We start from the raw sequence: 57,439 nt of genomic DNA, 5'->3' as shown, positions 1-57,439 counted from the left end.
TGGGCGCCGCTGACGGGATCGGTGAAGGCGGAGAATCCGGCGACCGGTCCGGCCGGGGCCTCCCGGCCCTCGCGCACCGCGTCGGCGAGCGCGACCAGGTCGTCGTCGTCGGGGTGGGTCGGCAGCGGTCCGGCGTGGCGGACCAGTTCCCAGCCGCGGGGGGCGGTGATGCGTCCGGCGTGCATGACGCACAGGTCCCAGGAGTGCGGCTCGGACACGGTGGCCAGCGGGCCGACGACGGCGGTCGAGTCGGAGTAGACGAACGTGAGCGTCGCGACCGCATAGTGGGGGCAGCCAGGCCGGCAGCAGCGACGGGGAACATTCACGAACGAGAGGTTATCGTGCGGATTCGCCCGGATCGCGGCGGACACGCGCAGCCGTGAGGGGCCCGAAGCCCAACCGTTACGATCTTTTTCGTGACCGCGCACAACCACCGGGGGTCCCGGCGTGGCCGCGGAATGCGTGGACCGCTGCTGCCTCCCACCGTTCCGGGCTGGCGCAGTCGTGCGGAGCGTTTCGACATGGCGGTGCTGGAGGCCTACGAGCCGATCGAGCGACGCTGGCAGGACCGGGTGGCGACGCTGGACGTCGCGGTCGACGAGATCCCCCGCATCTCGCCGAAGGACCCGGACAGTGTGCAGTGGCCGCCGGAGGTCATCGCCGACGGGCCGATCGCGCTGGCCCGGCTGATCCCGGCCGGGGTGGACGTCCGCGGGAATTCCACCCGGGCGCGAATTGTGTTGTTCCGCAAGCCGATCGAGCGACGGGCGAAGGACACCGTCGAGCTGACCGAGCTGCTGCATGAGCTCCTGGTGGCGCAGGTGGCCACCTATCTCGGCGTCGAGCCGTCGGTGATCGACCCGACGATCGACGACGACTAGACGACGACTAGATGATGCCGCGCTTGATGCGCCGGCGCTCCCGCTCGGACAGTCCGCCCCAGATGCCGAAGCGCTCGTCATGGGCCAGGGCGTATTCGAGGCACGCATCGCGCACCTCGCAGCCCTGGCAGATGCGCTTGGCTTCGCGGGTCGAGCCGCCCTTCTCCGGGAAGAAGGCCTCGGGGTCGGTTTGCGCGCACAGAGCACGCTCCTGCCACTGGTCCTCTTCGGTTGCCAGCTCGTCGTCGATCGGGTCGGGCACCACGCTCAGTTGCGGGCGTCCCCCGATGCTCGCGGCTACCGGTCCGGTCTGGATGTGCGGCGCACTTCCCACCGAGCCGAGGAGCCTGCTGTCAAAATGCACCGAATTGCCGAAATCGGCGTGCTCAAATGCCATGTTCCCCTCCTCCACAGGTCTCGTAGATCCGTTGTATGCCAGCCCCACTATTACTCTGTGTGGCCACCCAATTCGAACAAGTGATCGAATCTCGGTCTGCGACACCGGAACCGGCCGGAGAACCGCGAATGACACTGGTGTGATTACACACGCGTTAGCTGTCGCGGTCAAGCGCTAGAACAGGAATTCATACCATTCCGTGACACAAATACGGCGCGTCGCGTTGTGGCGTGTCTGTCACTCCGGCGATCCGAGCCCTCCCGGGCGCGGGCCGCAGCGCGGTGCGCCTAGTCTCGGTCGGTGTGAAGGTCACTGTTCTCGTCGGCGGCGTCGGTGGTGCGCGCTTCCTCCTGGGTGTCCAATATCTGTTGGGGCTGGGGCAGTTCGGTACTCACGATACCGATGAGCATGATGTGACTGCTGTGGTGAACGTCGGCGACGACGCCTGGATGTTCGGCGTGCGGATCTGCCCGGATCTCGACACCTGCATGTACACCCTGGGCGGCGGCATCGATCCCGAGCGGGGTTGGGGGCACCGCGACGAAACGTGGCACGCCAAGGAGGAACTCGCCGCCTACGGCGTGCAGCCCGACTGGTTCGGTCTCGGCGACCGCGATCTGGCCACCCATCTGGTGCGCACCCAGATGCTGCGCGCGGGCTATCCGCTGTCGCAGGTGACCGAGGCACTGTGCCGGCGCTGGAACCCCGGCGTGCGGCTGCTGCCCGCCAGCGACGACCGCAGTGAAACCCACGTCGTGATCACCGATCCCGAGGACGGGGAGAAGAAGGCCATCCACTTCCAGGAGTGGTGGGTGCGCCACCGCGCCCAGGTGCCCACCGACAGCTTCGCGTTCGTCGGCGCCGACAACGCCACGGCCGCACCGGGTGTCACCGAGGCGATCGAGGGTGCCGATGTGGTGCTGATCGCCCCGTCGAATCCGGTGGTGAGCATCGGGGCGATCCTCGGCATCGGCGGTGTCCGCGCCGCGCTGCGCGCCACCGAGGCCCCGGTGATCGGCTACTCCCCCATCATCGCGGGAAAGCCGTTGCGCGGCATGGCCGACGCGTGCCTGACGGTGATCGGCGTCGACAGCACCTCCGAGGCGGTGGGCGCGCACTACGGCGCCCGGTCGGGCACCGGCATCCTCGACGGCTGGCTGGTGCACTCCGGGGACGACGCGGTGGTCGAGGGTGTGACGGTGCGCTCGGCGCCGCTGCTGATGAGTGAGCCGGCCGTCACCGCCGAGATGGTGCGGGCCGGGCTGGATCTGGCCGGGATCACGCTGTGAGCGACCACGGCACGTCGGCGCGCGTGGAACTGCTGCCGGTCCCCGGGCTTCCGGAGTTCCGGCCCGGCGACGATCTGGGCGCGGCGATCGCCGAGGCCGCGCCGTGGCTGCGTGATCACGACGTCGTCGTCGTCACCAGCAAGGTGCTGTCCAAGTGCGAGGGCCGCATCGTCGACGCACCCGCCGATCCCGAGCTGCGGGACACGTTGCGCCGCAAGCTGATCGACAGCGAGGCGGTGCGGGTGCTGGCCCGCAAGGGTCGCACGCTGATCACCGAGAACGCGATCGGGCTGGTGCAGGCCGCCGCCGGGGTGGACGGATCCAACGTCGACTCGCACGAACTCGCCCTGCTGCCGGTCGATCCCGACGGCAGCGCCGCGGCGTTGGTCGCCGCGCTGCGCGAGCGGCTCGGCGTCGAGGTCGGCGTCGTCGTCACCGACACGATGGGCCGGGCCTGGCGCACCGGGCAGACCGACGTCGCGATCGGCGCGGCCGGCCTGCAGGTGCTGCACGGCTATGCCGGCGAACACGATCAGCACGGCAACGAGTTGATCGTCACCGAGATCGCGGTTGCTGACGAGATCGCGGCGGCGGCCGACCTGGTGAAGGGGAAGCTGACGGCGGTGCCGGTCGCGGTGGTGCGCGGGCTGACGCTGCGCGACGACGGATCGAACGCCCGCACGCTGGTGCGTGCCGGCGAGGAGGACCTGTTCTGGCTCGGCACCGAGGAGGCTCTGGCGCTGGGCCGGTCGCAGGCGCAGTTGCTGCGCCGCTCGGTGCGCAGTTTCAGCGACGAACCCGTCGCAGCGGAACTCATCGAGGCCGCGGTCGGTGAGGCGCTGACCGCCCCCGCGCCGCATCACACCCGACCGGTGCGGTTCGTGTGGGTGCGCGACAGCGCGGTGCGGGTGCGGCTGCTGGACCGGATGAAGGAGCAGTGGCGGGCGGACCTGTCCGGCGACGGGCGGGACCCCTCGTCGGTGGAGCGCCGGGTCGCGCGCGGGCAGATCCTCTACGACGCGCCCGAGCTGGTGATCCCGTTCATGGTGCCCGACGGCGCGCACACCTATCCGGATGCGCAGCGCACCGCGGCCGAGCACACGATGTTCACGGTGGCGGTCGGCGCGGCGGTGCAGGGGCTGCTGGTCGCGCTGGCGGTGCGCGGGGTGGGCAGCTGCTGGATCGGGTCGACGATCTTCGCGCCGGATCTGGTGCGCGCCGAACTGGATCTGCCGCCGGATTGGGAGCCGTTGGGGGCGGTCGCGATCGGATACGCATCGGACGGGCAGGCGTCTCCGCGCGCGCCGGTGCCGACCGACGGCCTGCTGGTGGTCCGGTGAGTCGCGGGGTATCAGGTCACTCGTGAGTCTTCATCAGTCGGCGATCGACACCCTCACCGCGTGGCGGCCGGCCGACCCGGCGCAGGAGTCGATGCGCCACGCGCTGCTGGCCTTCCTCGACGCCAACGCGAAGGCCTGCCTGCGCGAGTCGGTGCCGGGCCACATCACGGGCTCCGCGCTGGTGGTCAATCATGCGGGCACGCACGCGTTGTTGACGTTGCATCCGCGGTTCCAGCGTTGGCTGCAACTCGGCGGGCACTGCGAGCCGGAGGACGCGACGCTGGTCGCGGCGGCGCTGCGGGAAGCCACGGAGGAGTCCGGCATCGAGGGCCTCTTCATCGACGAGCTGCCGACCGCGGTGCACGTGCATCCGGTGACCTGCTCGCTCGGCGTGCCGACCCGTCACCTCGACGTGCAGTTCGTGGCGCGCGCGCCGAAGGGTGCGGAGGCCGAGCGCAGCGAGGAGTCGCTGGATCTGCGCTGGTGGCCGCTCGACGACCTGCCCGACTCGAGCGATTTCGGCCTCACGCAGCTCGCCACCCTCGCGAGAGTGCACCTCACCCCCGCCGCGGAATAGCATTCCTGGCTGCGAAATCGGCTTATCCACAGCCATGGCTTCTCGTGCGCTGAGGCCCCCGGCGAAGACCGCATGCTCTTTTCATGGGGGACGTCATCGTCGGTTCGCAATCCGTGCTCGCAGGCACCATCACTCGGGCGTCGTTGCGGTGGAACTACCGCGCGATCTTTCCCGACATCTACGTGCCCAAGGACGTCGAGCCCACGCTGGCGGTTCGCACGAGGGGTGCGTGGCTGTGGTCCCGTCGCCGCGGAGTGATCACCGGACGAGCCGCCGCGGCGCTGCACGGCGCGCGATGGGTCGACGACGCGACTGAGATCGAGTTGCTGTGGGCCAACAATTACTGCCCCGAAGGCATCATCACCCGACGGGAGCGCATCGCGCCCGATGAGATCGTCTGGATCGACGGTATGCCGGTCGCGACGCCTGCCCGCACGGGCCTTGATCTCGGCCGCTACCTTCCCCGCAACATCGCCGTGGCGCACCTCGATGCACTCGCCTCCACCACGGGGGTGACTGCTGAGGAGATCCTGGGACTCACCTATCGCTACAAGGGCAGGCACGGCGTGCGACTGTGCCGCGACGCAGTGGAGCTGATGGATGCCGGCGCGCAGTCACCGCAGGAGACTCGATTGCGACTTCTGTTGATCGACAGAGGCTTTCCACCGCCGCGAACGCAGATTCCGGTGGCCGACCAGTACGGCTTCGAGTTCGCGTACCTCGACATGGGCTGGGAGGATCTGCTGATCGCGGTCGAGTACGACGGCGATCACCACCGTACGGACACCGATCAGTACCGCTGGGATGCGCGGCGTCTGCGCAAGCTGGCCGACGCGGGATGGATCGTCATACGAGTGATGGCCGGCGATCGCAACGACGAGGTCATCGCCTGGGTGAAACAGGCGGTGGCCCGCCGTCAGAGAGAAGCCATGGCTGTGAAAAAGCCCGCATAGCAGCCAGGAATGCTATTCCGCGGCGTGCGACGTTCGCGGAGGAGGCAAAGCGCCGCCGAGTCAGATGTCCGTCGAGAAGCGGATGCCGCCGTCGGGGATCGTGATGCCCGGCCACACCCGCGCGCCGCGCAGCAGTTCGCAGCGGGCGCCGATGTCCGCGCCGTCGCCGATCACGCCGTCGCGAATGAGTGCCCGCGGCCCGATGTGCGCGCCGAAGCCGATGATCGACCGCTCGATCACCGCGCCCGCACCCACCTTCACGCCGTCGAAGATCACCGCGCCGTCGAGCCGTGCGCCTCCGGCGATCTCCGCGCCGCGCCCGATCACCGTGCCGCCGATCAACAGCGCACCCGGCGCCACCGACGCCCCGTCGTGCACCAGCTTCTCGCCGCGCTGATGCGTCAGTGCCGGCGACGGCGCGATGCCACGCACCAAATCCGCTGAGCCGCGGACGAAGTCCTCGGGTGTGCCCATGTCGCGCCAGTAGCTGGAGTCGACGTAGCCGCACACCTTGTAGCCGTCGGTCAGCAGCCCTGGGAACACCTCACGCTCCACCGACAGCGCGCGCCCCTTCGGGATCCGATCGATCACCGACCGCTTGAAGACGTAGCAGCCGGCATTGATCTGATCGGTCGGCGGGTCCTGCGTCTTCTCCAGGAAGGCCGTCACCCGGTCATCGGAATCCGTTGGCACACAGCCGAAAGCACGCGGATCGCCGACGCGCACCAGGTGCAGCGTGACGTCCGCATCGTTGTCGGAATGCGAGGCCAGCAGCGCCCGCAGGTCGCATCCGGAGAGCACGTCGCCGTTGAAGACGACGGCCGTGTCGTGCCGCAGCCGCGATGCGACATTGGCGATTCCACCGCCGGTACCCAACGGCTCGTCCTCGACGACGTAGTCGATCTGCAGCCCGAGCTTGGACCCGTCACCGAACTCGGCTTCGAACACGCCCGCCTTGTACGAGGTTCCGAGCACGACGTGTTCGATGCCCGCCTCGGCGATCCGCGACAGCAGATGAGTCAGGAACGGCAGCCCGGCGGTCGGCAGCATCGGTTTGGGCGCCGAGAGCGTCAACGGCCGCAGTCGAGTTCCCATGCCGCCCACCAGGATCACTGCGTCGACGTCGGCCGGATTCACCATCAGCTCTGCCCTTCCTTCCGTCGGGCTCGAAGAGAACTCCGCACGACCAGCCGTGACCGCGCCCCCAATGCCCCCCGGAACGCCCACCGTAACGGTGCCTGCCACCGTCGCGGGTACCGATCCGCGAGAAAAGTGTAGGTGCTCTCATGGTGGGCTGCCAGGTTGCGAGCGGGGTCGCGGCCGGTGGAGTGGCCTTTGTCGTGCAACACCTCCGCCGAGGGCACGTAGACGTTCTGCCAGCCGGCCCGGCCGAGTCGATCGCCGAGGTCGACGTCCTCCATGTACATGAAGTAGCGCTCGTCGAAGCCGGAGATCTCCGCGAACGCCGCGCTGCGCAGCAACAGGCACGATCCCGACAGCCAGCCGACGGCCCGTTCGCTGGGGTCTTCGCGCTCCTGGCGGTAGACGGCGGTCCACGGGTTCGACGGCCAGATCGGGCCGACGACGGCGTGCATGCCGCCCCGGATGATCGACGGCAGGTGCCGGGCGGACGGATACACCGAGCCGTCGGGGTCGCGGATCAGCGGTCCCAGCGCGCCGGCGCGTGGCCAGCGTCCCGCCGCCTCGAGCAGCTGGTCGATGCTGCCCGGCCCCCACTGCACGTCGGGGTTGGCGACGATGAACATGTCGGTCGCGGCGGGCAGTCCGTATTCGGCGACGGCCCGGTTGATCGCCGAGCCGTAACCGAGGTTGCCGCCGGTGCGCAGCAGGCGTGCGTTGGGGTAGCGGTCGACGGCCTCTTCGGGTGAGCCGTCGGTGGAGCCGTTGTCGGCCATGATCACCGTCACTGGCCGCTCGGTGGCATGGGCCAGCGACGCGAGGAAAAGGTCGAGGTGGGGCCCCGGCGAGTACGTCACGGTCACGACGAACAGTTCGTCGCTCACGCGGGGGCCATCCATCTCACGGCGTAGAGGGTAACCGGCCCAGAGCGTCGGCCAACGCGTCGCGCCATCCCCGCAGCGGCGTCAGCCCGGCGCGCGCCGAGCCTTCGGCGGACAACGCCGAGTACGACGGACGCGGCGCGGGCCGCGGATGCAGGTCGCTGCTGACGGGCCGCACCCGCGCCGGGTCGGCCCCGAGCAGCGAGAAGACGGCCTGGGCCTGCTCGAACCGGCTGACCGCGCCGGCGTTGGCGGCGTGCAGCACCGGCCCGCGCACGCCGCCGCCGGCGATCTGCAGCAGCGCCCGGCACAGGTCGCCGACGTAGGTCGGGGAGCCGATCTGGTCGGCGACGACGTCGACGGTGTCCGACCCGGCGGCCGCGCGCCGCATGACGGCGGCGAAGTCCTTCCCGTCGCCGCCCTCGTAGATCCAGGCGGTGCGCACCACGTAGGCCGACGGCAGCGCGGCCAGGACGGCCTGCTCGCCGAGCAGCTTGGTGCGCCCGTAGACCGACAGCGGTCCGGTCTCGTCGTCGATGTCGTACGGGCGCCGCGCCCCGGACGCGCCGAACACGTAGTCGGTGGAGATGTGGATCAGCGTCGCCCCGGCCCGCGCGCAGGCCTGCGCGACGTTGCCGGCGCCGGTGGCGTTGACCGCGTGCGCCCGGTCGGGCTCGGCCTCGGCCTGGTCGACCTGGGTGAACGCCGCGCAGTTGACGACGACGTCGCCGGGTGAGACGAAGTCGTCGCCCGGTCCGGTGATGTCCCACTCCGACGAGGTGAAGGCCTGTACGTCATATCCGGTGGACGCGGCCTGACCTGCCAGAAAGCGTCCGACCATGCCGCCTGCGCCTGTGATCACGATCCGGTCAGCCATAGGTAGCGAGTGTGGCACGCCGGGGTCGGCTCCCCCGTCTGCCGTCCACCCGCCAGTAGCCTGGGCGGATGCCTGCAGCTCAGCTGACCCGTGTCGTCTCCGTGGTCGTGGCGTTGGCCATCGTGGTCAGCACCGGGGTCGCGTGGGGCAAGATCCGGTCGTTCGAGTCGGGCATCAACCACGTCAGCCCGGTCGCGCTGGGCGAGGGCGGCGAGGACGGCGCGATCGACATCCTGCTGGTCGGCATGGACAGCCGCACCGACGCGCACGGCAACCCGCTCAGCCAGGAGGAGCTCGCGACGCTGCGCGCCGGCGACGACGTCTCCACCAACACCGACACCATCATCCTGGTGCGCATCCCGAACAACGGGCGTTCGGCGACGGCGATCTCGATCCCCCGCGACTCCTACGTGGAGGCGCCCGGCATCGGGAAGATGAAGATCAACGGCGTCTACGGCTCGGTGCACCTGGAGAAGATGAAGGAGCTCGTCGAGCAGCAGGGCGAGGACCCCGCGGTCGCGGAGAAGGAAGCCACCGAGGCGGGCCGCGAGGAGCTGATCAAGACGGTCGCCAACCTCACCGGCGTCACCGTCGACCACTACGCCGAGATCGGCCTGCTGGGTTTCTCGTTGATCACCGACGCCCTCGGCGGCGTCAATGTGTGCCTCAAAGATGCTGTCTACGAACCGCTTTCGGGTGCCGACTTCCCGGCCGGCTGGCAGAAGCTGGACGGTCCGCAGGCGCTGAGCTTCGTGCGGCAGCGCCACGATCTGCCCCGCGGCGACTTGGACCGCGTCACCCGTCAGCAGGCGTTCATGGCGTCGTTGGCGCACGAGGTGATCTCCAGCAAGACGCTCTCGAGCCCCGCGACGCTGAACCGGCTCGAGGACGCGGTGCAGCGTTCGGTGGTGCTCTCCGACGGCTGGAACATCATGGACTTCGCCGATCAGCTGACCAAGCTGTCGGGCGGCAACGTTGCGTTCGCCACCATCCCGATCGTCGAGGAGGCGGGCTGGAGCGACGACGGCATGCAGTCGGTGGTGCGGGTGAATCCGTCGGAGGTCAAGGACTGGGTGAGCAGCCTGCTGCACGACCAGGACGAGGGCAAGACCGACGAGATCGCCTACAGCAATGACAAGACCACTGCCGACGTCATCAACGACAGCGACGTCAACGGCCTGGCCGCCGCGGTGTCGCAGGTGCTGACGAGCAAGGGCTTCGCGGCGGGAAACACCGGCAACAACGAGGGCGCCAAGGTCGCCAACAGCCAGGTGCAGGCCGCCAAGAGCGACGACATGGGCGCCCAGGCGGTGGCCAAGGCGTTGGGTGGGCTGCCGGTCGTCGAGGACGCATCGGTGCCGCCGGGCACCGTGCGGGTCATGCTGGCCGCCGATTACACGGGCCCGGGGTCGGGCCTGGACGGCACGGACGTCGCACTGTCGGCGCCGGTGACGAACGCGTCCGGGGGTGGAGAGGCGCTGCCGACGGCGTCGCCGATCATCACGGCCGGTTCCGACGACCCAGCGTGCGTCAACTGATGACCAATCTGGGCTCGGCGATCCTCGACCCGTTGCTGGCCCGCAACCCGGCCGGTCCGCGCATCACCTACTACGACGACGCGACCGGTGAACGCATCGAGTGTTCGACGGTGACGCTGGCGAACTGGGCCGCCAAAACTGGGAACTTGCTGCGCGACGAGCTGGGGGCCGCCGCGGGCACACGCGTGGCGGTGCTGCTGCCTGCGCACTGGCAGACCGCGGCGATGCTGCTGGGCATCTGGTGGGTCGGCGCAGAGGCGGTGCTCGGAGATGGTGACGCCGATCTTGCGGTGTGCACCGAGGGCCGACTCGATGAGGCCGACGCCGCGGTCAGCGGCGGCGAGGTGGCCGTGCTGTCGCTGGACCCGTTCGGCAAGCCGGCCGCGAATCTTCCTGTGGGCGTGACGGATTACGCGACGGCGGTGCGGGTGCACGGGGATCAGATCGTGCCCGAGCGCCAACCGGGTCCCGCACTGAACGGACGGTCGGTGGACGACGTGCTCGCCGCGGCGCGTGCGGTGGCCGATCGGCAGGGGCTGACCGCCGACGACCGGGTGCTGTCGTCCGCGCCGTGGGACACCGCCGACGACGTGATCGCTCACCTGCTGGCGGCGTATGTCGCGGGGGCATCTCTGGTGTACGTGGCCAACGCGAACCCGTATTTGCTGGACCGTCGGCGCGAAACCGAGAAGACAACACGCGGCTGAGGCCCGATATCAATTTGTGACGCGAATCTGCCGTTGTGGCGAACTTCCGCCCGAGCCTGGGTAACATCATTTGTAGGCCGACATAATTGACACAATCGTAACTGTGACCTTATCGTTTGCATAACCACAAGCTGTTCACAGCTTCGTCGTTCAGACTCTGCCTGACGGAGAGTGACAGTTTTGGCAAAGACGGTTCGCGATGTCCCCCGTCGGGACCGTCAATAAGGAGAGGCGCCGATGGAGTCGACCGTTTCCGCACTCGCGGTCCTCGCCGTACTGACGGCTTGGCACCTACGCAACCGTCGGCACCCCGGGTGGTTGGCCAGCCCCGATGGCCGGTTTTACATCTTCTGCGGCTACGCCCTGGTGGCCATCGCCGCGTACTGGCTCCAGGAGGCGCCAACCGCGACCGCGTGGGAGTGGGCATTCGGAAACCTGTGGGCGCTCGCCGGGATGGTCGCCCTGGTGCTTGGATTCGGTCACCTCAACCGCGTCACCGCCGAGCATGCGCTCGCGTCGCAGGCGGTCGAGACTCTCGCGCCCTCCGACGCCTCGGCGAATTAAGCCGGTACGTCTAGCGAAAGCACGGCGTCGACTAACCTCGACCCGTGCACGCAGTCAATCGCCCTGCCCTGAATTCTGATGTGCTGCGCGCGTCGATCGCCGGCACCGAATGGCGACGCGTCGATGTGGTCGAGGAGACGGGCTCGACGAACGCCGATCTCGTCGCCCGCGCCGGCCGCGGTGAGGACATCGCGGGCGCGGTGCTGCTGGCCGAGCACCAGACCGCCGGACGGGGCCGCCACGGGCGCAGCTGGTCGGCTCCCCCGCGGACGCAGATCTCGATGTCCTTCGCCGTCGACACCACCGACGTCCCCGCTGACGGCTGGGGTTGGCTGCCGCTACTGACCGGCCTGGTGGTCTGCCAGACGGTGCGTCAGCACTACGGCGTCGACGCCACGCTCAAATGGCCCAACGACGTCCTGGTCGCCGGCGGCAAGCTGGCCGGCATCCTCGCCGAGGTGGCGGGGTCGGTCGTCGTCGTCGGGCTGGGGCTGAACGTCAGCCTCGACCCCGACGAGCTTCCCGACCCGAATGCGGTGTCGCTGACCATGCTGCAGCACGACGCCGACCGCACCGAGCTGACGGCGGCGCTGCTGGATGCGCTCAGTGAGCGGGTACGGCAGTGGCGTGCCGCCCACGGCGTCGACGGACCGCTGGGCGCGGACTACCGCAGTGTCAGCTCGACGATCGGCACGCAGGTACGCGCGCTGCTGCCTGGCGGCGACGAAATCGTCGGCATCGCAACGGGTATCGATGACAGCGGTCGGCTGGTAATCGATCGCGACGGCACGCTGGTGACGGTCTCGGCGGGCGACATCACGCACCTGCGCCCGGCGAGCTAGGGCAGGCGCGCGCTCCCCCGCGATCGTGCATTCCTTGTAGCCACAGTGCGCGCGGCGCTACGAAGAGTGCACCCTCGCGGGCAGAAAATAGGGGCATTTGCCCCATGCCGTCGCCATCGCGCCGGTTCACCATCGGGACATGACTCGATTCCTGACGCTCTGCTACGGCGCTGTCAGCTACGTGCTGTTCCTCGCCGTGTTCGTGTACGCGATCCTCTGGGTCGGCGATCTGGGCGTGCCCCGCTCCGTCGACCACGCCGTGCAAGCCCCGTGGGGGCAGGCCGTGGCCATCGACGTGGTGCTGCTGACGCTGTTCGCCGTGCAGCACAGTGTGATGGCGCGGCCGGCGTTCAAGCGATGGTGGACCCGCTTCGTCCCGCAGCCCATCGAACGCAGCACCTACGTGCTCGCCGCGAGTGCTGTTCTCGCGCTGGTGCTCTGGCAGTGGCGGGAGCTGCCGACCGTCGTATGGGAGGTGAGTTCACCGCCCGCGCGGTGGGCGATCTACATGGTGTTCTGGCTTGGCTGGGCGGTCGTGCTCGCGTCGACGTTCATGATCAACCACTTCGAACTCTTCGGGCTCAAGCAGGTGTTCGCGGCCTGGCGTGGCCACAGCCAGGCCGAGACGGGGTTCCGCACGACGCTGTTCTATCGCGTGGTGCGCCACCCGCTGAATCTCGGCTTCATCGTGGCCTTCTGGGCGGCGCCGACCATGACAGTGGGCCACCTGCTGTTCGCGTCGGTGACGACGGCGTGGATCTTCCTGGCCATGTGGCTCGAGGAGCGCGATCTGCTGGCGAAGCTCGGCGGCCGCTATGCCGCGTACCGCGAGACGGTGCCGATGATCGTGCCGCGGCCGCCCAAGCCGCGGGTAACCCACGCACGCCCAGCGAGCTGACCCCGCACGCGGAAGCGCATTCCTGGCTGCGATGTTTCGCTCACAGCAGCCAGGAATGCTATTCCGCGGCAACAGAATTACTTCAGCAGGGCCCGGCTCATGACGACGCGCTGGATCTGGTTGGTGCCCTCGTAGATCTGCGTGATCTTGGCGTCGCGCATCATCCGCTCGACCGGGAAGTCGATGGTGTAGCCGGCGCCGCCGAACAACTGCACCGCGTCGGTGGTCACCTCCATCGCGACATCGGAGGCCAGGCACTTCGACGCCGCCGAGATGAAGCCGAGGTTCCCCTCGCCCCGCTCGGCGCGTGCCGCGGCGCTGTAGACCATCAGCCGTGCGGCTTCGACCTTCATCGCCATGTCGGCGAGCATGAACTGCACCGCCTGGAAATCGGCGATGCTCTTGCCGAACTGCTTGCGGTCCTTGGTGTATTCGATCGCCGCGTCGAGTGCACCCTGCGCGATACCGACCGCCTGCGCGCCGATGGTCGGGCGGGTGTGGTCGAGTGTTGCCAGCGCGGTCTTGAAGCCGGTGCCGGGATCGCCGATGATCCGGTCGCCCGGGATGCGGCAGTTCTCGAAGTACAGCTCGGTGGTCGGCGAGCCCTTGATGCCGAGCTTGCGCTCCTTGGGTCCGATCGTGAAGCCCTCGTCGTCGACGTGGACCATGAACGCCGAGATGCCGTTGGCACCCTTGTCGGGATCGGTGACGGCCATGACTGTGTACCAGCTCGACTTGCCACCGTTGGTGATCCAGCACTTGGCGCCGTTGAGGATCCAGTCCTCGCCGTCGGCCTTGGCGCGGGTGCGCATCGCGGCGGCGTCGCTGCCGGCCTCACGCTCGGAGAGCGCGTAGGACGCCATCGCCTCACCGGAGGCGATCGAGGGCAGCACCTTCTTCTTCAGTTCGTCGGAGCCGCGCAGGATCAGCCCCATGGTGCCGAGCTTGTTGACCGCCGGGATCAGCGAGGCCGACGCGTCGACGCGCGCGACCTCTTCGATGACGATGCACGCCGCCACCGAGTCGGCACCCTGGCCGTCGTACTCCTCGGGTACGTGCACCGCGTTGAAGCCCGACGCCACCAGCGCATCGAGTGCCTCCTGCGGGAACCGCGAGTTCTCGTCGACGTCGGCGGCGTAGGGAGCGATCTCCTTCTCCGCCAGCGCGCGGATCGCGTCACGCAGCTCCTGGTGTTCCTCAGGCAACTGGAACAAATCGAACGACGGATTTCCGCCCCATCCAGCCATCATCATCTCCTTGCTACTCGCCGGTAACTTTACCGTGCTTGCACTGCGACGCGAAGTCCGCCCGTCCGCCCTCTCAGCCGAAGCTCAGCGACGGACATGGTTACTTCTCAACTTCCCTGGTTACTCTCCGAAACATGCAGGTGTACATCGATGGCCCAGCCCTTCGCCGTACCGCGCACTGCGAGTGTGGCTGGAACGGTACTCGCCATGTTCTGCGCGCATCGGCGGTAGTCGATGCGGGCGTGCACGCAGCGCAGACGGGTCACATCCAGGCCGCGGCTGCGGTCCAGAGCGCCGAGCCGGTCGTCGTCCTCCGGGCGTCCTGACCAATCCTGTTCCGTCACGCCTTGGTTAGTGTGACGAACATCACAGCTGCCCAAATTGGCGCACGACCACGGGCCCCAAGGGCCCGCATCAGAGTTTGCCAAGCAACCGTTGACGCTCACGTCAGCAATAGCTCGCGAGAAGGCGAGCGACCGGCCGAGCAGCCACAATCGCGCCTTGTTGACGCGGTCAGCGAAATCTAGTCGCCCAGCAGCCGCTGCCGCAGCGCCGAGTCCTTCTCCAGCACCATCTTCTCCAGCCCGGCCTGGAAGTCCGCCATCCGCGACCGCAGTTTGGGGTCGGACGCCCCGAGGATCCTCACGGCCAGGAGCCCCGCGTTGCGCGCCCCGCCGATCGACACCGTCGCCACCGGCACCCCGGCAGGCATCTGCACGATCGACAGCAGGGAATCCAGACCGTCCAGCCGCGCCAACGGCACCGGGACCCCGATCACCGGCAGCGGTGTCGCCGAGGCGACCATGCCCGGCAGATGCGCCGCTCCCCCGGCCCCGGCGATGATCACCTCGATACCGCGGCCTGCCGCCTCCTGCGCGTAGCTGAGCATGCGCGCTGGCGTGCGGTGCGCGGAGACGACGCCGACCTCGAACGGGATGTCGAACTCGGCGAGCGCCTCCGCGGCGTCCGACATCACCGGCCAGTCGCTGTCGCTGCCCATGATCAAGCCGACCCGTGGCGTCATGCGGGGGTCCTCTCCGTTCGGGGTACGGCAGCACTCTACTGAGCCGCATCCGATGGTGTCGCCGCAGACACTGAAACGACCACAAGTATGTGCGGCGGGACATTGCCAGCGCGGCAGGCCACTGGCGACACTCGCACCATGACTTCTGTAACCCCGGTCACACCGCTGCACCGCGAGGACGCGCGAGCCACCCGCGACATCCTCGACCCCGCGACCACCGCCGTCATCGACACCGTCCCCGAGCACACCGCCGCCGACGTGCACGCCGCGGTGGCCCGCGCCAAAGCCGCCTTCGAAACCGGTCCCTGGCCGGCCATGGTCCGCAGCGAGCGCGCGAAGCTGCTGCTGCGCATCGCCGACGCGATCGAGGCCAACTCCGAGCGGCTGTTCCGCCTGGAGACCCGTAACAACGGACGGCCGATCACCGAGACCCGCGCGCAGCTGTCCCGGGTGCCGGAGTGGTTCCGCTACAACGCGGGTCTGCTTGTCGCGCAACGCAATGCGGTGCTGCCCGGCGACGGCCCCTATCTGACCTATCAGCGTCGGCAGCCGCTGGGCGTGTGCGGCATCATCACGCCGTTCAACCACCCGATGCTGATCCTGGCGCGCAGCCTGTCGGCTGCCCTGGCCAACGGGAACACCGTGGTGGTCAAGCCGTCCGAGCTCACCCCGCTGACGACGCTCGCGCTCGCCGAGATCCTCGCCGAGACCGGCGTGCCGGACGGCGTGGTCAACGTCGTGACGGGTGGCCGCGAGGCCGGTGTCGCGCTGACCGAGCATCCCGACGTCGCGAAGATTACGCTGACCGGCGGCACCGAGGCCGGTCGTTCGGCGTCGGTGGCGACGGCCGCACGGTTCGCCCGGATGACCGCCGAGCTCGGTGGCAAGACGCCGGTGGTGGTGTTCGACGACGTCGATCCGGTGACCGCGGCCGAAGGGGCGGCGTTCGCGGCGTTCATCGCCGCGGGCCAATCCTGTGTCGCCGGTTCGCGATTCCTGGTGCAGCGCAGCATCTACGACCGGTTCGTCGACGCGCTGGCGGCCCGCGCGAAGAACATCCGCGTCGGTGACCCGAGTGAGCCCGGCACCCAGATGGGCCCGGTGATCAGCGCCCGCCAGCGCGACAAGATCGTCGCGCTGATCCGCACCGGGGTCGACGAGGGCGCCCGGCTCGCGGCCGGCGGCCCACCCGAGCTGCCGGCCCACCTTGCAGACGGCTTCTTCGTCGCGCCCACCGTGTTCGCCGACGCCACGATGGACATGACGGTCGCGCGGGAGGAGATCTTCGGCCCGGTCGCCGTGGTGATCGCCTTCGACACCGAGGCCGACGCGGTCGCGATGGCCAACGACAACCTCTACGGCCTCGGCGCCGGGGTGTGGACCACCGACGTGGCGCGGGCGCACCGGGTCGCCGACGCGATCGTGGCCGGCATGGTGTGGGTCAACGACCACCACCGGCTGGAACCGTCGCTGCCCTGGGGCGGTGTCAAGGAATCCGGCATCGGAAAAGACGCGGGCACAGAGTCTTTCGACGACTTCTCGTGGGTGAAGACGATCGTGGTCCGGACGTCGGATTCGTCCGTCGACTGGTACGGCGCCTCCGCCGAGACCCGGCTGAACTGACAGGAGCAGCGCATGACCACCAAGACGCAACCACGTTCCACCTGGCAGAAAGAGATCACCCGCACCCAGTGGCTGGTGCTCGCCGGGACGACGCTCGGATGGGGCCTGGACGGTTTCGCCGGCAGCCTCTACGTGCTGGTGCTCGGACCCACGATGACGGAGCTGCTGCCCAACAGCGGGATCGGCGTCACCCCGTCGGCCATCGGCCTGTACGGCGGCCTGACGGTGACGATGTTCCTGCTGGGCTGGGCGGTCGGCGGCATCTGCTTCGGCATCCTGGCCGACTATTTCGGCCGCACCCGGGTGCTGTCGCTGGGCATCCTCACCTACGCGGTGTTCACCGCGCTCGCCGCGTTCTCCGAAACGTGGTGGCAGCTGGCGCTTCTGCGGTTCATCGCGGGTGTCGGATCCGGGGTGGAGGCGCCCGTCGGCGCCGCGCTGATCGCCGAGACGTGGCGCAACCGGTTCCGTGCCCGCGCGGGCGGCATCATGATGAGCGGCTACGCCGGCGGGTTCTTCGTCGCCGCAGCGGTGTACGCCGCGCTCGGCCACTACGGCTGGCGTCTGATGCTGGGCCTCGCGGTGCTGCCGGCGCTGCTGGTCTGGTTCATCCGCCGCTACGTGCCCGAGCCCGAGGAGGTCGGCGCGCATCTGGACCGCCGCCGAGAGCGGAAGCGCCGCAACGAGAAAGACACGTTCGTCCTCAAGCGACTGTTCAGCAAGCCGCTGCTGACCCCGACGCTGGTGTGTACCGCGTTGGCGACGGGCTCGCTGATTGCGTTCTGGAGCGTGTCGACGTGGTATCCGCAGATCATCCGGCAGTTCACCGCGTCCGGCGGGCTGCCGAAGGAGACGGCCGATCACCGGGTCGCGATCGCCTCGATGCTGTTCAACGCCGGCGGCATCGTCGGCTACGCGCTGTGGGGTTTCCTGGCCGATGCGTTCGGGCGGCGCAAGACGTTCGGGTTGTGCTTCGCGGTCTCGGCCGCGGCGATCGTGGCGACATTCGCGTTCGACCGCACCTATACCGAGTACCTGATCGCGATGCCGATCCTCGGCTTCGGGTTGTTCGGCGCGCTGTCGGGCACGTTCATCTACGGCCCGGAGCTGTTCCCGGTCAGTGTGCGGGCGACGGCGTTGGCGGTCTGCAACAGCGCGGGCCGGTTCGTCACCGCGTTCGGGCCGCTGGTCGCGGGCGTCATCGCGGTGTCGTGGTTCGACGGGAACCTCGGCCTGGCCACCGCGTCGGTCGCGGCGCTGGGTGTGGTCGCGGTGATCGGCCTGGCCTTCGCCCCCGAAACCCGCGGCATGCCGCTGCCGGCGGAGCCGCACGCCGAGGAGAGCGTCCGATGAGCACCCATCTGTTCGATCCGTTGACGTTGCGGGACATCACCTTTGCCCACCGCGTGTGGATGTCGCCGATGATGCAGTTCGCCGCGGTCCCCGACGGGCCGGAGACGGGCGCGGCTACCGACTGGCACCTCGCGCATCTGGGGGCGCGCGCGGCCGGCGGGGCGGCGCTGGTGATGACGGAGGCGACGGCGGTCCTTCCCGACGGTCGCAGCAGCGACTACGACCTGGGCCTGTGGAACGACACCCAGGCCGAGGCCCTGCGGAGAATCACCGCGTTCATCCGGTCACTCGGCGCCGTCCCGGGCATCCAGCTGGTGCACGCCGGCCGCAAGGGTTCGACGGGCCGGCCGTGGCCGGATCCCGATCGCACCCAGAACAGTTGGCCGACAACGGCTCCCAGCCCCAACGCGTTCGGCCGCCTGCCCGAGCCGGCTGAACTGACCGAAGAGGACATCGCCCACATCGTGACGGCCTTCGGCGCGGCGGCCGCCCGCGCCGCGCACGCCGGCTTCCAGGTGCTCGAATTGCACGGCGCGCACGGCTATCTCATCCACCAGTTCCTGTCCCCGCAGGCCAACCACCGCACCGATCGCTACGGCGGGTCGTTGGCCAACCGGATGCGGTTCGCCACCGAGGTGGTCGACGAGGTCCGGCGGCACTGGCCCGACGCGCTGCCGCTGTTCTTCCGCACCTCGGCCACCGACTGGCTCGCCGGCGACACCGATGACGAGCGCCCCGGCTGGACCGTCGACGACGCCGTCGAACTCGCGGCGGTACTCAAAGACCGGGGCGTCGACCTGGCCGATGTCTCCAGCGGCGGCATCGTGCCCGACGCGCCGATCACGGTCGGGCCGGGCTATCAGGTGCCGTTCGCGCAGGCGGTCCGCGCCAAGGCGGGCATCCCGACGGCCGCGGTCGGGCTGATCACCGACGCGGAGCAGGCCGAGACCATCGTGGCGAGCGGCCAGGCCGACGCGGTGTTCCTCGGCCGGGAGCTGCTGCGCAATCCGGCATGGCCGCGCCAGGCCGCCGCCACGCTGGGGCATAAGCTGCCTCATCCCCCGCAGTACACGCGGGCGTTCACCTGACAGATCAGGCGTGCGGGTCCCAGCCGTCGGTCCACTCGGCATGGGAAAGCCAGTGCGCGGCCCGCTCGGCGCGCTCGCGCAGCGACTCCCAGTCGTCGCCGACGATGTTGACGTGGCCGATCTTGCGGCCGGGCCGCTCCTCTTTGCCGTAGAGGTGCACCTTGGCCTCGGGCAGCCGCGCGAACAGGTGGTGCACGCGCTCATCCATCGACATGTCCGGGACCGGGTCAGCCCCGATCACGTTGCCCATCACCGTGTAGGGCGTCAGCGGCGACGTGTCGCCCAGCGGGTAGTCCAGCACCGCGCGCAGGTGCTGCTCGAACTGCGACGTGCGGGCGCCGTCCATGGTCCAGTGCCCGGAGTTGTGCGGGCGCATCGCGAGCTCGTTGACCAGCAGCGCACCGTCGGAGGTCTCGAACAGCTCCACGGCCAGCACCCCGACCACGCCCAGTTCGGACGCCAGCCGCAACGCCAATTCCGAAGCGGCAGAAGCCACCTCAGAGGGCAGCGAGGGCGCCGGCGCTATCACCGTCACGCAGATGCCGTCCTCCTGCACGGTCTCGACCACGGGCCACGCCGCGCCCTGCCCGAACGGGGACCGCGCGACCAGCGCGGCCAGCTCGCGGCGCATCGCCACCTTCTCCTCGACCATCACCGGCACGCCGTCGGCCAGGTAGCGCGCGACGATGTCGCGGGCGTCCTCGGGGGTGTCGGCCATGACCACGCCGCGGCCGTCGTACCCGCCGCGGATGGTTTTGATGACCACCGCTCCCCCGACCTCGATCGCGAAGGCCTCGGCCTCACCGGTGCTCGTCACAGATGCAAACCGCGGAACGGGCGCGCCCAAATCAGACAGCCGCTGGCGCATCACCAGCTTGTCCTGGGCGTGCACCAGCGCCGACGGGGGCGGGTAGACGGGCACACCGTCGGCGACGAGCTTCTCGAGCAGCTCGGTGGGGACGTGCTCGTGGTCGAAGGTCAGCGCGGTGGCCCCGTCGGCGACGCGGCGCAGCGCGTCGTAGTCGGTGTGGTGGCCCAGGACGACGTCGGGCGACACCTGGGCGGCGGACTCGTCGCTGCGCACGGCCAGTACCCGCAGCGTCTGGCCCAGCGCGATTGCCGCCTGGTGGGTCATGCGGGCGAGTTGGCCGCCGCCGACCATCGCGACGACGGGGTGGGGGGATCCGGTTCGTGGCACGCCGTACATCGTGTCATGACCTACACCACATCGTTGACCTGCGGTTACTGCGCGCTTGGGTGTTTGGCAGGTTGGTTCCGTAGACTCGCTCCTTGTGTCCTTTGCCGATGCGACGATCAAGCGTCTCCCTGGGCCGCTCCGTCCCTACGCCGAGCGGCACCATGAGCTCATCAAGTTCGCCATCGTCGGCGCCACCACGTTCGTCATCGATTCGGCGATCTTCTTCACGCTGAAGCTGACGATCCTCGAGCCCAAGCCGGTGACCGCGAAGATCATCGCGGGCATCGTCGCGGTGATCGCGTCGTACATCCTGAATCGGGAGTGGAGCTTCCGGGACCGGGGTGGCCGCGAGAAGCACCACGAGGCGCTGCTGTTCTTCGGGGTCAGCGGCGTGGGCGTGCTGCTCAGCATGGCCCCGCTGTGGATCTCGAGCTACGTGCTGATGCTGCGTGTGCCGATGGTCTCGCTGTTCGCCGAGAACGTCGCGGACTTCGTGTCGGCCTACGTGGTCGGCAACCTGCTGCAGATGGCGTTCCGGTTCTGGGCGTTCCGCCGCTTCGTCTTCCCCGACGAGTTCGCGCGCAACCCGGACAAGGCGCTGGAGTCGACGCTGACCGGCGGCGGCATCGCCGAGGCGCTCGAGGACGAGTACGAGCTGCGGCACCCTGCCGAGGGCACCGTGACGCCGATGCGATCCTCGCGCCGCCGCAAAGCGCGCCAGTACGACGCCGAGACCCGGATCTCCAAGACGTCCTAGCGACGCAGCCCCTGCTCCTGGTAGCTGAGGTCGGTGTTGACCTGCCAGGGGTCGACGTTCTCACCGAAGTACTTGCCGACGCTGCGGATCGCGCTGAGCATCGCGTGGTCCTGGTTGTCGTAGTGGTGCATGCCGTTGCGGCCGATCGGGTGCAGCGACGGGTAATGCTCGCGCAGGTAGTCGCGGATGCGGACGACGCTGCGGTCGCGCGCCGGGTCGTGAATCGGGTAGGCGAACTTGGACCGGGTGATCATCACCCGCTCGATCTGCGGGTTCTTGAATCCGAGTTGGTGCAGATCACGTTCGACGATGGCGCCCAGACCGTGCTCGTTGGCGAGCCACAGGTCCTGGTCGGGCAGCAGGAAGTATTCGAAGCCCAGGTAGGTGCCGTTGAAGCCCTTGGGGCAGAGATCCTGCGACCAGCGTCGGTAGTTCTGGATGCGGCCGACGTGGAAGTTGGGGCCCGGGGTGTACACCCAGTTGTAGGGGATGTCGTAGTGCTTGCGCAGCGCCACCGCGACGGTGATCAGGGACCGGTGGCGCAGTTGGTCGGCGACGGCGCGGATGTGCTCCGGCGGCGCCGGGTCGAGCATGGTGACCAGCAGGCGCAGCGGCATGGAGGAGAACAGCGCGTCCCCGGTGACGATGTCGCCCCGGTCGGTGGCGACCGTCCAGGTTCGGCCGTCGTAGTGGGCGCTCGTCGCCATCGCGTTCTGCCTGATGTCGACGCCGGCGTCGGCGAGCTTCTTCGCCGCGGCTTCCCACAGCTGGCCGGGTCCGTAGCGCGGGTACCGGAACACGTCCTGGTCGACGGCCTGTTCATTCTTCGACAGCTGCCACCCGATCGGCTTGATGCGCTGATTGGCCCAGTCGCTGGCAATGTTCTCGGGGTCGGCGAGCCAGGTTTTGCGGACGTAGCCGTCGAAGAAGAGTTCGTACCAGTGCCGGCCGAACTCCGAGCGCCCCCACTCCTGAAAGCTGGTCTCGCGCCGCTCGATCCGGGTCTGCCGACGCAGGCGTGCCCAGGCATAGCCGCCGGCGCCGCGCACCACGTCGCCGACCGCGAGCTGCAGCAGCAGGTCGCGTCCCATCAGGGGGTACCGGACGTAGCGGTTGTTGACGAGCATCGCGGAACTGCGGGGGACGGCGAGCCACTGATCCTCGGGCAGCAGCGAACGCCAGAGGTCGGCGACTTCCTCGCTGCGGGTGAAGAACCGGTGGCCGCCGGGGTCGATGCGCCAGTCGCCGTCGACCTGGGTGCGGGCCAGCCCGCCGATGCCGCCGGTGGATTCCAGAATCGTCGGGATGACGCCGCGCCGGGTCAGTTCGAGCCCGGCGGACAGGCCCGCGGGCCCCGCACCGATGATGAGGGGGGTGCGCTCCACGGCTACCGCCCCCGCAATTGCGGCAGGCCGCGGTAGGCGGCGATGACGTCGTCGATGTGCTCAGTGGTGAGGTCGTTGAGCGGGGTATCCAGGAAGTGCAGCTGCGCATACTGGCTTTGGAGCGGCAGGAACCCGCTGAGCAGCGGCTCGGGAGTGGTCCGGATGACGAGGTCGACCTCGCCGATCTCGAACGCCGAGGCGATGTCGCAGTCCTCCTGCTGCGCGCGCCGATGCGCGTCGCGCAGTTCGTCGTAGGCATCGTAGGCGGCGAGCATGTTGATGCGGAACGCGCTGCCGGTCATCGCGACCTCGAGATCGTGAACGGCGGCGACGTAGTTGTCGGGCAACGCTTTTCGATCACCGTGCAGGCGCAGACTGCACACCGCGGGGTCGAAGTGGGTGGGGATCAGCGTGGTGAGAAAGTGCAGTGAGGCCTGGTAGACGGCGTCGAGCTCGTCGTGGGTGCGGCCGAGGTTGGCCCGGCTCAGGTTGTAGACGGTGACGGTCCGCACGCCGTGCCGTTGCAGGACCTGCAGGATCTCGACGACTTTGTGGGCGCCGCGCAGATACGCCTCAGCCAGCGTGGTGTCGTTACTGACCGCCCACCGCCGCAAACCGTCGGGGATCAGCCCGACATGGTTCGGCCCGTCGCCCACACCTCCCCCAACCTATGTAAGCCTCCCCAAAGCACAGGGTATGGCAGAAACTCTGGACACGAATTCAATTGGCCGAAATCGTCTGCATGTATTCCCCCCGTCGGCAAACGTCTACTCGGCGCTCTTGAGCACCGCGAGCACGGTCAGCGCCAGAGTCTTGAGGTCGAGCAGGATCGACCAGTTCTCGATGTAGAAGTTGTCGAATTCGGCGCGGTCGGCGATCGAAGTCTGCCCGCGCAGGCCGTGCACCTGCGCCCAGCCGGTCATGCCGGCCTTGACGCGGTGCCGATCGCCGTAGCGGCGGATCTGCATCTCGAACAGGTCGACGAATTCGGGCCGCTCGGGCCGCGGGCCGACCAGGCTCATGTCTCCGCGGATCACGTTGAGCAGCTGGGGTAATTCGTCCATAGAGGTCTTGCGCATGATCTTGCCGATCCAGGTGCGCCGGTCCTCGCCCTCGACACCGCCGGGGGCCGCGCCGTCCTTCAGCTGGAAGGCCTCACCCGACGGGTCGGCGGGCCGCATGCTGCGGAACTTCAGGCACTGAAACACTCTGCCGTCACGGCCGATTCGGTCCTGCCCGAAGAAGATCGGCCCCGGCGAGCTGAGCCGGACCAGCAGCATCAGCGTCAGGAACAGTGGCGAGATCAGCACCAGACCAACGGTGGCGAAGGTGCGGTCCATGGCGTGCTTGACCGCGAACTGCCAGCCCCTCGGGTTGGTATGGGCGAGCACCATCAGTGGGATGCCACCCATGTGCTCGATGGTGGCGCCGACGCCGACGACGTCCATCATGCGCGGCACCACACGGACTTTCATGCCGAGGTTGTGCGCGCGCTGAGCAACGGCGGCCAGCCGGTCGTCGGGTACCGCCGACTGGGCGATGATCAGTTTCTCCGCACCGGTGGTGACCACGGCCCGTTCGAGGTTGTCGGTGGTCCCGAGATAGGGCACGCCCTCGACTTCGGCGTTCGCAGGTCGGACGTCGTCGATGATGCCGACGGGGCGCAAGCCGTAATCGGGCACCTGCTGCATCCGGGTGATGATCTGGTGGGCGACCGGGCCGCTGCCCACGATGATCGCCGGCTTGCCGAAGTTGAACTTGCGCCGGAGGTAGCGCTGGGCCAGCGATCGGCAGAGGCGGACCAGCGGCACCAGGCACGCAGCCCACAGCCAGATCCGCACCATCATCTCGCCGGCGCGCACGTAGTCGTCGGGAACGGTGGAGCCGGGCTCGAAGGGCGCGACGACCCAGGTGATGACGGCCAGCGTAAGGAGGACGGCCACGGCGACCGAGGTCTCGACGGGTTCGAACTCGTCGAGGAACTGGTGGGTGAGCCTGCGCTTGTACATCGACCGAGTGGCCAGCAAGAGGATCAGCATGGGGATGAACAGCCACGACCAGGGCAAGACGCCGAGGGCGTCCTGTTCGTCGATCTGCCAATGGGTGATCATCACCGCCCAGAACCCGGCCCACACATCGAGACCGACAGTGACGGCGACGTAGCCCGACTCGTCACGCAAGTAGTCGACGACGCGGCGCCAGAGTGGGGGTTTGGCGACATCGAGACGCGGTGTCGCTGCGCGCAGCGGAGTCGTCGGCCGAGCGCTCGGCGTGTATACCGATTGCTTCGTGTCGAGCTGCATGCGCGGATCCCCCGGAAAGGCACTGAGGGATCCAACTCTAAGTGTGCTGAGCGCACCCCGCAGGGGAAATGCCATCGACGAGTGTCAATTTGCCAACCTGAACGACCGTGCAGTGGCAGATGGGGTAGCTAGGCTCCCGCTGCCCGGCCGGAGCCCGGGCCGAAGATGCGCTCGGCGGCCAGTCCGGCCAGGTCGTTGAGGACCTGCACGTGGCCGGTCCCCCACAGCCGCGGCTTGGTGTCGAAAACACACAGCGTGCCGATGGCATTGCCCTCGTCGTCGGACAGCGGGATGCCGAGGTACGCGACGACGGTCCCGTCGCGAACGGCGGGATGATTCTTGAACACCGGGTCAGTCCGAGCGTCCTCGAGGATCAGCGGCAGCCCGTTAGCCACGGCGTACTGGCAGATCGACCGCGACAGTGGCGTCTGCCGTTCCTCCGGCGTACCCGTCTCCATGCCCACCGCGCTCTTGAAGAATTGCCGGTCGACGTCGACGAGGGTCACGCAGGAGTTCGGGGCGTCCAGCGCGTCGGCCGCCGCACGGGTGATGCGGTCGTAGATCTCCTCGGGCGGCGAGTCGAGCAGCCCGGTGGCATACAGCGAGCGCAGCCGGTCGGGGTCGGCGATCACGGTGGACACACTCGGCATGTCGGTGCCGGCAAACACGCCGGACTGCGAGAGGTGCTCCATGAGCCGCTCGACGGCGGCGCTGTCAGCCAGGCGTTGGTCGGCCACCATCTTCGACGCGACCGCACGCGCCACATAGGTGTTCACGTCCTCGCCTGCGTCGCGCGCACACTGCTCGAGTTGGCGGTTGAGCCATTCGTCAAAACGCTTCAGCGAACCAGACACCCGTCCACGGTATCTGACATCGGCGTCAGCGCGTGCCCGAGCATCGAAAGCCACATCCGCATAGCCTGAGTTGGTGCCCGCCCGACACCGCCAATCCCCCACTCACACGGCCGCTCTCGTCGCGGGCGGCACGGTGGGTGCGCTGGTGCGGTACGCGACGGCGACGGCGTGGCCGTTGCCGCGCCACGTCTTTGTGTCGACGACGGTGACGGCCGCGGTGGCGTTCCTGGTGGCGGGCTTCCTGGTGGCGGTCGGGCTGACGTCGGCGCTACGCGTGGCGGTCTTCGGTGCGTGTGCGAGCGCGGCGAGTCTCAGCGCGTGGGCGGTGCTCACCATCAGCCAGCCGCCAAAGCTGTCGATCGCGTTCCTGATCGGGACGCCGGCGGCGGCGGTCATCGGGCTGCTGTGCGGACTGCTGGCGGCGCGCGTGGTGGCGCGGTGACGTGGCTGCTGGTGGCCCTCGGCGGCGCGGCGGGTTCGGCGATAGGCGCGCTGCTGATGCGCCGGCCGACGGGGACGCGGCTGCTGGTCGCCGCGGCGGCGATCTGTGGGTTGATGGGAATGCTGAGCGCCCAACTGCTTTCGCCGAAAGTGACGGCGGTGTTGGCGTACGGCGTGCTGGGGTCGGCGGCGAGCATGGTGACGATGGCCGTGGCGTCGCCGATGTGGGTGGGCGCCGACGCGCCGGTGCGCAGCACGGTGGCGGTCACCAAGAGGTTGGCGGTCTACTGCGTGGTGGGCGTGACGTTCGCGCTGCTCGGCTATCTTGCGGTGCGCGGCGGGGCGACGCTGTACAGAAAACTCAGGTGATCGAGTTACAGGAGCCTTGGACTTCGGCTTTCACCCAGGCGGCGTACTGGTAGAGATAGGTGAACTGCCAATCTGCGACGGAGAACGGGTAGGTGCGCGGCACGTCGCGCATGACCACCGTACGTCCGGGCGGCGCGAAACAGACGTCGAAGATTCGGCGGGCCCGTGGCAGGTGGTAGCGCCAGCTGATCACGATGACCGAGCGCCAGCCGCGCTGCTCGGCGAGACTGCGTGTCATCAGCGCTTCGCCACGCGTGGTGGAGGGCACCGGCGGCCGGCAGATCACCTCGATGTCGGTGCGGCGTTTGCAGTACTTCTTCATCACCCGGTCGCGTGATCCGTAGGGGTCGGACATCAGGACCGTCGGTGCATAGCCCTGTTCGGCAAGCTTGAGCCCGTACGCTTCTCGGCCGTCGTGTTCGCCGCCGAGCACGACGATGGCGTCGACCTTGCGCAGCGGATCGGGTTCGGCGTGAGCGAAGAAGAGGGTGCCCGTGGCGCCGTTGAGGAACAGTACGGAGACGAGGGCGAGCACGGCCGCCGGCAGCGGCCCCGCGCGCACTCCAGACCGTCGCCTGTCCGCCACAATGTGCACGGTATTGCAGCAGCCACCGGCCCGCTGTCCGTCAACTAGGGGATTCTTCCGATCCGAGGGTGTCGAAGACCTCGTGGTAGAGCAGGGAGTGGACGCGTTCGACCTGCGGGATGTCGTGGAACTCCAGGGGGTCCTGAGAGGCGGATTCGATGATCAGCGTGCCGGTGCGCAGAATGCGGTCGAGCAAGCCGTGCCGGAACTCGACGCTGTTGATGCGGGCCAACGGGATGTCGATGCCGGACCGCGTGATCAGGCCGTGCCGGAACATCACGCGCCGGTCGGTGATGACGAAGTGGGTGGTCCACCAGTTGAGGAACGGCCAGACCGAGAGCCAGCCGATGAGGATGAGCCAGACAGCAGCAATGACCAGGAACACGATGTTCTTCGCGGACGGCTCCCAGGCGAGCGTGTTGACGTAGCCGGCCAGGAACGCGGCGGCGGCGGTCGCGATAATCAGTATGAGCGCCGGGATGATGAGTCGCCCCCAGTGCGGATGCCGGTGCAGGACGACGTGTTCGTCCTGCGCCAGCACGTTCTCGGGATAGCCCACGCAGGCACTGTACTCAGCGTCGGCGGTTCGCGCGGGCCAATCTCAGCGGCTCCCCCGGCGGCGTCGTCTGAGCACCCACGACTCGCGACTCAGGAAATTCTCAGTATTTGCCAGCAAACGGTTCAATCGGGCGTATCTTGATCATCGTGCGGGTCGAAACGTGCAGGTGTGGTCACGAGGGCGCCGCTCACGAGCACTATCGAGCCGGGACGGACTGTTCGCTATGCGAATGTCCGCGGTTCCAGTTGCAGGACAACGACATTCATGGCTGGGTTGATCGCCTGCTTGGGCGTTGGCTCAGTCGCTGAGGGGCCACGGCGCACAGCAGCCGGGTCGGCTGCACCAGCCTGAGCGACGGTGCGAGGCGTTTGGGAAGCGGGCTTGCTGAGCGGTCCGGCCTCAGTACGCGCCGGAATGGCCGAGCATTGCCTTGACCGTCTTGAAGGCGATGATCAGGTCCGAGATCATCGACCAGTTCTCGACGTAGAAGAGGTCGAGACGGACGGAGTCCTCCCACGACAAGTCGGAGCGTCCGCTGACCTGCCACAGACCCGTGATGCCCGGACGGACGAGAAGGCGCCGCTTGGCGTAGTCGTCGTACGACTTCACTTCCTTGGCCAGTGGCGGGCGGGGGCCTACGACGCTCATGTCGCGCTTGAGCACGTTGATGAACTGCGGCAACTCGTCGATGCTGTACTTGCGGAGGACGCGACCGACGCGAGTTACGCGCGGATCTTCACGGATCTTGAACAGCACGCCGCCTTTGCTTTCGTTCATAGCGGCAAGCTTGTCGACCATTGTGTCCGCGCCGTCAACCATGGTGCGGAACTTGATCATCTCGAACGGATGACCGTCTAGACCGATGCGCTCCTGGCGGTAAAAGATCGGTCCCTTGCTGGTGAACTTCACCGCGAGGGCGACCGCAACCAGGATTGGGAGCCCGAAAAGCAGGACTGAGCTGGAGAACGCGACGTCGAACAGCCGCTTCTGGAACCGCTTGGCGCCGTGGTACTGCGGCTTCTCGACATGGATCAGGGGCAGGCCAGCGACGGGCCGCATCTGAAGGCGTGGGCCGGCGATGTCAACGACGCCGGGGGCGACAAGAAGATCGATATCGAGCTTTTCGAGCTCCCATGAAAGATCACGGATGCCTCGGCCATCCAAACGCTCGGTCGCCGTCACAGCGACCGCGTGACTGTTCGTAGCCGTCACTGCCCCAACGACGTTCGACTCGTCACCAAACGTGGGAATGGCTCCCACGCCAGGAACGTCTATCTTCGTGCGAGGGATAGGGCCCGGGATGCAGGCGCCTACCACCTCGTACTCCGAACGCGATTCGCGGTGGAGCGACGTCGTGAGATCACGAACGGCGGGCGCACTTCCAACCACAAGCACTCGCGTGATGCAGCGTCCGTACTTCTGCCGAACCCGAACGACCGCTTGGCGGGCGAACCACCGGAAGATCGTGAGTGTGACGATCCCGACCGGAAGCGCGATCATGAGGTAGCCGCGGGCAATCTCGAGCTTGAACAGCATAGAGATTATTGCCACACCGCCGAATACTGCGAGCGTGGCCAGCAGGACACGGCGGTACTCCTCCGCGCCAGACCCGATCACCCTGGTTGAGCGTGAATGGTTGATGGCAAGGGCAGCCACCCATGCGACTGCGATGACACTCGACACCAGGGCGTAGTCAAGGTACTTCAAGGTCGATACGTCGCCAGTAAGCGCTCCGAAACGTAGCCACTGTGCGAGTCCAACCGCGAGCAACACACCGACAACATCGACGACTACCAGCCTACGTGCATACCCCCGCTGCCAAGCGGGCACTTTCGTTGGTATCGGAACGATGTTTGCTGCAACTTCCAGCCGATCATTGACTGCCGTCACACTTCCCCCCGCATCTTGCCCCCTATGCGCTGGAACTTTATCCCAACTGTTATCTGATTCTCAACTGGAACAGCGAGTTCGCTCAGCAACATACCCCTAGGGACCGGTCAATGTGGGCTTGACGATCAAGGCGAACGATTCGGCGAGTTGAGATCCGGCGGCGGACAGACACTCGCATGCGAGCGCTAGGAGCTAGCAAGCACAAGCCAACGACTGACGGAGTTGGACTGCCGTAAACCCTCTGCGCGGAAGGGTCCTCGCTGCCTGGTCCAACAGTGTGCAAATCTCGCTTCACAAAATCAGCTTGTCCAGTGTAAACTTCCGCCCTGTCCGCATTCAGCAAATGAATATGGTGTTGCCGGTAAGCGGACGCAACGGGGGAACTGCAGCTGGCCGGCACGGTTGCAGGGGGGGTCAAATTGCGCATTGCTGTGTGTTTCGGTGGTGATTCAAGCGATCCGGGGGCGTTTTCAGGCTCGCCGGCTGGGCTGACAGCGGCCCTCGAGCGGGCTGGCCATTCTGTACTGAGAGTTAACACTGCGCTGCCCTCGGCGCTAGAGCGCATCGCGGGGCGCGCTCGGTGGTTACACCCGGAGCTATGCCGCGTACACACCTACATCGCCGACGCAAGGCTGTCCAAACTGGAATACGACGCGGTCGTGCAAATCGGCACGGACTTCTTGGTGTGCACAGCAGCACCAACTGTGACCTATGACGACATGACAGTCGCTCAACATGTGCGTCTCAGAGACGATTGGTTCGCGCGCTACCCACGCCGAGCGCAGTTGGCGTGGCAAGTCCGTCAGATGCGCGCATTTACGAATGCCGACCGGTGCTGCGTGCTATCACAGTGGGCGGCCGAGTCGGTCGTGCAGGACTATCAACAGCCTGCAGAGAAGGTCTGTGTCATCGGACTCGGTGGCAACCACATCATTGAGGCGCCGGCGGACCGGGACTGGTCGAAGCCGCGGTACTTAATCATTGCCAAAAATTGGCGCCGTAAGAACGTGCCCCTGGTAGTTGAGACTTTCGCAGAGGTAAAGCGCCGGTTTCCCAGCGCCTCGCTCGATGTAGTGGGTCCTTACATAGGTGGCCCTCAACCCGGTGTTGTGTTCCACGGAAGTCTGGATCTCAACAAATTGAGCGATCGACGTCGGGTAGAGGAACTTCTGCGATCCGCGACGTGCTATGTGATGCCCTCGAAACACGAGGCAAGCGCGCTTGCTTTCGTAGAAGCGGGCGCAGCGGGCATACCGTCGATTGGCACGACCTCTGGCGGCGTCCGAGAGCTTATTGGTCCTGGCGGAACGGTCGTCGACCCGACGGATTCATTCAGCCTGTTGAGGGAAATGATTCGGTTGGCAGATCCCAGAACTGCGAGCACTCTCGGCGCACTGGCCGCCGACCACGCGCGCTGGTACACCTGGGACGCTACTGCGCAGCGGTTACTCAACGTCATTGAGGAAGTCGCGCGGGGGCGAGGCCGCTCGTCTAATGAATGCTCAACCTCATGACCGGTTGCGCAGGGCACGCTTGCCGCGCGGCTTGTCAGGCGATGCCATAGCCCGACCCCACAACGGAGCCCTCGCCGTTCAGAGGCGGCAGATCCAGTGCTAGGTGTTACCTTCTGACTTGTTCCCGGCTCGGGGAACGTTATCTGTGCGGGCGGCCGTCTTGATACGCGGACACTTCACTGTTTTGCAGCGGGGTCAGTCGGCGGCTCCTGCGCTAGCGCGCGTACTACTGCGACGAGAAAGATTTGCTTTGTGAAGATACTATTGACCGGCGCCGCTGGTTTCATCGGTAGCGCCACGGCTCGTCACCTGCTGTTACGTGGCGATGAGGTAGTCGGGCTTGACAACATGAACGATTACTATGAGGTCGACCTTAAAGAACGCCGGCTGGAGGCCTTGACCAACTACGAGAATTTCCAGTTCGTTAAAGCGGACCTGGCTGATCGCGCCGTCATGCAACGTCAATTCGCCAAGCACAACGCTGCCGCTGTAATTAATCTCGCCGCGCAGGCTGGCGTCCGATATTCGATAACCAACCCCCATTCATACATCGACAGCAATATTGTTGGCTTCATGAATGTTCTGGAGGGTTGCCGCGATACAGAGGTAGAGCATTTAGTCTACGCATCGAGTTCAAGCGTCTATGGCGGGAACGCGAAGATGCCATTCTCTGAGCGCGATAGCGTTGATCATCCAGTCAGCATGTACGCAGCGACTAAGAAGGCGAACGAGCTGATGGCTCATACCTATAGCCACCTATTCAACTTGCCGACAACTGGTCTACGATTCTTCACGGTTTACGGGCCTTGGGGCCGTCCCGACATGGCTTACTTTCTCTTCACGAAAGCGATCCTGGAAGACCGCCCGATCGACGTCTTCAACCACGGCCAGATGCAGCGCGACTTTACGTACATCGACGATATCGTGGAGAGCATAATCAAGGTACTTGACCGACCGGCAACGCCTGACGATCGCTACGATCCCGTAAACCCCGACCCTGGTCTCAGCCAGGCACCGTTCCGCATCTTCAACATCGGCAACAATCAACCTGTACGGCTACTCCAGTTCGTAGAAGCGCTCGAAGCTGCGTTGGGGAAAAAAGCGATCAAGAATTTCCGGCCAATCCAGGCCGGTGATGTAACAGCCACATTCGCGGACGTGGATAGATTGGTTGATTGGATCGACTATGGCCCAACGACCGATATTGAGGCGGGCTTGTCGCGCTTTGTAAAATGGTACCGTGATTACTACGGGGTCTAGTCGCTAACACCCTTCGAGGTGCGACATTGTCAATACATACGTCACCTACCCGGCCCGACTCGCGGCCATCAGCGAAGGACCGAGTGTAGTACTTTTCCTAGCTCACTCATGAAATGCTCGCTGGAGAAACGCTCATCAACAGCCTGGCGGCCCGCATGACCCATTTGCCGGGCACGTTCGGGGTCTTCGAGAAGTTCGCATAATGCATCCACAAAAGCACCCTTATCCCCAGGCGCAATAAGATAGCCCGTCTTGCCGTGATCGACATAACGTTCGTAGCCTTCGTAAGCCGTTACCACAACTGGACGCTCGCATGCCATTGCTTCCAAAATGGAGGTGCAACCGGAAACATGAATGTTCGGCGTCAACGCGACGGCAACCACAGCCGATTCGCTGTACATCGACCGCAACTGGGGATGGGTCACATGGTCCAACTTCACCCCTAGCTTAGCCGGGAAATTGACAGGCTGCGCGGTTATCAGTTTCAGCCTGCTGCCAGGCAGCCGCTGCTGCACTTGGCCCATTATCTCCACCAGATAATCATGGTCTCGGTGACGATCGTTTCCGACACTCAGGACCAAGCCATTCGCTGGTTCATCTCGCTCGTTATGCCAGAACATTGAATCGATTCCTGGGTTGAGCAACAGGTGAGCACGATCCCGCGGAACCCCGAATTCAGTGAGCACCTTCAGCTGCATGTCCGTGTTCGCCCATACGGCGGAAGCTCGACGTAATGCCCACTTCGCAAACTTCATAGATCGTTTTGGGATGTCAGCGTGCGGATCCGTCATCCAAATGCTGCCCATAACGGCGGGCGGCTCGCCGGGGATAACGGTCCGCGCAGCTGCTGGCACCCCGGTGCGTTCGTTCCAACATACAGCCACGTCGCACGCCCGCCGACTGGGGCTTCGAATCGCGTCGACAAATTCGAAGCCGCCAGTGAGGCGGCGAAACGTTCCACCTACTGCGCGATTAATCAGCCAAGACCGACCCGCAGCCCGAACCTGCAAGTCGAACCCGGAAGCGATGAGATGGTGAAAACCATAGGGTAATTCATTCGGCACTTGACCGGCCGAATACCTATTGCCCCAATCAACAGGATCGAAATTGTGATCGAATTCAATATGAACACGCGGCCTGGTCAATTCATCCATCTCACAATACTTGATGGAACTAACTTCTTACAATCTCTACTCCACACATACGCCCTGCGCACGCCGGCTTCTGTCACTTGCGCCCCACACCACGGTAGATCCAGCCCGCCGATCGCCACACGGCGGGATCTAGGCAGTTCCGACCATCGATAATGCGGCGCTGTCGAACCACCGAATCGAGGTCTTCAGGCAGGAGATTCTTGAAGTCGTCCCATTCTGTAAGGACTAAAGTGACGTCTGCATTGTCGCACGCGTCGTTGATGTCACGAGCGTAGTCAAGGGTTGGAAACAAGCGCCTTGAATTTTCGATTGCCTTCGGATCGTAAACCGAAACCGACGCACCTTGCAGTTGTATTTGTCCCGCAATATTAAGCGCCGGAGAATCGCGGATATCGTCCGAGTCGGGCTTGAAAGCTGCACCGAGGACGGCCACCCGCGTGCCGATGAGCGAACCTCCTACAATATCTCGGACTGTCTCCATCATCTTCGTGCGCCGTCTCATATTGATACTGTCAACTTCGCGCAAGAATGTCAGGGCTTGATTAGCACCCAACTCGCCGGCGCGCGCCATGAACGCCCTAATGTCCTTCGGTAAGCATCCACCGCCAAAGCCAATTCCCGCATTCAAAAAGCGGCGCCCGATTCGCGCGTCGTAGCCGATAGCATCTGCCAACTCCGACACGTCGGCGCCAGCCGCCTCGCATAATTCAGCCATAGCGTTGATGAAGGAGATTTTCGTGGCGAGAAATGCGTTTGCTGCAGTCTTCACTAGCTCTGCCGTCTCCCGATCGGTGACGACGAGTGGAACGCCATCAGCGATGGCCTTGGCATATATTTCTCGAGTCAACGCCTCGGCGCGACCTGCACTTTGGGCGTGAACGCCCAACACGATGCGGTCAGGAGTCAACGTATCTTGTACAGCAAATCCTTCGCGCAAGAACTCTGGATTCCACGCCACTTCTATTATCGAGTCCGACGGAGCAAGTTCTGCGACCATGGCGCTCAGACGCGCAGCGGTGCCTACAGGCACAGTTGACTTACCAAGTATCACCGCTGGCCTACGGAGCATCGGCGCCAACGTGCAAACTACGGTGTCGACGAACGAAAGATCGGCCCCAAACTCGCCCCTCTTCTGAGGCGTAGCTACTCCGATGAAGTGAGCATCGGCGAACTCAGCCGCCTCCTCGTAGGACGATGTAAACCGTAAGCGACCAGCATCAAGATTTGACTTGAGCAAGTCGTCGAGGCCGGGCTCGAAGAAGGGCGCCTCTCCTCGGGAAAGTTTCTCGACTTTCGCGGCATCAACATCCACACCAACGACTTGATGACCTAGTTCAGCCATGCAAGCAGCGTGAGTAGCCCCTAAATAACCTGTGCCAAAAACAGCAATGTTGCATGCCATCCGACTCCCCTGCCTGAACCCGTCATGCTAAAATCTGCTACGCTAAATGCGCACTGCTTCATCAGTGTATATCCTGCAGCAAATGCTCGGCAACTTGTAGCTATTTCCACGTAGGAGAGTAGCTTCGCAAACCGATATGCCAGCGCAGTTGATTGCTTTCATTACGCACGCACGGACACGATCATGGTCGAATTTCGTCTAATTCTTACTTGCCGCAAGGAGGCCATGGCAAAAATTGAGCACCGGGCTCAAAGCATCCTGAATCTGTGAGCCAACAGTGGCAAATAGTCGCGCATCGCCGCCAATCGGATCTTTCACATCCAACTCTGCACCCACGGGCAGCAGTGGGCGCAAGTTGGAGAGGTCTTCATAGCAACTGGCCCCGAAGTCAGTCACGAGCTTAGCGGCTTCCACGAGGGTGTACGTCCGGTGAAGCTTATGCGGCGCCAGCTCCAGCACCGCATCTCTGTGCAGCTTCGTCATGGTCAGGACGAGATCTGCCTGCGAAGCGATTCGGGTTGTGATCTGCCTAGCGACAAACTCACTGCTATCCCCTCCGAGCCGCTCGAGAACCCTCGCCGCCTCGCGATGTATCGGGTGACCGATCACTGCGCGAGTTCCGGCGCTAGTCGACTTCAACTCGGTGAGGTTGTGCGTCCTACCAAACGCGCCCGTCAAGCGCTCTGCCGTCGGTGACCTGCAAATATTTCCTGTGCATACGAAGAGAATGTGCAGGATGGCCCTCCATGGCGACTCCGAATAGCCCTGAGCGTAGCAAAAAAGGGGTGATCCGCCAGGCCCCCAAGGAGCATCGGACGGCCATCCCTGTCGCACCGAATCGAAGCTGAGGGCCACTCCGAAGCCAGAGACTTCCGTGATCGGTGCATGAGTCGTCTTCGGTGCAAGTGCACCGATCCCGCGGACTAACGGCTTGGCACCACTGTCACTCCACCGCCGGCCGAGTCCGCCAACTCACCAACTGAACCGCTCTATGTCACTATGGTGGCTATGCGGGGGATCATTCTCGCCGGGGGGTCGGGTACACGCTTGCATCCGATCACACTCGGCGTATCAAAGCAGCTCATTCCGGTTTACGACAAACCCATGATCTATTACCCGCTGTCGACACTGATGCTAGCCGGCATACAAGATATTCTCATCATCACGACTCCTCACGATGCCGAACACTTTTATCGATTACTTGGAGACGGCTCGCAATTTGGCATTGCCCTTACTTATGCACAGCAACCGTCTCCGAACGGCCTCGCCCAGGCATTTGTCATAGGCGCAGACTTTATAGGCGATGATAACGTCGCTTTGATCTTGGGAGATAACTTGCTCTACGGGCCCGGACTCGGGAGTCAATTGAGTAAATTTGCCGAAGTCGATGGTGGCGCAATATTTGCCTACTGGGTCGCTGAACCCGCATCCTATGGGGTAATCGAATTTGATCACACGGGGAGGGCGGTTTCTCTCGAGGAGAAGCCGCAGAAGCCGAAGAGCAACTACGCTGTTCCGGGCTTGTACTTTTACGACAACGATGTCGTCGCCATCGCCCATGACCTCAAGCCGAGCAAGCGAGGCGAGTATGAGATAACAGACGTCAACTGTAGGTACCTTGAGCGTGACCGACTGCAGGTTCAGGTCCTTCCGCGTGGCACCGCTTGGCTCGACACCGGCACTTTCGACCAGATGACGGATGCCGCTGAGTACGTACGTACGATGGAAAGGCGAACCGGCTTGAAGATTGGTGTGCCCGAAGAGATCGGTTGGCGCAGAGGATATCTCGACGATGACGCATTGCGGGCCCGCGCAGAAAAGCTGATGAAATCGGGGTATGGTAGCTACCTGTTCGACTTACTCGCAAGAGGCCGATAAGTGTTTCGTCTGCTAGTCACCGGCGGGGCCGGGTTCATTGGATCGAACTTTGTTCACTACCTCTTACGACACACCGACTACCACGTGGTCGTTCTCGACAAATTGACCTACGCCGGCAACCCCGCGTCGCTCTTAGGAATCCCAGAAAATCGCCTTACCTTCATACAAGGCGACATCGTCGACGCCGAGCTGGTGCGGCCCCTGGTGTCGTCAGTGGACGCAATTGTTCATTACGCGGCAGAATCCCACAATGATAATTCGCTGAGCAATCCGAACCCATTTCTACACACCAATGTCATCGGAACCTATGTTCTGCTCGAAGCGGCGAGAATCCACGGCACGCGCATTCATCATATTTCGACCGACGAGGTATACGGCGACCTTGAGCTTGACGATCCCGCCAGATTCACCGAAGCGACGCCCTATAACCCTTCATCGCCTTATTCGTCGACGAAAGCTAGCAGTGACATGTTGGTTCGCGCTTGGGCGCGATCGTTCAACGTGGCCGCGACGATCTCTAATTGCTCGAACAACTACGGACCTTACCAGCACGTTGAGAAGTTTATACCTCGGCAAATCACCAACATTCTAGTGGGCGGTCGCCCGAAGCTTTACGGACGCGGACAAAATGTACGTGACTGGATCTACGCCGATGATCATTCCTCAGCAGTTCACGCTATTCTGACTGCAGGCCGAATCGGGGAGACCTACCTGATTGGTGCTGATGGCGAGAGAGACAACAAGTCCGTGGTCGAACTCATACTGAAATTGATGGGTCGGGATGCTGACGCGTATGATCACGTACCCGATCGAGCAGGGCACGATCTTCGCTACGCTATTGATTCAACGAAACTGCGTCACGAATTGGGATGGCGGCCAAAATATGACGACTTTGAGCGAGGTTTGTCAAAGACTATCGATTGGTACAGAACCAACGAATCGTGGTGGTCTGCGTCGAAATTTGCTACCGAAGCTCGGTATGGCCGTTCGGGGCACTGAAAGAACTTACCTATGACCGAGTTCAATAAACGGCTGAAGGCAATCAGCACCCCAATACCTGGCCTAACCTTGTGGGACTTGGCGGTTCACGGCGACAGCCGCGGGTGGTTCAAGGAAAATTGGCAGCGCGAAAAAATGGTCGCAGCAGGGCTTCCGGACTTCGGGCCGGTGCAGGCCAATGTGTCGTTCAATGATGCCGTCGGGACGACCCGGGGGATCCATGCAGAGCCTTGGGACAAGTTTATCTCGATCGCCAACGGAAGCGCGTTTTGCGCCTGGGTCGACTTGCGAGAGGGCCCGACCTTCGGCACGGTATTCACTGCCATCCTTGACCCATCTAAGGCGGCTTTCGTGCCTAGTGGGGTGGGGAACTCCTTCCAGACTCTTCAACCGAACACTAGCTACGTGTATCTGGTGAATGACCACTATAATCCAGGCGAAACTTACACATGCGTTAACCTTGCTGACGAGACACTCTCCATCCACTGGCCCGTCCCACTTCGAAACGCGAATTTGTCCGCCAATGATCGTCGTCATCCTAGGTTGAGAAATGTCGCGGCCATACCCCCTAAAAAGATTCTGGTGCTGGGCGCAAGTGGACAACTAGGCACAGCGCTTCGGGAACACTACGCGAGGGCTTCGGACATCGAGTTCGCTGACCGATCCGACATTGATCTGCGAGCCGACAATCTTGAATCGCTCAGGGAATGGCGCAATTACAGCACAGTGATCAATTGTGCGGCGTATACCGCCGTTGACGACGCCGAGACGACCGAGGGGTGTCGAGAGGCGTGGGCTGTCAACGTCCGCGGGGTGGCAGCGTTGACGCAGATCGCGACAAAGTACCGATTAACTGTGGTACATGTTTCCAGCGACTATGTCTTCGACGGCAGCTCGTCGAACCCCTATAGAGAGGATGCGCTGCCCTCGCCGCTCAACGTGTACGGGCAAACGAAAGCAGCGGCTGACCAAATAGTCGCATCGACGCCGCGTCACTACATTGTGCGAACCTCATGGGTCATTGGCGCCGGCCGCAATTTCGTAAGGACCATGGCAACCTTGGCCCAGCGTGGGGTTGATCCGCGAGTAGTGAATGACCAGCGGGGGCGTTTGACCTTCGCTTCGGAGCTTGCTGCGGCCATTGATCACTTAGTGAGCGAGACGGCACCATACGGAACTTACAACGTTACCGGAGGTGGACCCGTCAGATCTTGGGCCGAGATCGCACGCCGAGTATTCGATTTAGCGGGTAAAGACCCCAGCAGAGTGACGGGAGTAAGTACGAGCGAGTACAACAAGACCGCTGCGACTGCTGGCGCCAAGCGACCTTCCAACAGCGCTTTAGATTTGACCAAGATCGAATCGACCGGGTTCCGGCCAGCTAGCAATGACGACGCGCTGTCAGAATATATTCAGAGTATTGCGTCACAAATAGCATGAGCGGAAGCGGTTCATTTACGCAAAAGGGCGTGGGGCCGCTGACTGCTCCCGTTCGAATTTACAACCCATTACCCACTGTATTGGAACATTTTGTTGGCCGCTTACAGGAGTGCTTCGCCAGTACCGGTATCGAATCGACAACACTTCCATCCGCGAATGGCGAAGTAGGCGGCAGCCATCGCGCAAAGGCCGCCGCATTTGCATCCCATCTGCGCACGGCTCGCCGACATGTGCGAACCGGCGAGCCCAACGTTGTTGCTTGGCCACTCCTCGGTTGGTGGGATATGCCGCTATGGCGCCACCGCACCAGAAGGAGTTTTGTCGTAGTACACGATCCAGAACCGCTCGTGCCACAGAATGGACTTTCGCCTCGCGCGGCGCTCAACGCGGCGCGACTCGTTACCAATCACGAGTGGCCTCATATCGTTACGATGAGCCCGGAGGCGTACGCAATCGCTGAAAAATTCTTCCCTCCAGATCGGGTTCACCTGGCCGCCCATCCGATGCGCAGCCCTGCGGCGGCCGCCGCAGCAAACCAGCGCCCCGTAGTCCTCGTTCTTGGGCAATATAAGCCCGCGCGCGACCTTAATGTCATGTCAGCGATTGCGCCACAGTTACGAGCGAATGGATGGCAGCCAGTCGTTGCAGGCAGAGGATGGCCCGAAGTTCCCGGCTGGCGAGTTATCAATAGATTCCTAAGTCGCAACGAATTTACCGAACTACTTGACGCATCAGCCGTATTGCTGCTCCCTTACCAGCACTATTTTCAAAGTGGCGTAGCACTTCGGGCACTTGAGTGCGGCATACCCGTTGTCGGACGTGAAACGGGATTTCTTCGATCGGTTCTAGGCCCCGACTTCAATGGCGCAGTGCAAAGGTGGGACGATCCGAGCTCGTGGGCCTTCGCTGTGGACCGTGCAACAGCTGATGCTGCCGGCCAGATCGCGGCCGCGCAAGCCTACGCGTTCCGCGCAACGCTTGACTGGCGAGGGTTAATCGAAAGGCCGCTGACATGACGCCGAACTACGTTTCGCCTTGTCCCGGTGCATCGCTCGGGTTATCGGCCATTCACGTGCTGACAGTGCACTACAACACGCCGACTTTAACATGCCGTTTGGTCCAGGCCCTGCCAGAACGGACATTGTCTGGTCGCGAGGTGTTTGTGCATATTCTAGACAACGCCTCCGAACCACCCAACCTAGCCACCCTGCGCGCGGATATTAGCCAGCGCCAAAACGTCACCTTAACCTCCAACACAGTGAATGTGGGCTTCGGCGAAGGAGTGAACACACTATTCCGCGTGAACGCTTTTCACGATTCGAGCGTGATCTGGATCCTAAATCCGGACACACTCTTGGACGACGGATGCCTTGATGCCCTGGAGCAGGCTCTGACACGGGAGAAATTATTCTCTGTAGTCTCGCCGCTGATCTACAGCGGTGAAGGAGGCAGTGCGTGGATCTGGTATTGCGGCGGATCTCTAAGCGAAGAGAAAGTTCGCGTCGAACATAATTTTTATGGACAAAGCCTCAAGCAAGCACCTGCGAAGCCATTCGAGACAGAATTCATTACAGGCGCAGCGCCTATGATGCTAGCCGCAACGTTTCGGGCCGTAGGCGGATTCCCTTATGGTTACTTCCTCTACTGGGAAGACGTGTATTTTTCCTGGAGAGCGCGTGGACTTGGGTTCAAGCTAGGAGTCGTACCGTCTGCGACACTGTGGCACGCAGTCGGCGCCTCCTCTGGTGTTGGTCAAAGTGCAACCTTCTATTACTGGTTTGCGCGCAATAGGTTTCGATTTGCCCGCGACATCGGTGTTAATCCGCGAAGTCTGCTCGTCGGCTCTAGAGGAGTAGACACGTTGCGACGTGCAGTACAAGCCGTACGCGAGAGGGATGGAAAGTCGGTTAAGCTGCGGGCCTTCTTCAGGGGATTGCGAGACGGCCTCGCGGACGCCGAGGATGGCGGCGGTATCTCCCAAACGACGAGGTCGAAGATGTCTGGCAACCCATGACTCCTGCCGACGGACCAGAGATTGAGCCGCTGCAACAACGGTCTACTACCGCCAAATCGAATAAGCGTCCTCACTTGCTAACAGCGAGGACGCGTAGATCATTCTTCAAATCCGCTATGGGCGCGCTAGCCGCATCGACGGTGTTCAGCAATATACCTGCGCACGCGGTCCCGGCATTACCAGGCCCGCGCGTCCCGACGGGCGCAAAACTACGGGGATTGAACCATGTCGGCAGTTTCGAACAGGACTATCAGGACACCATTTGGGGCGGGTTCTGGCGCACCTGGGATTGGTCCAATTGGATCCGGCCCCAAATGGAAGACATCGCCAAAGTCGCCAACTCGGTCAGATTCTGGGGCAATACGCTGCCCATCGCGGACGGAAGCGTCTCTTTGGATGAGTACCTCGGCCGCTGGGAGCAGGTACTCAATCTTGCGCGCGAGCTCGGCTTATACGTGTACCCCTGCGGCGGAGACCTCCGGCATTGGGGCGATTTCAGTTGGAAGCAGTCGACACAAACTTATGCGGTCTGGTCTCAGCTGCTTGCCGAATACAACAACGTCATTGGCGTCGATATCACTAATGAGGCCTCTGACACACTACAAAGCGAACCTAGTCGATATAGCTACCGTGAATCGGAACCCGCCGATCGACTGCTCGAAAAACTGTCCGATCTGGTGAGACGCCAAGGAATACCGGTAACGCACTCAAGGAGCATCCGCCAAAAGGCGGGTTGGACATCAGCTTACTTCACCGATTATCTAGCCGATTTCTTAGATTTTCACGTCTACTATCCTGCCGCCGCCAATGATTCCGCGGACGCATATCGGCAACCTTGGGGCGAAGGAAAGGAACTGATCATCGGCGAGTTTGGGAAGGATACGGAGGTACCGTCTTCCGTAAGGACCGACTACTACGACAAGATTCGTGCGATGTGTGTGAGCGATAGCCGATGCAAAGGGGCGTTCGCTTGGTCGGCATGGGATTTAGGGCCGGCAGAACCAACCCAATGGGGTCTTTTCGACGGACATCGTCAGCTGAGATCGGACATTGGTGACGCTTTCTTGTCGTTCCCGACGAAGGATCCATAAACCGCAACGGCTGATTCGCGGCCGTTGAAGCCTTCGAGACGCGGCCGCCACGACTCTTCAACGCTCGTATGGCCCCGCAAGTGAATTCGGTGGCCTCGGTCCGGCGTGGACAAGAGAAGCAGATCTGTTCAGCACCAGTTCACCGCCATCTTCTCTGATTGAGTTCCGACTTTTGTACGGGTGTGGAGTACTAGCGAATCCCAGGACCGCACCCAGGAAACTGCCGATCAGTAACGAGTTCGGTGCCTCAAGTGGTAGCGGAGCAAACCATGCCACTGCCAGCAGCCCCGCCAACGTTGCAGCTACACAGACCAGCTGCGGGTTTCGCGACGTTTGTCGAACGGAACTCAAAAGGGGACCGAGCATCGCAAGGAGAACCAACGTCAAGCCCACCACGCCCGTTTTTGCCAGTGTCCACCAGTAGAAGTTGTGAGAGTAGTACGGCGCCCGGTCATACCAGAAGGTCCCCTTCTCACCGCGAGGCGCTTGGTAGGCGTAGCCGAACCCATGGCCAATCGCCGGCGCGGTGTCGAAAGCCGCCCGCAGATTCCCGAGTTCGTGTTCGCGATAGGCCGCCGAGCTATCACGGGCGAGGGCGTCTGACCTCAGGCCACCCACGACTCGCGACGAGTATGCGCTGACCTGGGAGGCGAACCAACTGCCGCCCGGTACGTCGGACAGCAAAGGGGCAGCAGTGACGATTACGCCGGCGACCCCCGCAACCAAGATTGCACCGGCGAAGGCGCGTCGGAACGCACCCCAGCTGCGTACTAGAAGCACCGCACAAATTACGGTTACCCCGATGCCAAGGAGGTGATTGCGAGAGAAAGCGAGCAACAATGTCAATATTGCAGGGACAGACCAGCTCCAGGATCGAAGAAGCGAAATACGACCATCGACAGCTATCGCTGTGCACACAGCCAATGTGGCCAACGCAAAGAACGTGGCATCCGTCAAAAATCGGGTTGCAGTGCCGCTATCGTTACCCGACTCAAAAAGAGACGCTGCTTCCGACCGCCCTGCAATGCTTATCAGCCCTGCGGACGCAAGCGCGATAACGCTCGCGGAGATCCACAGTGAGAACCTCATGGCTCGCATACACGCCGCTACGAGACCCGGCTTGGCAACCGCAGCAGCTGCCACGATTACGGCCATAACCATCTCGGCTGGATAACGGACATCGCCGACGATCCGAACTAGCTGTGCGCCTGCCGCTACCCAAGCCGTAGCCGTGCCGAGCAGCAGCCATAGCAACAGCACGACCACTGTGCGCAGGGTGGTGTTCCTGGCGGGTTGGGCGATAGCCCAGAAGAATGCCCCAACCAAAAGAAGTTCGTACACGCGAACGCTGAAGCCGCCAACCGAGAAGCCAGTCGGAACGAAAGCGGGCAAAGCAGTCGCGGCGGCAATGATAGTCAACGGAACTGTGAGATGTGACCGCCCTAAGAGCAACAGCGACCCCACGGTTGCAATCAGCAATACGACCACCAGCGCCGGATACTGCAGCGCAGCCGCCGTAAGCGCCAAGGCGACCACAACCCCCCCCAGCATCCACATGCACTGATGGTAACTGCCCAACAATTGAAGGTCTCGACAACGCCGCACATCGGCCAGCGCCGTTTGAATTGTCGGATGCCAACAGATGGCAGGCCCGTCCGACTTCGATGGCCGGTGCGGGGCGTTACCTTTCAAATAGGGCTGAGCAACCATCCTGCGCACAGGCGCACACACTGACTCTCACCTTTTATCGTGGCTTCCTCGACTTCACCCGAACAGCTACAACATGTCGCCAAGCCGACCAAGAGGCTTTCGGTAGAAGGTCGCGCCTCCAGCCGAGCGTGGCGTAGACCGCCACGAATAGGATCGCGGACCCGCAAAACGGCCAGATGGCCGACGCGCGGCTATCAGGAGCCGCGAGGATCCCAATTGGGAAGGAGAGTAGGAATGCGGTTACCGCAAGTCCGAATGGCCCAGATACTCCGCGGAAGAACATAGCCATTGGAATCTTTGCGCGTGAATGCATATACCACATGCTAGCGAGGTTAACGAGAGGCACGCCAATGCCGAACGCGATCGCCAAGCCAATGAAACCCTTTGAGTAGCCCAACGCCACTGCGAACGCTACCTGCGCCACTCCCCCGACAACTGCTACCTGAGCCAAGATCCCTGTTCGATTAATCGCCGAAAGCAGAGAGGTACAAACGCCCGTCGAAACGTTGGTCGCGATACCTGGCAATAGCGCAAGTAGAACGTAGATAACCTGCTCTTTAGATGTGCCTAACCATAGAGGAATGCCGCTGAAGGCTGTTGCCGCCATAGCGAAGGGCGCAAACAAGGCGACAGCCGCATTTCTGCGAGTTAAATACTCATATTGATCGAGCACGCCCACCCAGCCGTCAGCTATGTGACTGCGGGTTAGATGGGGCATCAAGGCCCCCGGAATCGCCGCGCCCAGTACCTGCGCTCCCATCGCGAGCCTGCTTGCGAGTTCATACACGCCGGCAGCGGCCGGTCCGAGCATGATCCCCGCGATCAACTTGCCGGATTGGAGCAGCATTATTGCGCCTGCGGCGGCAATTTGCGAATTGATCCCAAATGTAAGAATATCGCGGGCTAAAGCTAAGTTGGGTAAGCCCATAATCAAGCGTTTCTCGTCAGAGAGGATCATAATGATCACGGCCGCAAGCCCTGCAAACGTACCCGCCGCTGTTCCGATTGCGAAGGCCTCTAACGAAGGTGAGATTACGAGGGCGGCGACACCTCCGAGGGCTTGTAGAGTGGACAGTATGGCCAAGCCAATATTCGCGTGCACTTGCCGGCCGCGACCAATTGACGCAGCGGCGAACACACGAGCGATAAGGCCAGTAATCGTAATTAGCGTTGCACATAGAATCAGCAGTCGGGTCAGCTCCAAATTCTCCGTCCGAAGGACTCGCTCCACGAAACTTGGTAACGCTAGTGACAGCGCAATGAGAACGCTCCCAAGCAGCAGCAATACGCTGATACAGATACCGACTACGGCACCTTCACTCTTAACGTCTCCCTTCGCATGGAACAGAGCCACGTTACGATTGGCCGCGCGCGAGACACCCATATCAAACAATGCCGCATATTGTGCGATTGCCCCGGTCATCGACCAAATTCCGAAGTCATGCAATCCGAGGCGGCCAACAACGAATGGCGTGGAGATTAGAACCGTTCCGTACCCAGCTACTATCGGAAGGAGCTGTGCGATCGCCCCTGTCTTGAGAGACTGGACGCTTCTTGCCGACCGACTCATGACAACTTCCTGCCAAGACTCTTTCGACGCCTTCGGCTAGAGCGATTCAAGTCGCGCGTGGTGTACAGCACCGAAAAGATGGCGGAGGCGCGACGAGCGTCAGCTAGTCGCGTCGGGGTAGTTTCGCGCGGTGCAAGAGCTATCGAAAGCACGTCTGCGTACACCAACTACTCGGCCCCCTGCAGCATAGACGTCGCGGCAACATTATCAGCGCAGTCCGAGCCTTGCCGCGCAGCGCTCCGCGTTGGATCACGAATCGCTGCACTCTCGCGTTCAACCTAGAGCTATCAGTCCGCGCCGACGAGCGGCAACTCGGCCTTCGGACGAATTGTCAGAGGCAGACTCTCACCGGTCCGCGCTTTCGGTCGCGACGATTGTAAGCGAGTGCAAGAAACATGGTCGTCGCGAGGCCGGGTGCATCGGGCTGCCGCTTCCAAACACTTCGCGGGCGGTTCCAATGCTCAGGTTGTTGGCGTCGTGCCCTTACGTCTCAAACATGGTGGGCGAGGTGGGCGCACCACGCGCATTTGCAAGGTCCCGAGAAAGTCTGCGATGTCCCTAGGCTGGACAGGTGATTCGTAGACGATTGTTCGTCGTTGTAGCTGTACTGCCTGGGCAGTAAAGCTTGCTTTGCCAATCGAAGCGGCGGCGCCCAATAGCTGCACTCCATGGGAGTCGACGCCTGGGACCCCGCGAATCAGCACTTCCAGCAGGACACCCATCAGCGCTATAGGCAGGCCTCACCAATCGGCCGGCCCCCGATCTTGGCCTCGAAGTCGGAGAACCCTTCAGAGCCGAGCAGTGCTCCTCGGCCGACGTCTCGGCAATCAGCACAACCCAAAATCGACGATCATCGATCGGAGGCTCGCTGATCAGATCCCATTCGAGGCCGAGCTCGCTCTTAACCTGTCGCGCGTACCGGTGGCTCCGCATCCTTTCGCGGGTAAGCTGCGCATCGGGATGTTGCGTAGCAGCGTTGACCGCAGCAGGAACGAACGTAAATCACTTGCGCGATGAGAAGAGGGTGGGGCGATGCGCGGATGAGCGGCAATAAAGACGTCTTCTATGATCAGAAGTTCTATGAGGGACAGCGCGCCAATTCGTCGGCATCGGCGCATCTGGTCATACCGTTGGTGAAGGACATTGTCGACCCGCGGTCCGTTCTCGACGTGGGGTGTGGCGTCGGGACGTGGATTAATGCGTGGCTCCAAGCTGGAGTCGAGGACGCCCTGGGAGTCGACGGCGACTATGTCGATCGCAATTTGCTCCAATGCCCTGCCGATAAGTTCGTTAGCCACGATCTGAATGCACCCTTATCATTGGCGCGCCGCTTCGACCTGGTGACGTGCCTTGAAGTCGCTGAGCACTTGCCAGATTACTCCGCCCCGACACTGGTTAAGTCGCTTATCCAGCACGGTGATGTCGTGATGTTTTCGGCCGCCGTTCCTAATCAGGGAGGCACACATCACGTAAATGAGCAATGGCCGTCCTACTGGGTTGCCCTTTTCGACACCCACGGCTTCAACCCGTACGATCTGATTCGCCCCCGCATCTGGTTCAACGACCGAATTGAATGGTGGTATCGGCAGAATATCCTCATATTTGCCAATGAGGACGCGGCGTCCCGATTAGACCTTGCGTCCAGTGAGGCACCCATCGATATCGCTCATCCGGCGTTCGTCGAAGCCGCCACGAGAGCTGTACCTTTGAGCACCCAAGTGAAGGAAAGGCTTCGCGAGGGCGGGAAGCGCTTGCTAGCCGACACCCCGGTCGAGAGGCCGCTGCGTCGGCTCGCGAAAGAACGACGTAGCCGTTAGACAAACCTGCGATTACCGACAGCTCGAAATTTTGTAGGCGTTAGCATCTGAACCCACAGATAACCACGCGCCGCGCCGCATGCCGCGTCATGGAAAGCGGCGAGAGGTGCGATGGGATACCACCTGCAACGATGGACGACGGCGACCCACTCAAGCATCACAATCGCGCAGGACGAGTGATTTTAGGCACTGCTCATAATCGTTGCAGACCGTATCCCATGCGTAGTGCTTTTGCGCTCGGTGTAGACCAGCCTCACCGGCCTGTTCTCGCATAGCCGGGCTATCCATGAATTGCAGAACTGCAGCCGCAATCTTTTGAGGCTCGGGATCGACGAAATTGCCATCCGGTCCAAGCACCTCACGATTAAAAATGGTGTCCCGCGCCAAGACGGGTGCCCCCGCCGCGATCGCCTGCACCAGCGCCGGGTTAGTGCCGCCAACGCTGTGACCGTGGAAGTAGGCGCCGGCGTGCTGCCAAAGGGCTAACAAGAGCTCATCATTACTCACCTGCCCTAACCAAGTCACATGTTGGTAGGTCTCGGCGAGAACCTTGGCCTTTTCGTCGAGTTCTCCCCCGTAACCTGTGCTGCCAACAATAACGACCGGGTACCTGCTTGCAATTTCAGGAACCGCTGAAAAGAATTCTGGAACGCTATTTTCTGGCACGAATCTTGCAACCATCAGCACATAACCGCCATGCGTCAGGCCATGAGGAACGTCTAACGATTTTGGGATATCCCCACCGTAAGGGATGAACGTCCCCTCCGCGCCGAAAGTGTGCCTCCAATAATCTCCTATCGCGAGGGAATCAAAAACTAGCCCGCTCGCCCATCTCGCTGACAGAATTGCGCCTCGCCGGAACACGCGTTGAGCCAAGGGGCTCCACTTGGCGCGTTCCCATTCGATCCCATCGACATTCATTAGCGAGGGGACGCCGCGAGCGTTTAATAGCGGAAGGAAGTACCCGTTAGCCACGTTCATGACAAGGGCAACATCGGGCTTATGCTTGGCCGCGTGAAATGTGGATGTAAGGCCGTAGGAAAGTGTGCTCAGGCTCTTGGTCTCTAGTCCCATGGTCAGTTGCGAATGGACCCGAGTGTCCGCTTCCCCATCGCCACCGGCAATCGCACCCTTGCGACCGTAAACTGTAACGTCCCAGCCAGCATTGACCAAGTAGGGTGCTAATTTGCGGACTGCGGTTTCGAAACCCCCGTAGTAGCTCGGGTAGCCGCGTGTACCGATTATTGCGACCGAAGGCAAGGCCACTCCCCCTTCTCATAGTGCATATATGCCGGTCAATTGGCAACGGAATCGTCCGATATGATTCAGATAAAGTTGAAATCCGACGCAGTCCTGGCTAATGCCCTGCATTCACGGCTTTATGCCGCTCGAATCTGACCCTGCGACATTGACTTGAAGCGCGCTCTAGAGATAGCTTACGTCGTCTTGTATCGCCGTTGCGTGACGGGCCGTGCGGGCAGATCACCCGCCGACCTGTCACGGGATTCGGAAGCATTAGCGCTTGTTGTCTTGCTGGACTCTGCACTTCCACCCCGGGTTGATGAATTCCCGCCCCGACGACCCTCATCTTCACCGTAATACCCGTAGTTATAACTGTATGAACCGGTGCCACGCGTGGGTACCATCGTGAAGACAGCCCCAAGGAGTGGAGCTCCCACGCTTTCCAGGCTTCCGACAGCATGAGCCAATTGTTCGCGCTTCGTTTGCCCAAACCGCGCCATAATCAGCACTCCGTCGGCCCCAGCGGCAAGAATTGCAGCGTCAGTTACCGCAAGTAACGGCGTCGAGTCAATGATGACGTAGTCGAACCGCGATCGTAACTCCGCCAAGACTTTTCTGGCGGACTGAGATCCGAGAAGCTCGCTAGGGTTCGGAGGAACGGCGCCAGAGGTGAGCACAGATAATCCGGGGAAACGAGTCTTTTGCAGCGAGTCGTCAATTGATACCGCGCCGCTGAGAACAGTGCTAAAGCCGACCTTGCTCATCAAGTCGAGGTACTTCGACAACGTCGGCCGACGCATGTCGCCGTCGACAAGCACTACGTTGTGTTCGGCTTCCGCGAGTGCCAAGGCGATATTGATTGCCGTGGTGGACTTTCCTTCGTGCGGCATCGAACTAGTAATGACAATAACCCGCGGCGGATTGTCAACCGATAAGAACTGGAGGTTCGTTCGCAGCTTGCGGAACGCTTCGGCTATCACGCTGTTGTCATTCTCGAAAGCTATCGCTGCGTGCCTGCGACGCTCCTTATCCAGCGGCACCGTGCCGACCAAACCGACATTGGCAATTTGTTCGAGCGTCGTCCGGTCCTTGACTGTATTGTCAAGCAGATCGCGAATCAGTGCGAAGCCCACTCCAAGAACCAGGCCAAGCACAAGACCAACTGCAATATTCCGCGCCCTCTTTGGGACTACTGGGCTGCTCGGAATGGAAGCCCGTTGCTCGACCACGACTCGGGAATCGGCCCTAGTACTGTTCTCGGGCGTCTCGAGTTCGCGCACTCGACCGACGAACTCGTCGGATAGCGTATTCGCTATATCGCGCGCTCGCACAGCGGATTCATCCAGCACTGCAACATCAATCAGCACCGTATCCGGTTTGGCTGTAGCTGTAATCCGCGCCTGCAGTTCATCAGCGCTCATATCCAGCCCGAGTTTATCAATTGTCTGCTGCGCTAAAGCCTGGCCGGTAAGCAATTCGGTGTACGACGCGACGCGCTCTTGGGAAAACCGATTACCTTGATACGTCTCCGAGAGTGAGGACCCTGCACTGGTCGATACGAATAACCTCGTCGATGCTTGATAGAGCGGCGTTGTGAGCAGGGTGATAACCACAGCGCCTAATAAGGTAACGACCGCGACCACACAAATGGTCACCCATCGGAGGCGGAGTAGCTTAACGAACGCTTGTAGAGACAATGTTTAACCTCTTAACCGCCGGGTGGATTTCAAACCTACTGAGCACATCAAGCACATTGCCACTGCCGCCTTCACACTGGCATCGGCCACAGTTTGGGACCCCGCAGGGCGATGCGCGGACGACCGCGCTCTGTCTAGTTGTGGGAGCATTCAGGAACCGAGACTCTGGGGTTCGTGGGTTCAACCAAAGGCTGTACTGGCACACGAGGCGCGCCGGCCGCAGTTGGTTCGGATAGTTGGTAGCTGATATCGCCCGTCTGCCCCGGAGGGATGATCACTTGAACCTCAAAAACGGGGTGTCCACGTTCAGTGCTCACTATCGCTGGCACCCGCTGTCCATTGAGGATTGCAGCCGACAAGTTCGCGCCCTTCGTTGCGAAAAGGCGAACAGAAATAATGTTGGTGCCTTTCGGAACCTCAATGGGAACATCCGGTGACAAACCCGCATCGCCAGCAACGTAGTCCGGAAGTGGCTCACTCGGGACTTCGTTAGTCAACTTGACGGTCACAGTCGACGCGCGGGTATCACCTTTGCAGTCGTCGGCCGCATATTCGATTTGCGATTTGAGGTAATAGTCGAGCTTGTTTCCGCCGAGGTTGTTGAAAACCACTGCGGCGTATGGGGCGTCGTCATCCGGTATCGAATGGGACAAGGCAGTCGTCTCCAGCAGTCGCTGTTCCTCGGGGACTGAACTCCACACCGCAATGCGACGTTCGCTTACCGACTTGCCCAAAGCATCGAGCAACTGCCTCGGCGACTTCACCTGGCCCGTGATCTTGTTAACGACTGCATTCGCGATTCCCTGCAGATACTGCTTGCGCGCCAATTGATCCGTCGGGAACCGCTTGTAGGCAGTCGATTCCGTGAGCTCGACAACATTGTCTTTTGAAACAACTTCACCATCGGGCATGGTGATCGGTCCCACGGCACCTAGCAGGTAACTCAGAGCGACCGGATCGATGGCGATGACTCCGTCGACCTTCGTACCCGTCTGTTGCTCCCACATGGTGCGCCAAATCTGCGCCGCGTAAGGGAAATGCGGGCTCATATTACTGTTGCGGAAATCGGTGAAGGGGTTGGCGAAGCCGTATTGCTGGTCGTACTCCAACCCGAGATCGATAGGCGCAAGGGCGTCTGCGAGATCGATGTTGGACCCGAGGGTGTCGACGGTCGGCTTGCCGTTATCGAACCGGAGGACGCCGAACCCGCCGAGCAATCCACCGGTCCCCCGCGCCTCAGCATTGGTCTGAAATCCCATGAAGTAGGTGCGTGGACCATCTGCACCCATCATCGGCGGGACCAAACGCGCTGCCAACGCGGTGTTCTCCAATATCGATGTGAGATCGGCGATTTGGCCCTGCAGCTGGGTCCGTGCGTCACCAATCGTCGACAGATAGTGCGGATCCTGAATCGCGCCGGCTTCGGCGTTGAGCCGCGTCGCCTTCTCGGCCAAGGTGCTGAGCTGAGCCTCTTGGCTGCGCAGCAGGTCGACATCGACCCGGCCGTCTTTGTACAGCCGGTCGGGCGAGATTGTCACACCGACATCGGCAGCTGGCTGCAACACATTCGTCGCCAGACCGGACACGACATCGGTGATCTGCTGGCCTGTCTTGAATGGGCTTCCCAACCATGGAACGGCGGCGACAATGTTCCACGCCAGCGAGTGTGTGGCATCGCGTGCAGCCTGGGCGCTGTCGGTGGCATCGCGGGCCGACGCGGCTGCGGCCTTGGTATCCGCTGCTAACAGAGAGTCTTTGGCTTCCTGAGCGCTGCCTCGCGCCTGCTCGAGGTTCGACTTTGCCTGCAGCGCGCCAACGGCGACCCAACAGCCCAGACCGAGAATCAACAGAACCACAACTGTGGACGCAACGATGAATCCACGACTGCGGAGCAATCCCGGAGCCCGACCACGCTCCTCGTCGTCGGCTTCTTCCTCGGCGTTCAGTCGGTGATCATGTTGACGTCGCGAAAACAAACCCACTCAGATGATCCTGACAATAGATGAGGCCTGCACGTCAGACGACGTGCAGGCCTCAGCACGACAGATGCTCAGCAAGGTCCGCCTTTAGCAGGATCCGGTGCTGACCGTCCCGTACGGACCGATTCCCACGGAGTTGCCGCCCAAGCAGACATCGAACTTCACGCCGCGGGAAATTGCCTCATTCTTGCGAAGCTGGGCCGCCCGTGTCGCAGCGAGCTGACCGAAGAAACTGTCGGGGTTCGCCGCTGCGAAAGCCTCGAGTCGGGTGGCGCGGCGATCCTGCGACTTCGCGCTCTGGTCGAGAAAGACACTGACGAGCTGCAACGAAGTCGCCGTCACGATGTAGACCGGTCCCTTTGGCTGCAGAGGCAGATCAGCGAAGCTCGGCGCCGCAGGAAGCTGGATCGCCGGAGCCGCATTCGCGGCGACCGGAGCAAACGCGGCACCGACCGCAACGGCGGCAGCAGCAGCAGTCACCTGGAATTTAGTAGCAACGGTGGTCATGTCCCCCCACACTTTCGTTCGTAAATAGTTGCTGGAAGCATTGCACGGTCCTCCAGTGCTGTCAAACCAAACCGCGAAGATTTCTCGACCCGATCGGCAACGTAACAAATGTGGTGTTACCAGCAGATCAACGGAACGAAGCTATGGCGCAGTCGGACGCGGAACCCTCGCTCCATACCCTCGATTAGCGACGCGGGGTGTCACTCCTTATGAGAGTTTGCTGAAGCCATTGAACCCCCCTATTTGCCAAGGAAGCGGCGTCCGTGGTCCAAGTCTCAACCATGGCCACGAGTGGGCAGGGCGGTCAGAGACCAGACAACTGAAGGGCATCCTGGAAGGGCGCCGATAGCGTTTCTAAGGGACTAGTAAGGGCCGGGCGCGACGGGGCGAGATGTCGCCGTTAGCATCAGGAACCATGACCAGCGTGACTGAGCCTGCCGCCGAGCACGAGATCGACATCCACACCACCGCGGGAAAGCTCGCCGATCTGCGCAAGCGCGCTGAAGAGGCCCTCCACCCGGTTGGTGAAGACGCCGTCGACAAGGTGCACGCCAAGGGCAAGCTCACCGCCCGCGAACGCATCCTCGCGCTGCTGGATGAGGACTCGTTCGTCGAACTCGACGCGCTCGCCAAACACCGCAGCAAGAACTTCGGTCTGGAGAAGAACCGTCCGACCGGCGACGGCGTGGTCACCGGTTACGGCACCATCGACGGCCGTGACGTCTGCATCTTCAGCCAGGACGCCACCGTGTTCGGCGGCAGCCTCGGCGAGGTCTACGGCGAGAAGATCGTCAAAGTCCAAGAGCTGGCCATCAAGACCGGCCGCCCGCTGATCGGCATCAATGACGGTGCCGGCGCCCGCATCCAGGAGGGCGTGGTCTCGCTCGGCCTCTACAGCCGGATCTTCCACAACAACATCAAGGCCTCCGGCGTCATCCCCCAGATCTCGCTGATCATGGGCGCCGCGGCGGGCGGGCACGTCTACTCCCCCGCACTGACCGACTTCGTCATCATGGTCGACCAGACGAGCCAGATGTTCATCACCGGACCCGACGTCATCAAGACCGTCACCGGTGAGGACGTCACCATGGAGGAACTGGGCGGCGCCCACACCCACATGGCCAAGTCGGGCACCGTGCACTACGTCGCCTCCGGCGAGCAGGACGCCCTCGACTACGTGCGCGACCTGCTGTCCTACCTGCCGCCCAACAACTACGCGGAGCCGCCGCGCTACCCCGCACCGCATCCCGGCCCGATCGAGGAAAGCCTCACCGAGGAAGACCTCGAGCTCGACACGCTGATCCCGGATTCGCCGAACCAGCCGTACGACATGCATGAGGTCATCACCCGCATCCTCGACGACGACGAGTTCCTCGAAGTCCAGGCGGGTTACGCGCAGAACATCATCGTCGGCTTCGGCCGCGTCGACGGCCGGCCAGTCGGCATCGTGGCCAACCAGCCCACCCAGTTCGCCGGCTGCCTGGACATCAACGCCTCCGAGAAGGCCGCTCGCTTCGTGCGCACCTGCGACTGCTTCAACATCCCGATCGTCATGCTGGTCGACGTGCCGGGCTTCCTGCCGGGCACCGACCAGGAGTACAACGGCATCATCCGCCGCGGTGCCAAACTGCTGTACGCCTACGGTGAGGCCACCGTCGCGAAGGTCACCGTCATCACCCGCAAGGCCTACGGCGGCGCCTACTGCGTGATGGGTTCCAAGGACATGGGTTGCGACGTCAACGTCGCCTGGCCGACCGCCCAAATCGCCGTGATGGGCGCCTCCGGTGCCGTCGGGTTCGTCTATCGCAAGGAGCTCAAGGAAGCGGCTCAGAAGGGCGAGGATGTCGACGCGCTGCGGCTCGAGCTGCAGCAGCAGTACGAGGACACCTTGGTCAATCCATACATTGCCGCCGAGCGCGGCTACGTCGACGCGGTCATCCCGCCGTCGCATACCCGCGGATACATCGGCACCGCGCTGCGTCTGCTGGAGCGAAAGGTCGTTCAGACCCCGCCGAAGAAGCACGGCAACATCCCGCTCTGACCGATTCGCCTGTTAGACAAGGAGTTCAGCTGTGGACCATGATGCCGATATCGTCGAGGTCTCCGATCCGCGGGACATGACGATCGACGACCCGCCCCAACGCGACCCGCACTTCCAGGTCGTCAAGGGCAATCCCTCCGCCGAGGAGATCGCCGCGCTGGTGACCGTGTTGGCCGGTGCGGGTGGCGCCGGCCACGCCGACCCGGGTCCGCAGGAACTCAACCCGTGGGGGCATCCGGTCGACAAGTTGCGCTACGACGTCACCAGCTGGCAGCGCGTCACGCTGCTGGAGCGGATGCATATGCGGCGATGACGCGGGTCGTCCTGGGCTCGGCCTCGGCCGGCCGGCTCCGTGTCCTGCGCCAAGCCGGTATCGATCCACTGGTGGTCGTCTCCGACGTCGACGAAGATGCGTTGATTGCCTCGCTCGATCCGGGCACCCCTCCCGAGGCCGTTGTCCTCAAGCTCGCCAACGCGAAAGCCGTCAGCGTCGCGGCGCAGTTGCCACCAAACGTCGCGGCGGATTGCGTCGTGTTGGGCTGCGACTCGATGCTGTACCTGGATGGTTCACTGCGGGGCAAGCCGGGCAGCGACGAGGCCGCTCTCGAGCAGTGGGGTTCCATGGCGGGCTCGACCGGCCATCTGCTCACCGGACATGCGTTGCTTCGCATCGCCGATAACGTCATCACACATACCGAAGGCGAAACAGGACGAACTTCGGTGCAGTTCGGTACACCGAAAAAACATGAGCTGGCCGCCTATGTAAATACCGGTGAGCCTATTCACGTCGCCGGAGCTTTCACCCTTGACGGCCTAGGTGGCTGGTTCATCGATCGCATCGAAGGCGACCCGTCAAACGTTATTGGTTTGAGCCTGCCACTGGTGCGCCGGTTGGTCGAAGCAACCGGAACGCCGATCAGCGACCTGTGGAGCAGGCCCTAGCACTTCTCATTAAGGCGCCTGAGCGAGAGGATCACCTTCTGCTTCTTCGCAGAAGAGACGTCGCGGTCCGCGTTGGGCGACGTGTAGCAAACCGCCCAATTTGTGAGGTTGTATACCACCTGGTTGACATGCCGAGGGACGAACTGGAACTGGATGGGAGCGTCACCCGCGGCGCTACGCACATCATCGACGGCCGTCTGCAAAATGGAGCCTTTGACGTCAGGCATCGTCCACGTCCCGGTCGAGGCTGCATCGTCCGCCGCGGCATTGCCCGCCAGCGCCGGAGCTCCCGCCAACAGAACGGTAAACATAGGCACCGCCACAACGGTTCTCTTCAACAAGTTCTTTTGCCTCTCCACTAGTAAACGTGAACCTCTCGAACGATAGTGCATTAGCCGGATACCGGGGCGCGTGAAAGGCATATCGCCGCATACCACGGTCCTTTCGCCATCGCGCGGATATGCGCAACACGTGTGCAACCGGCTCGGAGGACTGCGAGCGCCGAAGCAAATCACTTCGCCGCCTGACCACGTAGGTCGGACCAAGCCGAGCGATTCGACCGCCGGGACGGGTTTGGACCCCACTTGTGCCTTTATTTGCGGCCCCCGGATCCGCGCGTGTCGGCACACGCGGTTTGTCCACAGATGGCTGCTGCTCGCAGATGTGGTCAGCCGCTGCGGAAGATGAAGCGCGACGCACTCAGTGACTCAGATCACTGTGTATTGCCGTAGAACCAGCTGTGGTCGATCAGCGATCATCTGACGGAGCCGCATAATGTGCACCGGGGGGATGTCATGGTTACTGCGCTGGACCGTTTTCGCGAATCGTCACAACGTCGACGTCGACGTGCAGAACGAGCAAACTATCGTCTGGACATTCAAGGTTTGCGAGCCGTGGCCGTTCTGGCCGTGCTCGCCGCCCACCTCACCGGCTGGCCGCGCGGCGGCTTCGTCGGCATCGACGTCTTCTTCGTGATCTCCGGGTTCTTCGTCACCGACATGCTGCTGCGCAGTGCCGAACCCACCGGAGATCACGAAGAANGCAAACCTTGAATGTCCAGACGATAGTTTGCTCGTTCTGCACGTCGACGTGCAGAACGAGCAAACTATCGTCTGGACATTCAGGGTTTGCGAGCCGTGGCCGTTCTGGCCGTGCTCGCCGCCCACCTCACCGGCTGGCCGCGCGGCGGCTTCGTCGGCATCGACGTCTTCTTCGTGATCTCCGGGTTCTTCGTCACCGACATGCTGCTGCGCAGTGCCGAACCCACCGGAACCGTGTCCCTGGGCCGCTTTTGGCTCGACCGGGCCCGCCGCATCCTGCCCACCGCCATCGCGGTCCTGATCGCCACCTACGTCGCGTCGCTGATCCTGCTGCCCGACCGCGCCCGCGACATCGGCATCGACGCGCTGTTCTCGTTCGCCTTCCTCGCCAACTGGCACTTCGCCGCACGGGGCGCCGAACCCGGCTCCCCGCTCCAGCACTACTGGCCGCTGTCCATCGAGGAGCAGTTCTATCTGCTGTGGCCGCTACTGATCCTCGCGGTCACCGCGCTCGTCGTCCGCCGCGCCTGGAGCCGCGACCGCTGGGTCGGCCTGATCGCCGCCACCAGCGGCCTGCTCAC

55 protein-coding genes (1 of these 55 cut by a window edge) are annotated in these 57,439 nt (G+C 63.3%); 29 read left to right on the top strand and 26 right to left on the bottom strand.

Annotated features, from left to right (window positions below; all coding sequences use genetic code 11):
* On the bottom strand, positions 1–326 hold the 5' portion of the coding sequence (locus tag MCHLDSM_RS21925; RefSeq protein WP_048416842.1) for a DUF3499 domain-containing protein. 94 nt of this gene lie to the left of the window's left edge; 326 of the gene's 420 nt are visible here — the first part of the coding sequence; the start codon lies at positions 324–326; its stop codon lies beyond the left edge, outside the window.
* Between the two features lie 132 nt (positions 327–458).
* On the opposite strand from MCHLDSM_RS21925, the gene MCHLDSM_RS21920 reads away from it, so the two are divergent.
* Positions 459–881: a metallopeptidase family protein gene (locus MCHLDSM_RS21920; RefSeq protein WP_043406597.1), complete on the top strand. Its 423-nt coding sequence runs from the start codon at positions 459–461 to the stop codon at positions 879–881.
* Between the two features lie 7 nt (positions 882–888).
* Here MCHLDSM_RS21920 and MCHLDSM_RS21915 read toward each other — a convergent pair whose 3' ends face one another.
* On the bottom strand, positions 889–1,152 hold the full coding sequence (locus MCHLDSM_RS21915; protein WP_172506368.1) for a WhiB family transcriptional regulator: 264 nt from the start codon (positions 1,150–1,152) through the stop codon (positions 889–891).
* 476 nt (positions 1,153–1,628) lie between these two features.
* Between MCHLDSM_RS21915 and cofD the strand changes: the two genes are divergently transcribed.
* The 4 genes from cofD to MCHLDSM_RS21895 all read left to right on the top strand — a co-directional run bounded on the left by cofD (position 1,629) and on the right by MCHLDSM_RS21895 (position 5,437).
* Positions 1,629–2,567 carry a 2-phospho-L-lactate transferase gene (cofD, locus tag MCHLDSM_RS21910; protein WP_234714152.1) on the top strand — a complete coding sequence of 313 codons (939 nt, stop codon included), beginning with the start codon at positions 1,629–1,631 and terminating at the stop codon, positions 2,565–2,567.
* A complete protein-coding gene (locus MCHLDSM_RS21905) occupies positions 2,564–3,907 on the top strand; it encodes a coenzyme F420-0:L-glutamate ligase (RefSeq protein ID WP_048471995.1) in 1,344 nt (447 codons plus the stop codon). The genes cofD and MCHLDSM_RS21905 overlap by 4 nt, the downstream gene beginning before the upstream one ends.
* A 22-nt stretch (positions 3,908–3,929) precedes the next feature.
* Positions 3,930–4,484 (top strand): NUDIX hydrolase, encoded by a 555-nt coding sequence (locus MCHLDSM_RS21900; RefSeq protein ID WP_048471994.1) that lies wholly within the window; start codon positions 3,930–3,932, stop codon positions 4,482–4,484.
* A gap of 83 nt (positions 4,485–4,567) precedes the next feature.
* Positions 4,568–5,437: an endonuclease domain-containing protein gene (locus MCHLDSM_RS21895; RefSeq protein ID WP_048471993.1), complete on the top strand. Its 870-nt coding sequence runs from the start codon at positions 4,568–4,570 to the stop codon at positions 5,435–5,437.
* Positions 5,438–5,497: 60 nt separating this feature from the next.
* On the opposite strand, the gene manB is transcribed toward MCHLDSM_RS21895, so the two are convergent.
* Genes manB through rfbD form a run of 3 tightly spaced genes read right to left on the bottom strand, consistent with a single transcriptional unit; the run spans position 5,498 to position 8,335 of the window.
* The gene (manB, locus tag MCHLDSM_RS21890; protein WP_048416808.1) at positions 5,498–6,577 is read right to left on the bottom strand and encodes a mannose-1-phosphate guanylyltransferase ManB; all 1,080 of its coding nucleotides are present in this window, start codon (positions 6,575–6,577) and stop codon (positions 5,498–5,500) included.
* Complete coding sequence (locus tag MCHLDSM_RS21885) at positions 6,577–7,461, bottom strand: glycosyltransferase family 2 protein (protein ID WP_048472025.1); 885 nt, start codon at positions 7,459–7,461, stop codon at positions 6,577–6,579. Before MCHLDSM_RS21885 ends, manB begins: the two co-directional genes overlap by 1 nt.
* Positions 7,462–7,477: 16 nt before the next feature.
* Positions 7,478–8,335, bottom strand: coding sequence for a dTDP-4-dehydrorhamnose reductase (gene rfbD, locus MCHLDSM_RS21880; RefSeq protein ID WP_048471992.1), 858 nt, complete (start codon positions 8,333–8,335; stop codon positions 7,478–7,480).
* A gap of 68 nt (positions 8,336–8,403) precedes the next feature.
* Between rfbD and MCHLDSM_RS21875 the strand changes: the two genes are divergently transcribed.
* The 5 genes from MCHLDSM_RS21875 (at position 8,404) to mddA (ending at position 12,884) form a co-directional block, all read left to right on the top strand.
* On the top strand, positions 8,404–9,873 hold the full coding sequence (locus tag MCHLDSM_RS21875) for an LCP family protein (protein WP_048471991.1): 1,470 nt from the start codon (positions 8,404–8,406) through the stop codon (positions 9,871–9,873).
* The gene (locus MCHLDSM_RS21870) at positions 9,873–10,580 is read left to right on the top strand and encodes a TIGR03089 family protein (protein WP_048471990.1); all 708 of its coding nucleotides are present in this window, start codon (positions 9,873–9,875) and stop codon (positions 10,578–10,580) included. The genes MCHLDSM_RS21875 and MCHLDSM_RS21870 overlap by 1 nt, the downstream gene beginning before the upstream one ends.
* Positions 10,581–10,817: 237 nt before the next feature.
* A complete protein-coding gene (locus MCHLDSM_RS21865; protein WP_048471989.1) occupies positions 10,818–11,144 on the top strand; it encodes a hypothetical protein in 327 nt (108 codons plus the stop codon).
* A gap of 44 nt (positions 11,145–11,188) precedes the next feature.
* The gene (locus MCHLDSM_RS21860) at positions 11,189–11,986 is read left to right on the top strand and encodes a biotin--[acetyl-CoA-carboxylase] ligase (RefSeq protein WP_082169021.1); all 798 of its coding nucleotides are present in this window, start codon (positions 11,189–11,191) and stop codon (positions 11,984–11,986) included.
* Between the two features lie 139 nt (positions 11,987–12,125).
* Positions 12,126–12,884, top strand: a complete 759-nt coding sequence (mddA, locus tag MCHLDSM_RS21855; RefSeq protein ID WP_048471988.1) for a methanethiol S-methyltransferase — start codon at positions 12,126–12,128, stop codon at positions 12,882–12,884.
* A gap of 77 nt (positions 12,885–12,961) precedes the next feature.
* On the opposite strand, the gene MCHLDSM_RS21850 is transcribed toward mddA, so the two are convergent.
* The 3 genes from MCHLDSM_RS21850 to purE form a co-directional block, all read right to left on the bottom strand.
* A complete protein-coding gene (locus tag MCHLDSM_RS21850; protein ID WP_048472023.1) occupies positions 12,962–14,131 on the bottom strand; it encodes an acyl-CoA dehydrogenase in 1,170 nt (389 codons plus the stop codon).
* 107 nt (positions 14,132–14,238) lie between these two features.
* Positions 14,239–14,475: a hypothetical protein gene (locus MCHLDSM_RS37815; RefSeq protein ID WP_131722674.1), complete on the bottom strand. Its 237-nt coding sequence runs from the start codon at positions 14,473–14,475 to the stop codon at positions 14,239–14,241.
* A 179-nt stretch (positions 14,476–14,654) separates the two neighbouring features.
* Positions 14,655–15,155, bottom strand: a complete 501-nt coding sequence (purE, locus tag MCHLDSM_RS21845) for a 5-(carboxyamino)imidazole ribonucleotide mutase (RefSeq protein WP_048471987.1) — start codon at positions 15,153–15,155, stop codon at positions 14,655–14,657.
* Between the two features lie 138 nt (positions 15,156–15,293).
* Between purE and MCHLDSM_RS21840 the strand changes: the two genes are divergently transcribed.
* Genes MCHLDSM_RS21840 through MCHLDSM_RS21830 form a run of 3 tightly spaced genes read left to right on the top strand, consistent with a single transcriptional unit; the run spans position 15,294 to position 19,219 of the window.
* Positions 15,294–16,778, top strand: coding sequence for an aldehyde dehydrogenase family protein (locus MCHLDSM_RS21840; RefSeq protein WP_048471986.1), 1,485 nt, complete (start codon positions 15,294–15,296; stop codon positions 16,776–16,778).
* 12 nt (positions 16,779–16,790) lie between these two features.
* Positions 16,791–18,131 (top strand): MFS transporter, encoded by a 1,341-nt coding sequence (locus tag MCHLDSM_RS21835; protein WP_048471985.1) that lies wholly within the window; start codon positions 16,791–16,793, stop codon positions 18,129–18,131.
* Positions 18,128–19,219, top strand: coding sequence for an NADH:flavin oxidoreductase/NADH oxidase (locus MCHLDSM_RS21830; RefSeq protein WP_048471984.1), 1,092 nt, complete (start codon positions 18,128–18,130; stop codon positions 19,217–19,219). The genes MCHLDSM_RS21835 and MCHLDSM_RS21830 overlap by 4 nt, the downstream gene beginning before the upstream one ends.
* A gap of 4 nt (positions 19,220–19,223) precedes the next feature.
* On the opposite strand, the gene MCHLDSM_RS21825 is transcribed toward MCHLDSM_RS21830, so the two are convergent.
* Positions 19,224–20,426 carry a 5-(carboxyamino)imidazole ribonucleotide synthase gene (locus tag MCHLDSM_RS21825; RefSeq protein WP_048471983.1) on the bottom strand — a complete coding sequence of 401 codons (1,203 nt, stop codon included), beginning with the start codon at positions 20,424–20,426 and terminating at the stop codon, positions 19,224–19,226.
* 85 nt (positions 20,427–20,511) lie between these two features.
* Between MCHLDSM_RS21825 and MCHLDSM_RS21820 the strand changes: the two genes are divergently transcribed.
* Complete coding sequence (locus MCHLDSM_RS21820) at positions 20,512–21,174, top strand: GtrA family protein (protein ID WP_048471982.1); 663 nt, start codon at positions 20,512–20,514, stop codon at positions 21,172–21,174.
* On the opposite strand, the gene MCHLDSM_RS21815 is transcribed toward MCHLDSM_RS21820, so the two are convergent.
* The 4 genes from MCHLDSM_RS21815 to MCHLDSM_RS21800 form a co-directional block, all read right to left on the bottom strand.
* A complete protein-coding gene (locus MCHLDSM_RS21815; RefSeq protein WP_048471981.1) occupies positions 21,171–22,559 on the bottom strand; it encodes an NAD(P)/FAD-dependent oxidoreductase in 1,389 nt (462 codons plus the stop codon). The two genes, MCHLDSM_RS21820 and MCHLDSM_RS21815, sit on opposite strands and share 4 nt — an antisense overlap.
* Before the next feature lie 2 nt (positions 22,560–22,561).
* A complete protein-coding gene (locus MCHLDSM_RS21810; protein ID WP_048471980.1) occupies positions 22,562–23,215 on the bottom strand; it encodes an undecaprenyl diphosphate synthase family protein in 654 nt (217 codons plus the stop codon).
* Positions 23,216–23,326: 111 nt separating this feature from the next.
* Positions 23,327–24,862 (bottom strand): sugar transferase, encoded by a 1,536-nt coding sequence (locus tag MCHLDSM_RS21805; protein ID WP_082169020.1) that lies wholly within the window; start codon positions 24,860–24,862, stop codon positions 23,327–23,329.
* A 128-nt stretch (positions 24,863–24,990) separates the two neighbouring features.
* A complete protein-coding gene (locus tag MCHLDSM_RS21800) occupies positions 24,991–25,716 on the bottom strand; it encodes a GAF domain-containing protein (RefSeq protein ID WP_048471979.1) in 726 nt (241 codons plus the stop codon).
* Between the two features lie 73 nt (positions 25,717–25,789).
* Between MCHLDSM_RS21800 and MCHLDSM_RS21795 the strand changes: the two genes are divergently transcribed.
* Together MCHLDSM_RS21795 and MCHLDSM_RS21790 are read left to right on the top strand one after the other, a co-directional pair.
* Positions 25,790–26,158: a hypothetical protein gene (locus tag MCHLDSM_RS21795; protein ID WP_048471978.1), complete on the top strand. Its 369-nt coding sequence runs from the start codon at positions 25,790–25,792 to the stop codon at positions 26,156–26,158.
* Complete coding sequence (locus tag MCHLDSM_RS21790; RefSeq protein WP_048471977.1) at positions 26,155–26,526, top strand: hypothetical protein; 372 nt, start codon at positions 26,155–26,157, stop codon at positions 26,524–26,526. The genes MCHLDSM_RS21795 and MCHLDSM_RS21790 overlap by 4 nt, the downstream gene beginning before the upstream one ends.
* Here the strand turns inward: MCHLDSM_RS21790 and MCHLDSM_RS21785 are convergent.
* The 3 genes from MCHLDSM_RS21785 to MCHLDSM_RS21775 form a co-directional block, all read right to left on the bottom strand.
* The gene (locus MCHLDSM_RS21785) at positions 26,519–27,112 is read right to left on the bottom strand and encodes a YdcF family protein (RefSeq protein WP_082169023.1); all 594 of its coding nucleotides are present in this window, start codon (positions 27,110–27,112) and stop codon (positions 26,519–26,521) included. The genes MCHLDSM_RS21790 and MCHLDSM_RS21785 overlap by 8 nt on opposite strands.
* 40 nt (positions 27,113–27,152) lie before the next feature.
* Positions 27,153–27,671 (bottom strand): PH domain-containing protein, encoded by a 519-nt coding sequence (locus MCHLDSM_RS21780; protein ID WP_048471975.1) that lies wholly within the window; start codon positions 27,669–27,671, stop codon positions 27,153–27,155.
* A 399-nt stretch (positions 27,672–28,070) separates the two neighbouring features.
* Positions 28,071–29,561: a sugar transferase gene (locus MCHLDSM_RS21775; RefSeq protein WP_048471974.1), complete on the bottom strand. Its 1,491-nt coding sequence runs from the start codon at positions 29,559–29,561 to the stop codon at positions 28,071–28,073.
* A 659-nt stretch (positions 29,562–30,220) separates the two neighbouring features.
* Between MCHLDSM_RS21775 and MCHLDSM_RS36540 the strand changes: the two genes are divergently transcribed.
* Entirely contained in the window at positions 30,221–31,075 is an 855-nt protein-coding gene (locus tag MCHLDSM_RS36540; RefSeq protein WP_158023736.1) for a glycosyltransferase family 4 protein, read from the top strand.
* Between the two features lie 252 nt (positions 31,076–31,327).
* A complete protein-coding gene (locus MCHLDSM_RS21770; RefSeq protein ID WP_048471973.1) occupies positions 31,328–32,335 on the top strand; it encodes an NAD-dependent epimerase in 1,008 nt (335 codons plus the stop codon).
* A 68-nt stretch (positions 32,336–32,403) separates the two neighbouring features.
* Here MCHLDSM_RS21770 and MCHLDSM_RS36535 read toward each other — a convergent pair whose 3' ends face one another.
* The 3 genes from MCHLDSM_RS36535 to MCHLDSM_RS21760 form a co-directional block, all read right to left on the bottom strand.
* The gene (locus tag MCHLDSM_RS36535) at positions 32,404–33,489 is read right to left on the bottom strand and encodes a glycosyltransferase family 4 protein (protein WP_082169018.1); all 1,086 of its coding nucleotides are present in this window, start codon (positions 33,487–33,489) and stop codon (positions 32,404–32,406) included.
* A 73-nt stretch (positions 33,490–33,562) separates the two neighbouring features.
* Positions 33,563–34,891 carry a UDP-glucose dehydrogenase family protein gene (locus MCHLDSM_RS21765; protein WP_048471972.1) on the bottom strand — a complete coding sequence of 443 codons (1,329 nt, stop codon included), beginning with the start codon at positions 34,889–34,891 and terminating at the stop codon, positions 33,563–33,565.
* Between the two features lie 198 nt (positions 34,892–35,089).
* On the bottom strand, positions 35,090–35,725 hold the full coding sequence (locus MCHLDSM_RS21760; RefSeq protein WP_327083161.1) for an arsenate reductase/protein-tyrosine-phosphatase family protein: 636 nt from the start codon (positions 35,723–35,725) through the stop codon (positions 35,090–35,092).
* 174 nt (positions 35,726–35,899) lie between these two features.
* Here MCHLDSM_RS21760 and rfbA point away from each other — a divergent pair, with 174 nt between their 5' ends.
* The 6 genes from rfbA to MCHLDSM_RS37810 are packed head-to-tail and all read left to right on the top strand — an operon-like array spanning position 35,900 to position 42,313.
* Positions 35,900–36,769, top strand: a complete 870-nt coding sequence (rfbA, locus tag MCHLDSM_RS21755; RefSeq protein WP_048472020.1) for a glucose-1-phosphate thymidylyltransferase RfbA — start codon at positions 35,900–35,902, stop codon at positions 36,767–36,769.
* A complete protein-coding gene (gene rfbB / locus MCHLDSM_RS21750; RefSeq protein ID WP_048471971.1) occupies positions 36,770–37,768 on the top strand; it encodes a dTDP-glucose 4,6-dehydratase in 999 nt (332 codons plus the stop codon).
* Between the two features lie 12 nt (positions 37,769–37,780).
* Positions 37,781–39,208, top strand: coding sequence for a sugar nucleotide-binding protein (locus MCHLDSM_RS21745; protein ID WP_048471970.1), 1,428 nt, complete (start codon positions 37,781–37,783; stop codon positions 39,206–39,208).
* Positions 39,205–40,224 (top strand): glycosyltransferase, encoded by a 1,020-nt coding sequence (locus MCHLDSM_RS40550; protein WP_082169017.1) that lies wholly within the window; start codon positions 39,205–39,207, stop codon positions 40,222–40,224. Before MCHLDSM_RS21745 ends, MCHLDSM_RS40550 begins: the two co-directional genes overlap by 4 nt.
* Complete coding sequence (locus tag MCHLDSM_RS36525) at positions 40,221–41,222, top strand: glycosyltransferase family 2 protein (RefSeq protein WP_082169016.1); 1,002 nt, start codon at positions 40,221–40,223, stop codon at positions 41,220–41,222. The genes MCHLDSM_RS40550 and MCHLDSM_RS36525 overlap by 4 nt, the downstream gene beginning before the upstream one ends.
* Positions 41,219–42,313: a glycoside hydrolase family protein gene (locus MCHLDSM_RS37810; RefSeq protein WP_131722673.1), complete on the top strand. Its 1,095-nt coding sequence runs from the start codon at positions 41,219–41,221 to the stop codon at positions 42,311–42,313. The genes MCHLDSM_RS36525 and MCHLDSM_RS37810 overlap by 4 nt, the downstream gene beginning before the upstream one ends.
* A 57-nt stretch (positions 42,314–42,370) precedes the next feature.
* On the opposite strand, the gene MCHLDSM_RS36520 is transcribed toward MCHLDSM_RS37810, so the two are convergent.
* Together MCHLDSM_RS36520 and MCHLDSM_RS37420 are read right to left on the bottom strand one after the other, a co-directional pair.
* Entirely contained in the window at positions 42,371–43,870 is a 1,500-nt protein-coding gene (locus tag MCHLDSM_RS36520; RefSeq protein ID WP_158023735.1) for an O-antigen ligase family protein, read from the bottom strand.
* 187 nt (positions 43,871–44,057) lie between these two features.
* Entirely contained in the window at positions 44,058–45,593 is a 1,536-nt protein-coding gene (locus tag MCHLDSM_RS37420) for an oligosaccharide flippase family protein (RefSeq protein ID WP_109788907.1), read from the bottom strand.
* A 1,040-nt stretch (positions 45,594–46,633) separates the two neighbouring features.
* On the opposite strand from MCHLDSM_RS37420, the gene MCHLDSM_RS21735 reads away from it, so the two are divergent.
* Positions 46,634–47,410, top strand: coding sequence for a methyltransferase domain-containing protein (locus MCHLDSM_RS21735; protein WP_060937670.1), 777 nt, complete (start codon positions 46,634–46,636; stop codon positions 47,408–47,410).
* Positions 47,411–47,560: 150 nt separating this feature from the next.
* Here the strand turns inward: MCHLDSM_RS21735 and MCHLDSM_RS36515 are convergent, their stop codons facing one another.
* From MCHLDSM_RS36515 to MCHLDSM_RS21725, 4 genes are all read right to left on the bottom strand, one after another.
* Positions 47,561–48,676 (bottom strand): glycosyltransferase, encoded by a 1,116-nt coding sequence (locus MCHLDSM_RS36515; RefSeq protein ID WP_322788667.1) that lies wholly within the window; start codon positions 48,674–48,676, stop codon positions 47,561–47,563.
* A 170-nt stretch (positions 48,677–48,846) separates the two neighbouring features.
* Positions 48,847–50,349 (bottom strand): tyrosine-protein kinase domain-containing protein, encoded by a 1,503-nt coding sequence (locus MCHLDSM_RS36510; protein WP_082169014.1) that lies wholly within the window; start codon positions 50,347–50,349, stop codon positions 48,847–48,849.
* A 134-nt stretch (positions 50,350–50,483) separates the two neighbouring features.
* Positions 50,484–52,331 (bottom strand): DUF4012 domain-containing protein, encoded by a 1,848-nt coding sequence (locus MCHLDSM_RS21730; RefSeq protein ID WP_407661935.1) that lies wholly within the window; start codon positions 52,329–52,331, stop codon positions 50,484–50,486.
* A gap of 84 nt (positions 52,332–52,415) precedes the next feature.
* Positions 52,416–52,835: a hypothetical protein gene (locus MCHLDSM_RS21725; protein ID WP_048472019.1), complete on the bottom strand. Its 420-nt coding sequence runs from the start codon at positions 52,833–52,835 to the stop codon at positions 52,416–52,418.
* 415 nt (positions 52,836–53,250) lie between these two features.
* On the opposite strand from MCHLDSM_RS21725, the gene MCHLDSM_RS21720 reads away from it, so the two are divergent.
* Genes MCHLDSM_RS21720 through MCHLDSM_RS21710 form a run of 3 tightly spaced genes read left to right on the top strand, consistent with a single transcriptional unit; the run spans position 53,251 to position 55,818 of the window.
* Entirely contained in the window at positions 53,251–54,876 is a 1,626-nt protein-coding gene (locus tag MCHLDSM_RS21720; protein WP_048471966.1) for an acyl-CoA carboxylase subunit beta, read from the top strand.
* Positions 54,877–54,907: 31 nt separating this feature from the next.
* Positions 54,908–55,189 carry an acyl-CoA carboxylase subunit epsilon gene (locus MCHLDSM_RS21715; protein WP_048471965.1) on the top strand — a complete coding sequence of 94 codons (282 nt, stop codon included), beginning with the start codon at positions 54,908–54,910 and terminating at the stop codon, positions 55,187–55,189.
* The gene (locus tag MCHLDSM_RS21710; protein ID WP_048471964.1) at positions 55,186–55,818 is read left to right on the top strand and encodes a Maf family protein; all 633 of its coding nucleotides are present in this window, start codon (positions 55,186–55,188) and stop codon (positions 55,816–55,818) included. The genes MCHLDSM_RS21715 and MCHLDSM_RS21710 overlap by 4 nt, the downstream gene beginning before the upstream one ends.
* On the opposite strand, the gene MCHLDSM_RS21705 is transcribed toward MCHLDSM_RS21710, so the two are convergent.
* A complete protein-coding gene (locus MCHLDSM_RS21705; RefSeq protein ID WP_048472018.1) occupies positions 55,815–56,129 on the bottom strand; it encodes a hypothetical protein in 315 nt (104 codons plus the stop codon). The genes MCHLDSM_RS21710 and MCHLDSM_RS21705 overlap by 4 nt on opposite strands.
* An 825-nt stretch (positions 56,130–56,954) precedes the next feature.
* Between MCHLDSM_RS21705 and MCHLDSM_RS21695 the strand changes: the two genes are divergently transcribed.
* Positions 56,955–57,439 (top strand): acyltransferase family protein (locus MCHLDSM_RS21695; RefSeq protein WP_234714150.1); only part of this gene is annotated, 485 nt, incomplete at its 3' end.

The organism is Mycolicibacterium chlorophenolicum (assembly GCF_001044235.1).
Classification (GTDB): domain Bacteria; phylum Actinomycetota; class Actinomycetes; order Mycobacteriales; family Mycobacteriaceae; genus Mycobacterium; species Mycobacterium chlorophenolicum.
The sequence above is the reverse complement of the archived record's forward strand: the minus strand, read 5'-3'. Positions and strand labels throughout refer to the sequence as shown.

Bases quoted from the DNA above. Each gene is read 5' to 3' on its own strand.
- MCHLDSM_RS21870 (WP_048471990.1), top strand. From the start codon at position 9,873: ATGACCAATCTGGGCTCGGCGATCCTCGACCCGTTGCTGGCCCGCAAC.
- MCHLDSM_RS37420 (WP_109788907.1), bottom strand. From the start codon at position 45,593: ATGAGTCGGTCGGCAAGAAGCGTCCAGTCTCTCAAGACAGGGGCGATC.
- MCHLDSM_RS36520 (WP_158023735.1), bottom strand. From the start codon at position 43,870: ATGTGGATGCTGGGGGGGGTTGTGGTCGCCTTGGCGCTTACGGCGGCT.
- MCHLDSM_RS21710 (WP_048471964.1), top strand. From the start codon at position 55,186: ATGACGCGGGTCGTCCTGGGCTCGGCCTCGGCCGGCCGGCTCCGTGTC.
- MCHLDSM_RS21840 (WP_048471986.1), top strand. From the start codon at position 15,294: ATGACTTCTGTAACCCCGGTCACACCGCTGCACCGCGAGGACGCGCGA.
- mddA (WP_048471988.1), top strand. From the start codon at position 12,126: ATGACTCGATTCCTGACGCTCTGCTACGGCGCTGTCAGCTACGTGCTG.
- MCHLDSM_RS36535 (WP_082169018.1), bottom strand. From the start codon at position 33,489: ATGGATGAATTGACCAGGCCGCGTGTTCATATTGAATTCGATCACAAT.
- MCHLDSM_RS36525 (WP_082169016.1), top strand. From the start codon at position 40,221: ATGACGCCGAACTACGTTTCGCCTTGTCCCGGTGCATCGCTCGGGTTA.
- rfbA (WP_048472020.1), top strand. From the start codon at position 35,900: ATGCGGGGGATCATTCTCGCCGGGGGGTCGGGTACACGCTTGCATCCG.
- MCHLDSM_RS21705 (WP_048472018.1), bottom strand. From the start codon at position 56,129: ATGTTTACCGTTCTGTTGGCGGGAGCTCCGGCGCTGGCGGGCAATGCC.
- MCHLDSM_RS21835 (WP_048471985.1), top strand. From the start codon at position 16,791: ATGACCACCAAGACGCAACCACGTTCCACCTGGCAGAAAGAGATCACC.
- MCHLDSM_RS37810 (WP_131722673.1), top strand. From the start codon at position 41,219: ATGACTCCTGCCGACGGACCAGAGATTGAGCCGCTGCAACAACGGTCT.
- MCHLDSM_RS40550 (WP_082169017.1), top strand. From the start codon at position 39,205: ATGAGCGGAAGCGGTTCATTTACGCAAAAGGGCGTGGGGCCGCTGACT.
- MCHLDSM_RS21745 (WP_048471970.1), top strand. From the start codon at position 37,781: ATGACCGAGTTCAATAAACGGCTGAAGGCAATCAGCACCCCAATACCT.
- MCHLDSM_RS21895 (WP_048471993.1), top strand. From the start codon at position 4,568: ATGGGGGACGTCATCGTCGGTTCGCAATCCGTGCTCGCAGGCACCATC.
- MCHLDSM_RS21920 (WP_043406597.1), top strand. From the start codon at position 459: ATGCGTGGACCGCTGCTGCCTCCCACCGTTCCGGGCTGGCGCAGTCGT.
- MCHLDSM_RS21865 (WP_048471989.1), top strand. From the start codon at position 10,818: ATGGAGTCGACCGTTTCCGCACTCGCGGTCCTCGCCGTACTGACGGCT.
- MCHLDSM_RS21825 (WP_048471983.1), bottom strand. From the start codon at position 20,426: ATGTACGGCGTGCCACGAACCGGATCCCCCCACCCCGTCGTCGCGATG.
- MCHLDSM_RS21765 (WP_048471972.1), bottom strand. From the start codon at position 34,891: ATGGCATGCAACATTGCTGTTTTTGGCACAGGTTATTTAGGGGCTACT.
- MCHLDSM_RS21720 (WP_048471966.1), top strand. From the start codon at position 53,251: ATGACCAGCGTGACTGAGCCTGCCGCCGAGCACGAGATCGACATCCAC.
- MCHLDSM_RS21850 (WP_048472023.1), bottom strand. From the start codon at position 14,131: ATGGCTGGATGGGGCGGAAATCCGTCGTTCGATTTGTTCCAGTTGCCT.
- MCHLDSM_RS21830 (WP_048471984.1), top strand. From the start codon at position 18,128: ATGAGCACCCATCTGTTCGATCCGTTGACGTTGCGGGACATCACCTTT.
- MCHLDSM_RS21805 (WP_082169020.1), bottom strand. From the start codon at position 24,862: ATGCAGCTCGACACGAAGCAATCGGTATACACGCCGAGCGCTCGGCCG.
- MCHLDSM_RS21875 (WP_048471991.1), top strand. From the start codon at position 8,404: ATGCCTGCAGCTCAGCTGACCCGTGTCGTCTCCGTGGTCGTGGCGTTG.
- MCHLDSM_RS21735 (WP_060937670.1), top strand. From the start codon at position 46,634: ATGAGCGGCAATAAAGACGTCTTCTATGATCAGAAGTTCTATGAGGGA.
- MCHLDSM_RS21725 (WP_048472019.1), bottom strand. From the start codon at position 52,835: ATGACCACCGTTGCTACTAAATTCCAGGTGACTGCTGCTGCTGCCGCC.
- purE (WP_048471987.1), bottom strand. From the start codon at position 15,155: ATGACGCCACGGGTCGGCTTGATCATGGGCAGCGACAGCGACTGGCCG.
- manB (WP_048416808.1), bottom strand. From the start codon at position 6,577: ATGGTGAATCCGGCCGACGTCGACGCAGTGATCCTGGTGGGCGGCATG.
- rfbD (WP_048471992.1), bottom strand. From the start codon at position 8,335: ATGGCTGACCGGATCGTGATCACAGGCGCAGGCGGCATGGTCGGACGC.